The 47,939-nt window shown below is 72.3% G+C and carries 25 protein-coding genes and 1 pseudogene; 15 read left to right on the top strand and 11 right to left on the bottom strand.

Annotation, left to right across the window (positions count from 1 at the left end; translation table 11 throughout):
• The 10 genes from ACIO5E_RS34635 to ACIO5E_RS34590 all read left to right on the top strand — a co-directional run.
• Positions 1 to 454: Ig-like domain-containing protein (locus ACIO5E_RS34635; protein WP_400675706.1), on the top strand; the 454-nt coding region annotated here is incomplete at its 5' end.
• A gap of 234 nt (positions 455 to 688) precedes the next feature.
• A complete protein-coding gene (locus ACIO5E_RS34630; RefSeq protein WP_400675704.1) occupies positions 689 to 976 on the top strand; it encodes a hypothetical protein in 288 nt (95 codons plus the stop codon).
• Between the two features lie 58 nt (positions 977 to 1,034).
• Positions 1,035 to 1,190, top strand: a complete 156-nt coding sequence (locus ACIO5E_RS34625) for a hypothetical protein (protein WP_400675702.1) — start codon at positions 1,035 to 1,037, stop codon at positions 1,188 to 1,190.
• 164 nt (positions 1,191 to 1,354) lie between these two features.
• Positions 1,355 to 1,807 (top strand): SRPBCC family protein, encoded by a 453-nt coding sequence (locus tag ACIO5E_RS34620; RefSeq protein ID WP_400675700.1) that lies wholly within the window; start codon positions 1,355 to 1,357, stop codon positions 1,805 to 1,807.
• Positions 1,808 to 3,471: 1,664 nt separating this feature from the next.
• Complete coding sequence (locus ACIO5E_RS34615; RefSeq protein WP_400675698.1) at positions 3,472 to 4,551, top strand: helix-turn-helix transcriptional regulator; 1,080 nt, start codon at positions 3,472 to 3,474, stop codon at positions 4,549 to 4,551.
• A 177-nt stretch (positions 4,552 to 4,728) separates the two neighbouring features.
• Entirely contained in the window at positions 4,729 to 4,893 is a 165-nt protein-coding gene (locus tag ACIO5E_RS34610) for a hypothetical protein (protein ID WP_400675696.1), read from the top strand.
• 180 nt (positions 4,894 to 5,073) lie between these two features.
• Positions 5,074 to 6,621, top strand: a complete 1,548-nt coding sequence (locus ACIO5E_RS34605; RefSeq protein WP_400675694.1) for a Na+/H+ antiporter — start codon at positions 5,074 to 5,076, stop codon at positions 6,619 to 6,621.
• 140 nt (positions 6,622 to 6,761) lie between these two features.
• On the top strand, positions 6,762 to 7,466 hold the full coding sequence (locus ACIO5E_RS34600) for a hypothetical protein (protein WP_400675692.1): 705 nt from the start codon (positions 6,762 to 6,764) through the stop codon (positions 7,464 to 7,466).
• Positions 7,467 to 7,664: 198 nt separating this feature from the next.
• Positions 7,665 to 8,903 (top strand): cytochrome P450, encoded by a 1,239-nt coding sequence (locus ACIO5E_RS34595; protein WP_400675690.1) that lies wholly within the window; start codon positions 7,665 to 7,667, stop codon positions 8,901 to 8,903.
• A gap of 206 nt (positions 8,904 to 9,109) precedes the next feature.
• On the top strand, positions 9,110 to 10,357 hold the full coding sequence (locus ACIO5E_RS34590; RefSeq protein WP_400675689.1) for a hypothetical protein: 1,248 nt from the start codon (positions 9,110 to 9,112) through the stop codon (positions 10,355 to 10,357).
• Between the two features lie 68 nt (positions 10,358 to 10,425).
• Here ACIO5E_RS34590 and ACIO5E_RS34585 read toward each other — a convergent pair whose 3' ends face one another.
• The 4 genes from ACIO5E_RS34585 to ACIO5E_RS34570 all read right to left on the bottom strand — a co-directional run bounded on the left by ACIO5E_RS34585 (position 10,426) and on the right by ACIO5E_RS34570 (position 16,514).
• Complete coding sequence (locus ACIO5E_RS34585) at positions 10,426 to 10,851, bottom strand: nuclear transport factor 2 family protein (RefSeq protein ID WP_400675687.1); 426 nt, start codon at positions 10,849 to 10,851, stop codon at positions 10,426 to 10,428.
• A 99-nt stretch (positions 10,852 to 10,950) separates the two neighbouring features.
• Positions 10,951 to 14,358, bottom strand: coding sequence for a carboxylic acid reductase (gene car / locus ACIO5E_RS34580; protein WP_400675685.1), 3,408 nt, complete (start codon positions 14,356 to 14,358; stop codon positions 10,951 to 10,953).
• A gap of 103 nt (positions 14,359 to 14,461) precedes the next feature.
• A complete protein-coding gene (locus tag ACIO5E_RS34575; RefSeq protein ID WP_400675683.1) occupies positions 14,462 to 15,658 on the bottom strand; it encodes a cytochrome P450 in 1,197 nt (398 codons plus the stop codon).
• Between the two features lie 67 nt (positions 15,659 to 15,725).
• Positions 15,726 to 16,514, bottom strand: coding sequence for an oxidoreductase (locus ACIO5E_RS34570; RefSeq protein WP_400675681.1), 789 nt, complete (start codon positions 16,512 to 16,514; stop codon positions 15,726 to 15,728).
• A gap of 339 nt (positions 16,515 to 16,853) precedes the next feature.
• Between ACIO5E_RS34570 and ACIO5E_RS34565 the strand changes: the two genes are divergently transcribed.
• Positions 16,854 to 17,942, top strand: coding sequence for an NADH:flavin oxidoreductase (locus tag ACIO5E_RS34565; RefSeq protein ID WP_400675679.1), 1,089 nt, complete (start codon positions 16,854 to 16,856; stop codon positions 17,940 to 17,942).
• A gap of 121 nt (positions 17,943 to 18,063) precedes the next feature.
• On the opposite strand, the gene ACIO5E_RS34560 is transcribed toward ACIO5E_RS34565, so the two are convergent.
• From ACIO5E_RS34560 to ACIO5E_RS34540, 5 genes are read right to left on the bottom strand one after another with little or no spacing between them, the layout of a single operon-like run.
• Entirely contained in the window at positions 18,064 to 37,368 is a 19,305-nt protein-coding gene (locus tag ACIO5E_RS34560; protein WP_400675677.1) for an SDR family NAD(P)-dependent oxidoreductase, read from the bottom strand.
• Positions 37,365 to 39,359 carry an asparagine synthase (glutamine-hydrolyzing) gene (gene asnB, locus ACIO5E_RS34555; protein WP_400675675.1) on the bottom strand — a complete coding sequence of 665 codons (1,995 nt, stop codon included), beginning with the start codon at positions 39,357 to 39,359 and terminating at the stop codon, positions 37,365 to 37,367. The genes ACIO5E_RS34560 and asnB overlap by 4 nt, the downstream gene beginning before the upstream one ends.
• A gap of 11 nt (positions 39,360 to 39,370) precedes the next feature.
• Positions 39,371 to 39,622 carry an acyl carrier protein gene (locus ACIO5E_RS34550; protein ID WP_280681970.1) on the bottom strand — a complete coding sequence of 84 codons (252 nt, stop codon included), beginning with the start codon at positions 39,620 to 39,622 and terminating at the stop codon, positions 39,371 to 39,373.
• Positions 39,623 to 39,625: 3 nt separating this feature from the next.
• A complete protein-coding gene (gene fabD, locus ACIO5E_RS34545) occupies positions 39,626 to 40,471 on the bottom strand; it encodes an ACP S-malonyltransferase (protein WP_400675672.1) in 846 nt (281 codons plus the stop codon).
• Between the two features lie 31 nt (positions 40,472 to 40,502).
• Positions 40,503 to 41,456 carry a LysR family transcriptional regulator gene (locus ACIO5E_RS34540; RefSeq protein ID WP_400675670.1) on the bottom strand — a complete coding sequence of 318 codons (954 nt, stop codon included), beginning with the start codon at positions 41,454 to 41,456 and terminating at the stop codon, positions 40,503 to 40,505.
• Between the two features lie 163 nt (positions 41,457 to 41,619).
• Here ACIO5E_RS34540 and ACIO5E_RS34535 point away from each other — a divergent pair, with 163 nt between their 5' ends.
• Together ACIO5E_RS34535 and ACIO5E_RS34530 are read left to right on the top strand one after the other, a co-directional pair.
• Entirely contained in the window at positions 41,620 to 41,949 is a 330-nt protein-coding gene (locus ACIO5E_RS34535) for a hypothetical protein (protein ID WP_400675668.1), read from the top strand.
• A gap of 377 nt (positions 41,950 to 42,326) precedes the next feature.
• Positions 42,327 to 42,902, top strand: a complete 576-nt coding sequence (locus ACIO5E_RS34530) for a MarR family winged helix-turn-helix transcriptional regulator (RefSeq protein WP_400675666.1) — start codon at positions 42,327 to 42,329, stop codon at positions 42,900 to 42,902.
• A gap of 122 nt (positions 42,903 to 43,024) precedes the next feature.
• On the opposite strand, the gene ACIO5E_RS34525 is transcribed toward ACIO5E_RS34530, so the two are convergent.
• Positions 43,025 to 45,316, bottom strand: coding sequence for a hypothetical protein (locus ACIO5E_RS34525; protein ID WP_400675664.1), 2,292 nt, complete (start codon positions 45,314 to 45,316; stop codon positions 43,025 to 43,027).
• A gap of 211 nt (positions 45,317 to 45,527) precedes the next feature.
• Between ACIO5E_RS34525 and ACIO5E_RS34520 the strand changes: the two genes are divergently transcribed.
• Positions 45,528 to 46,172 (top strand): HD domain-containing protein, encoded by a 645-nt coding sequence (locus ACIO5E_RS34520; protein WP_400675948.1) that lies wholly within the window; start codon positions 45,528 to 45,530, stop codon positions 46,170 to 46,172.
• Positions 46,173 to 46,325: 153 nt separating this feature from the next.
• The gene (locus ACIO5E_RS34515; protein ID WP_400675662.1) at positions 46,326 to 46,718 is read left to right on the top strand and encodes a helix-turn-helix domain-containing protein; all 393 of its coding nucleotides are present in this window, start codon (positions 46,326 to 46,328) and stop codon (positions 46,716 to 46,718) included.
• Here ACIO5E_RS34515 and ACIO5E_RS34510 read toward each other — a convergent pair.
• Positions 46,682 to 47,019, bottom strand: a pseudogene (locus tag ACIO5E_RS34510) (hypothetical protein); the annotation flags it as partial. The gene ACIO5E_RS34515 and the pseudogene ACIO5E_RS34510 sit on opposite strands and share 37 nt — an antisense overlap.
• Positions 47,020 to 47,939 lie beyond the last annotated feature (920 nt).

Here is a 47,939-nt window from a genome sequence, read left to right as displayed (position 1 = left end):
CACCGGGTCGATGACCTTCCCCACCGCCGGACCGGTGTCGCTGACCGCCACCGTCACCGCGGCCGGCACCACCTGCACCTGCACCAACGTCGTCTCGCTCCCCGTCCCGATCACCGTCGGCGTAGGCGGCCCCGCCGTGAGCCTGCAGGCGCTGCCGTCCTGCTGGCGGGGCCACTGGGAGCACGCGCTGGCGACCCCCTCGCACGGGCAGCCGTACCCCTTCACCGCCACACTGAAGGCCCAGCTCACTCCCGCGGCCGCCGGCGTGACGGTGAACTTCCTCATCGCCGGACAGCCGGTGGGCTCGGCGGTGACGGACGCGTCCGGGATCGCGACCCTCACCACCAACCTGAACCTGCTTCAGGTCCAATCCGGCGCCTTCACCGCGACCGCCACCGTCGGCGGCACGACGCTGCAGTCGACCGGCACCCTGCTGCCCTGCTGGCCGCAGTAGTGACCGGACCGGTCCTATCGGGCCCGGGCCGTGGATCGCGGACCGGTACTGGTGGCCGAGCCAGGTGAGGCCTGACCTCATCGTCCGCAGATGAGCGGCCGACCTCGAAGGTCCGTCCCCCCGCCCTCGCACGGCGGGGGGACGGACGCGCTGGGGGCGTAGCGGCGAAGCCACCGTACCCGCCGCCACGCCCGCAACCGTACTGCCGCGTCCCTGGTCAGTGGAGTTGTCCCGATGAGCTTGACCATGTTCCTTCTCGCGCTCGGCGCCACCTGCCGCGTCACCCGTTTCCTGACCAAGGACACCCTCGCGGGCGGTCTCAGGATCTGGGTCGCCGATCGCTTCGGCGAGGAGTCCAAGGCCGCCTATCTGATCACCTGCGGCTGGTGTTCGAGCGTCTGGGTGTCCGCCGTCGCGGTCGGTTGCGCCGCGTGCCTGGAGGGCAGCCCGTGGTTCCGGATACCGGCGACCGCGCTCAGCGTCTCGTACCTGGCGGGTGTGGCCTCACGATGGCTGGACTGACCAACGCCCCCTCTCCAGAAGACCCGAACCCCCAGCACCCGGAAAGGACACTGAACTCATGGCCTGCAACTGCGGCGGAGAATCACCGCAAACCGTCGTTTACCAGCTGAGCCTGCCTGACGGCACCGTTCGCCAGTACGTCACCTACCAGGAAGCCGTGGCCGCACAGCGCCGAGAAGGCGGCGCCGGAACGATCACCGTCGTCACCCGGTGAGGCGCCCGGCATCGGGGCGCACCGAAGGCGGTCGGCGCTTCGACCGGCCGCCTTCCCCTTTCCGCACGAAGGGACGAGCAGCACCGTTGCCGTCCCGGCGCATCCGCGGGTCGGCCCGGATGACCACCCGGCTGCCGCCGCGCGGGGTGAGGCAGGACCATCCCTTGGATCTGCGACTCGCGAGGACCCTGCTGGACGTCTCGATCGTCAGCGTCGCGCTGCCCGCCCGCTGGCCGTCCTGGCAACGGGCCGTGGCCGGCGTCGAACGCCTGGATCACGGCCCGCTGCGCGGACGGCTCGGCGTTCCACTGGACCACCCCGCTGCCGCCCGTCCCGGCCACCTCCGCCCTTCCCTGGACATCACCTCCACCGTCCGGCAGCTGAAGCACGGTGCCTGCATCCGCTGGACCGGCCCCGCCGTCGCCGAGGGACTGCACATCGACGGCGTGCACGTGTGGACCTTCACCCCGGCCCCCGGCGGCGTCCTGGTGCGCACCGAGGAGACCCACTCCGGGCCGCAGGTCGACGCGCACGTCCCGGCCGCGGCCGCGATCCTGCGTCAGGGCCTGGAGGCCTGGCTGGGCGACCTCAAGGCGGCCGCCGAGGACTGCGACTGACGCCCAGTCGCCCGGTCCCCCGGCCCCGCCCCCGGCGCGAGTGCGCAGGTCAGGAGCGGGGCCGGTGGCGCGTGGGAGGCCGGATGACCACGAGAATGGTGCGGAAAGTCCCCCCGAAAGTTCAGAGAAGGAACCCCCACATGGATCTCGGCGTGCGCTGGAAGCTGCACGGTGACGGGCGCACGCCCGCGCCGGGAGCGGTCGTCCGCCCCGACGAACGGCTCTCCTGGCCCCGCACGGCAGGGCTAGTGCTGGATTCCTCTTTCAGTGGGTATATGTGCTGGTGGAGGGATGGTTCGGTCGGTCAGGGGTGGGTGGTTCGGGGTGGTGCTGCGGGCGCGGCAGAGCCGTGATTCGGGCGAGGAAGCGGTGGTTCGCCGGTTGGCGAAGGCGCGGAAGGCGCCGGCGGATCTGGTGCTGCGGGCGCGGATGGTCGAGCCTGGCTCGAGGACCACCCCCGGATACGACATGTCTTCATCCCCGTCGGCGCCTGCTGGCTCAACCTCCAGGAAGGCTGGTGGCGCATCTTCCGCAAGGCCGCCCTCGCCGGCCAGTCCTTCGCCGGCCCCGACGAGATCGACCAGGCCACCCGCCTCGCAACCGCCCAGCTCAACGCACGTGCCAAACCCTGGATCTGGGGCAGACCGCCCCCGCCAACCCGCCAACTCCGCCGCCGATTTGTGTACCGCCTTTGAGGAATCCAGCACTAGACGGCAGGATGAGCAAGGGCCAGCTCGCCAACTCGGCCGAGAACGCCCCGCCCCAGACCCTCGGTGGCCGGCTGGCCGCGGCCACTCCCTGCCCTTCCACCGCGGCCGACCAGGAGGTGCGGCCGTGGCTCCCGTGCCGCATGGTCCGCTATGGCGACGATCACCGTGCTCTTCGAGATGGAGCCAGGACAGCCCCCGAGCCCTGAGGACGAGGGCTCGGGGGTGTGTTGCGGGTGCACGCCGCCGGAGCCGATCCCGAGGCGATCGAAGATCCCCTGGACCAAACCCTCTGTGGGCTCAGCACAGCCGCCATGAAGCGCTCCCACTACCGCAACTGGCGCCAGCTCTGACCTGCGGTGATTCCCCGGCCTGCGGAAACGGGCCCGAATCTCCCCGCTTCACCCCGGATCTTCCCGCTTCGCCGCCCGTGGGTGTTCTCATGGGAACACCAGGCGGGGACACATCGTCTGGAACTCGACGCCGGCCCCCGTCTACCTGCAACGACACCCCGTCACGCCATCGCTCCCTCAACCGTCGGTCGGGCGGGCGCCGACGGCGACGGCGAGTTCGTCCGCCAGCGGCCGGTAGACGATCGGAGCCGCCGGGGTGCGGGTCAGGCGCAGTCTGACGGCGAGGATGGTCCACCAAAGCCAGGATGGGCACAGTGCAAACGTTCACTCCGCCCGGCGCCACTCGTCAGCCTTCAACCGGTTCGCATGCCCATGATCTGCGCCCGCCCCGGCGTGCGACAGGAGCGCACGGCCAGGGCGCCCCGCTCGAGTACACATCCTTCATGGACCCCCTCCCGACCTGAGGCGCTTCCGCGGCTCCCCGGCCTCACCTTGACGGGACGTCAGGATGAGGCGGGGGCGCCGCCGGACCGTCCCGAGGAGGAGGCGCACCCCGCCGATCGGCCCATGGGTGGGAGTACGAACCGCGTGTTAGCTTCCCGCCATGGGACTTCGTGGGGCTCGTGGGGTGGCGGCGCGGTCGGCGATCGAGGGGATGCGGGAGCTCGCGGGGGCGGGGTTGACGACGCCGGAGGTGTTCCGGCGGGCTGACGAACTGCTGCGTCCGGTACTGGAGTTCGACGCGGTGTGCTGGCACACGGCGGACCCGGCGACCGGACTGGTGAACTCGGTGCAGAGCGAGGATCTCAGTCTGGCCGCGTTCGAGCAGGCCGTACGGCTGGAGGTGTGGGCGGACGATCTGGCGACCTTTCCGAAGATCCGGCACAGCGGGGTGCAGGCCGAGACGCTGAGCCGGGCGACCAAGGGGCAGCTGCAGGAGAGCGTGCGGTACCGGGAGCAGGTCGCGCCGGCCGGATTCGGGGACGAGCTGCGCGCGGTGTTCGACGCGGCGGGCGGGATGTGGGGGTGCGCGGCGTTCCTGCGGGTCCCGGACCGCGGCCCGTACCTGGGGCGCCAGCGTGAACTCGCCGACGCCGCCGCCCGGCACCTGGGCAACGCGCTGCGGGCGTGCCACGTACCGGCCGGGGCGCCGGACGCGGTGGATCCGGGGCCGGCGGTGCTGGTGCTCGACCGGCACAACCGGCTGCAGGCGCTGTCCGGACCGGCCGAGGAACTGCTCGTCCGGCTGGCCGACCCGACCCCCACCTCGCTCACCGTCCCGACCAGCGTGGCGATGGCCGCCGAGCACGCCCGTCGGGCGGCGCACGGGCTGACCGTGCCGCAGACGCCGGTGCGGGTCCGGACCCGGGACGACCGCTGGTACCTGCTGCACGGTTCCACGCTGCGCGGCGGCGAGGCGGCGGACACGGTGACGGTGGTGGCCTCGCCCGCCTCGCCGGCCGAGGTGATGCCGCTCTACCTGGCCGCGTACGGGCTGACCGCCCGCGAGCAGGAGGTGGCGCTGCTGCTGGTGCGCGGCAGCGACACCCGGGACGTGTCCCGGGTGCTCGCGATGACGCCGTACACGGTGCAGGACCACCTGAAGTCGGTGTTCAGCAAGACCGGGGCGGGCAGCCGGCAGGAGCTGGTCGCACGGATCATGCTCGGCGGGGGACGCTGCTGATCCGGGACTACGGTCGGTCCGGGGCCCCGGGCCGGCCGGGGCTGTCCAGCCGGGCACGACGGGTCCGGGCACGACGGGGTCCGGGTCCCGGGCCGCCCCCGCGCCACAAAAATACCCACGGGGGTATATTGGGAGGACCGGCACCCCATCCGGGGGTGCGACGTGAGGAGTAGCGCGATGTGTCGACGAACCACCTGCCGGACCTGCGGCAAGGCGAGCTACGCGGGGTGCGGCATGCACGTCGACCAGGTGCTCGCCGGGGTGCCCAAGTCCGGGCGCTGCGCCTGCGACCGGACGAAGGGCCGGGGCGGTTTCCTGGCGCGGCTGTTCGGTCGCCGCTGACGGGCACCGCTGACGGACGCCCGTCCGGTGGCCGACCGGGGAGGGCAGACGCCCTGCCCGGCCACGCAAACGACCCGATAAGATGATCGGCGGTGTGCCGGGAAGTCTGGTCGGCTCGGGGGACGACTGCAGCACTCGGGCGGCGGCGACCCCGATCGTCGCGATGGGTCGTTTCCGCAGATGCACGCCGTGGGGATCGTTCTGATTCTGGTGGTTCTGGCCACAAGCGTGGCCACCTTCGCCCGGCGGTTGCGGGTGCCCGCGCCCTCCCTGCTGGTCCTGGTCGGCCTCGCGGTCGCGCTGGTCCCCGGAGTGCCCGCCCTGCACGTGCCGCCGGAGGTCATCGCCCTGGTGGTGCTCCCGCCGCTGCTCCACTCCTCCGCCGAGGAACTGTCGCTGCGTGATCTGCGCACGGTGTGGCGCCCGGTGACGATCCTCTCCTTCGGCCTGGTCTTCGCCTCCGCCGCCGCCGTGGGCTTCGTCGCCGTCGCCGTCGCCGGGCTCCCGCCCGCGATGGCGTTCGTGCTGGGGGCCGTGCTGTCCAGCACCGACCCGGTGGCCGTCACCGCGCTCGGCCGGCGACTGGCACTGCCGGGGCGCGTCCAGGTGCTGGTGCAGGCCGAGAGCCTCTTCAACGACGCGACCTCGCTCGTCCTGTTCAAGGTGGCCGTGGGCGTCGCCGTGGCCGTGGGCGGCACGGTGGACCTGCCCACGGCGGGCGGCGAACTCCTGCTGCTCGGCGGGGGCGGCAGCCTGGTCGGCGCCGCCGTGGCCGGCCTGGTGTGGTTGATCCGGCGCCGCACCACCGACCCGGTCCTGGAGACGGTGACAGCGCTGGTCACACCGTACGCGGCGTACGTGCTGGCGGAGTCCGCGCAGGCCTCGGGCGTGACCTCGGTAGTGGTCGCCGGCGTTCTGCTCGGCCGCTCCGGCCACCGCCTCACCGACGCCCGGATCCGGCTGCAGCTGCACGCCGTCTCGGCGGTGGTGGTGTTCCTGCTGGAGAGCGTCGTGTTCGGCATCATCGGCCTGCAACTGCCCGCCCTGGTCCGGGACCTGCCGGCCGGCACCGGCTGGTGGCCCCTGCAGGCGTTCGCACTGGCGGCCGTGCTGATCGCCGTCCGGGTGCTGTGGACGCTGCCGCTGACCCGCGCGGTCAAGCCCGCCCGCGGTCGGCTGTCCTGGCGGGTCGCCGGGGTCGTCACCTGGGCCGGAACCCGGGGCGTCATGCCGCTGGCGGCGGCCCTGTCCATCCCGCTGCTCGCGGGCGACGGTACCCGGATCGCCGGGCGCCCGCTCGTCCTGGTGCTGACCACGTCCGTCGTCGTCCTCACCCTGGTCGTGCAGGGCCTGACCCTCGCCGCCGTGGTCCACCGCTCCGGGCTCGCCCTGGAACCCGAGCACACCGCCCGGGAGGAGGACGACGCCCGCGACACCCTCAACCGCGCCGCCCTCGACCACGTCGAGGGCCTAGCCGCCCTGGAGGTCATGCCCGACACCGCGGTCGACCGGGTCCGGCGCGGCCTCGCCGCCCGTCTCGACCGCACCCCCGAGACCCCCGACGGCACCACCGCCGACGCCGCCTACCGCCAACTCCGCCACGAGGTCATCGCCGTGCAGAACGCCCGGCTGCACCTGCTCTACGAGGAGCACCGCATCAGCGACACCACCCTGCGCCGCCTCCAACGCGACCTCGACCTCGAACAGGAAGGTCTCGGCCGTCCTTGACGAGCCATGACGAACCGTGACGGGACCGTTCTTCCGGCCGGCCCCGGGCCGGTCGGAACAGCGGCCCCGGTCTTCCACGCCGCCAGGCCTCCGGTCACACTGTCGCGAGCAGTACGACGAACCACCGAACGGGGGCCACCATGGCAAAGGGCCGGAAGAAGCAGAAGAGACCGCTGAGCGAAGCGGCCGCCGCCCAACGGCCGAAGACCGCCCAGCGGAAGCGGCCCCGGAAGGACGAACCGCTGTCGCCCCGGACCGTCCGCCGGACGGCGGCCCTGGTCGCGGTGCTCGCCCCGGTGACGATCGTCGGGCTGATGGTGCTCGCCGTCGACCCGGACCACACCGCCCTCTTCACGATCCTCGCCGTACTGGCGCTCATCGTCTCGCTGGGCGCACTGATGGCGGTGCGCGCCCGCGGCTGGGTGCTCTGGCCCGGCGTCCTGCTGGGCGTCCTGCTCCTCGCCGTCCCCACGGCCACCACCCGGGCGGAGGTCCTCGCCCACCGCGGGGAGCGGACCGAGGCGGTCATCACCTGGGCTCACGGCAGCAGGGACAAGGGCGGCAAGACGCACTGGACCTGCGGCATCCGCCGCACGGACGGAAAGCCGCTCCCGCACGCCGAGTACCAGGGCTCGGGCTGTGACGGATCGTCCGACATCGGCACCACCACGACCGTCCTCGTCGACCCCGAGGGCTGGGCCCCGCCCGCCTCCGGGGACCTCGACTTCGGCTTCCTCTCCGGCGGCGTCTACGCCGTGGCCGGCCTCAGCCTGCTCTGGGCCCTGCTCGCCGCAGCCGCCGCCCGCCGCACCCTCCGGGAGTCACCGGCCGCTTCGCGGGCGTGACCGTGACCCGCCCCACGTCCACCACGCCGGTGGGAGCACCCATGACCGTCCCCCGGTCACCCGTCGCCCCGGTTTCCGGCCGGCTTCCTCCGGGGCGACGGGACACCCTCTCGACGCGGGCCGGGTTCCGGCCGCATGCTCGATCCGGAGCGCTGCTCCGGCGCCTCCCGCCCGACTCGACCGAGCGAAGGAGCCCCCATGGACCGCCCGCGCCTCGTCCTCGATCCCACCGGCCGCGACCGCGACGCCGAGACCGCCGAGTTGTGCGCGCGCGGCCCGGCGACGCCCGTCGACATCCTCGGCGTCGAGGCCTGGGCCGTGGCCGACCCCGGCCTGCTGGAGCTGCTGCTGAAGGACCCTCGGGTCTCCAAGGACGGCCACCAGCACTGGCCGGACTTCCCGAGGGTGGTCCCCGCCTGGCCGCTGGCCGTGTGGGTCGCCCCCAGGAACATGTTCACCGCCCACGGCGCGGACCACCGCCGACTGCGCCGACTCGTCGGGACGGCCTTCACCGCCCGCCGGATCGGCCCCCTCGCCGCGCGGATCGAGCAGCTGACCGACGCCCTGCTCGACGGCCTGGCCGCGACCCCGCCCGGCGTGCCGGTCGACCTCCGCGAGCGGCTGGCCCACCCCCTGCCGATCCAGGTGATCGGCCGGCTCATGGGCCTGCCCGACGATCTGGAGGCGGGGTTCCGGCGCACGGTCGACCGGGTCTTCTCCACCACCCTCACACCCGCGGAGTCCGAGGCCAACACGGCGGCGTTCTACGCGATGCTCGACCGGCTGATCGCCTCGAAGCGCCGGCACCCCGGCGACGACATGACGTCCCAGCTGATCGCCGCCCGGGACACCGAGGGCGAGGGCGAGGCCGCCGCCCTGACCGAACAGGAGCTCCGCGACACCCTGTTGCTGGTGGTCTCGGCCGGCTACGAGACGACGGTGAACCTGATCGACAACGGGATCGCGCTGCTGCTCACCCACCCCGACCAGCTCGCCGAGGTCCGGGCCGGGCGGGCGCGGTGGAGCGACGTCGTCGAGGAGGCGCTGCGCCACGACGCCCCGGTGGCGCACCTGCCCCTGCGCTACGCCGTCGAGGACATCCGGCTGTCGGACGAGGTGACGATCCGCCGGGGAGAGGCCGTCCTCGCCTCCTACGCGGCCGCCGGGCGACACCCCTGCCGGTACGGCGACACCGGCGACGCCTTCGACGTCACCCGGCCGGTGAAGGACCACCTCGCCTTCGGGCACGGCCCCCACTTCTGCCTGGGCGCGCCGCTGGCCCGGATGGAGGCCGAGACGGCGCTGCGCAGGCTCTTCGAACGCTTCCCGGACCTCGCGCTCGCTCCGGGTGCCGAGTTGGCCCCGGTCGCGTCGCTGATCTCCAACGGCCACCGGTCGCTTCCGGTCCTGCTCGCCGGGCCGCGGGTCGGCAACTGACGAAATCGAAGGCCACCGAACCCGGCTACTGACGAAATCGAAGGCCGAAAAAATCACGCACCCACTTGTTGATAATGTGATCACATGTGTGAGCGCTGTGGCGCCACACGCCACAGGGGAGGGATCGGCCGGTCCGCGGACCAGGCCCAGTCACACACGGGAGACGTACCATCAACACCGTTATTCGCAAGGCCGCACGCGGCGCCATGCCCGTCGCCGTCTGCGCGTCCGTCCTCGCCGCGGGTCTGACCGCCTGCGGCGCCGTCCAGCAGCTCTCGGCCGCTCAGAAGGTCTCCAAGGCCTTCGGCGCGATCGGCGACGGCACCGCCGCCGCTGTCACGATCTCCGTGGACGCCACTCCCGAGCAGATCGTCGCCTTCGGCAACGCCACCGGGGACAAGGTCGAGCAGAAGAGCGCCGAGGCCCTGTCCGGGCTGAGCATCTCCGTCGCGATGGCCGCCGACAAGCCCCTCAAGGAGCTCGACACCTTCAAGAACGCGCAAAGCCAGGGTGGCTCCCAGGAGGTGACGCCGGACAAGTCGCTGCGCGTCTCCTACGTGCTCTCCGACAAGAAGGGCACCGCGCTCCTGGAGTACCGCCAGGTCGACGCCAAGGCGTTCGTGCGCGCCGACGCCAAGGGCCTGGTGAAGCTGGTCGGCGAGGACCCGGCGCAGGTGGACGAGATCGCCAAGGGCCTGCCCTCCGAGCTGAACCCGGTCAAGGACGTGCTGGCCGGCAAGTGGGTCTCGCTCGACCTGCAGGAGCTCGCGGACGCGGCGAAGAAGTCCGACGGGGCCAAGTCGGCCACCCCGACCGGCAAGCCCTCGCTGGACCCGGACACCGCCAAGCAGCTGACCAACTCGCTGAAGGACGTGTTCACCCGCACCGTCACCTTCGAGGACAAGGGGACGGCGGACGGCGCCGACCACGTCCTGATGAGCGCCCCGGCCCGCGACGTGTTCGACGGGGTGCTGAACGCCGTCAAGCCGCTGTCCGCGAAGTTCCCGGAGCAGTTCGGGAAGCTCCCCGCCAAGGCCCCGGCCGACGTGCCCGACCGCAAGATCGGCGTCGACGTGTACCTGAAGGGCGGCAAGTTCTCCTCGGCCACCTTCGACCTCGCGCAGCTCTCGTCGAAGGCCGGCCCGGGCACCGCGTTCCCGGTGAAGCTCGCGTTCAGCCAGTCCGCCCCGACCGTCCAGGCACCGACCGACGCCACCAAGCTCACCGGGGAGGACATCCAGAACGCGGTGCTCTCCCTCGCGAGCGCCGGGGCCGGCACCGGGAAGGGCGGGTTCGGGACCTCCGCCAAGCCGCAGGCCGGCCCCGGCACGCCGCTGACCGACGCGCAGATCACGGAGCTCACCGGTCTCGGCATGCCCAAGGAGCAGATCCTGATGTTCAACCAGCTCGGCATGGGCTACGAGGACATCAAGGGCCTCGCCCAGGAGGGCTGAGCTCGCCACGACACCGGGGCGTGGGAAGTCGGCGGAACCGACTTCCCACGCCCCGGCGGTCGTTCGGGCTACCGGGCGGCGGAGGCGCCGTCGCCTGACGCCGTGCTCGCCGGGCTCGCACCCTCCGGGCTCGTGCTCTCCGGCACGGTGTAGACGTACTCCTCGATCCGGTCGATCAGCTCGCCCTCGAACCGGAAGTACACGACGGTCTGGACCTCACGGCGGGAACCGTCGGTCAGCACCAGGTGGATGACCTGCTGCTGGAGCACCTCGTCCGACTTCCGGAACTGGCGGATGACGTCGTACCGCAAGGAATCGAGCGTCGCGGCGAAGGACTTGAAGTGCTCCAGCCGCTCGCCGATCGGCTGCTCCCCCTGCCCGTCGTTCTGCCACACCGTGGCCTTGGCGGTGCACAGCGCCCGGAAGCCCGCGAAGTCGTTCACCTCCAGGCACCGCAGACCCGCCAGGACCGTCTCGTCGATGCTCTGCGCCATGTCGAACTCCCGTTTCTTCCGCATCGGATGGGTCAGGGCCTAAGGCTTGTCTGACAATTCGCGTCGCGTCAGCGCGCGGCGGGAATTGTCGGACCAGCCCTAACGAAGGAGCAGCCCGAGGTGGCGCAGGTCGGTGACGTACTTGCCGATCAGGGCCGCCGACAGGTGCGGGACGTCCTGGTCCGGGCCGACCTTGGCGGCCCGCACGGCGGCGTGGAACCGCGCGGCGGGGACCGCCGAACCGGGGACGCCCTCCTCGGGTTGCGCGAAGGCGGGCAGCAGGGGCAGCAACGAGTCCCGGCGCTGCTTCTCCGGCAGGGCGCGGAGCGCGGTCGTGATGCGGGCGAGCCAGTCGTCGTAGTCGTCGATCCGCCGGATCGGGTGGCCGGCCTCGACGAGCCAGTCGACGAAGGTGTCCAGCGAGACGCCGTCGTCGTGCGGGTTCAGCGCGTTGAAGGTCCGGTAGCCCCCCGTGGCCTGCGCGCCCAGCGTGGCGACGGCCTCGGCGGTGAAGTCGACCGGCAGGCCGCCGTAGTGCGCGCGCCTGCCGTTGCGGTAGAACGAGCCCGGCGCGATGCCGGTGGCGAGCAGGCTGAGCAGGAGCCGGGTGAAGACGTCGGGCACGTTCAGCTGTCCCCGGTACCGGCTGTGCGCGAGGATCATGTCCGACCGGAGGGTGACGACCGGCAGCCCGCACAGCTCGTGCGCCTCCCGGAGCAGGACCTCGCCCGCCCACTTGCTGGTCGCGTACCCGTCGGCGTAGCCCTGGTCGAGCCGCCGCACCGGACTGCTGCGGCGAACGTCGGCGTCCTCGTCTCGGGCTGCGGGCGCGGATCCGGCGAGCACCGCGACCGTGGACACGTAGGTGACGGGCTTGATCCGCGAGGTGAGCGCCAAGCGGATCAGTTCGGCCGTGCCGACGACGTTGGGTCCGAACAGCTCGCGGTAGGGCAGCACGTGGTTGACCAGGGCGGCCGGGTGGACGATCAGGTCCACGGTGTCGGCCAGCCGCTGCCAGGTGTCCTCGTCCAGGCCCAGCCGCGGCTCGCCGATGTCGCCCGCGAGTACGTCCAGGCTCCCCTCGGCCAAGTCCCGGTAGCGCCCGAGCAGTTCGGCGTCGCCGCTGTCGAAGGCCGCCTCCAGCCGCTTCGCCGCCGCGGCGGCGTCGCCGCCCCGGACGACGCAGACCAGCCGGCCGCCCGAGGACGCCAGCCGCTCCAGCCATTCCAGGCACAGGAACCGGCCGAGGTAGCCGGTGGCCCCGGTCAGCAGGACGGTGCGGACGGCGCCGTCGGGGCTGGGCAGGGTCGGGGCGGCGGCGATCGTCGAGGCGTCGAGGAAGCGATCCAGGGTCAGATCACCCGCGCGGACCTCGGAGCCGTGCTCGCCGTGGACGGAGGCGAAGGTGGGCCGTTCCGCCCCGGATGCGCGTTCCTCCTCGATGTACCGCGCCAGCCGCGCCAGGTCGTTGGCCGGGCTGATCACCACTCCGACCGGCAGCTCGATCCGGAAGATCTCCTTCATGAGCGTGGCGAAGGACAGCGCGGACAACGAGTCCCCACCCAGCTCGGTGAAGTGGGCGTCGGCCCTCAGCTCGGTGCCGGAGCAACCGAGCAGCGCCTGGGCGGCCCGGCCGACCACCTCCGCCACCGGCTGGTCCGGCCCGGCCTGCCGCAGGGCGCGCAGCTGCCGGGCCTGCCCGTCGGCGAGTTCGGTGTACAGCCGCTCCAGGGCCGTGCCGTAGCGCTCCCGGAGCCTGGGGCGCAGCAGCTTGTGGCTGTCGGCGAGCAGGCCGTTGCCGGTGCTGAAGGGTTCGGTCTCGATCAGGAAATCGCGGGGGATCTCGTAGGAGTTGAGCTCGGCCTCCTTGGCGGCCCGCTGGAGCGACTCGGCGAGCAGCGGCTTGAGCGCGGCGGTGTCCCCGCCGGCCCTGGTCAGCGCGTCCGGGGCGGGGACGATCACGGCGAGCGGGTAGGCGCGCTCGCTGTTGCCGTACACGAAGACCTGCCGGATGAGGGGGCCGGCGACGAAGACGCCCTCCAGGCGGGAGACGGCCACGAACTCGCCCTGGGAGAGCTTCAGGACGTCCTTGGTGCGGTCGACGTGGACCAGCCGGTCGGGCCCGATCTCGGCCATGATGTCGCCGGTCCGGTAGTAGCCGTCCGCGTCGAAGATCTCGGCGGTGAGCTCGGGCCGCTTGTAGTACCCGGGGATGGCGGTGGTCGTCTTGAGCAGCAGTTCGCCGCGCGGGTGCGGCACGTCCGTCCGGAAGTAGCCCAGCTCCGGGACGTCGACCAGCTTGTAGTCGAGCACCGGCGGGCGCTGCACCACCGTGTCGAGCAGCACCCCGCCGGCTTCGGTGGAGCCGTAGCCGGTGTAGAGGTGGAAGCCGAGGCAGGACTCGACGAAGGCCGCCACCTCGGCGGACAGCGGGGCGGTGCCGCAGAAGGCCTTGGCGACGCGCCCGCCGAGGAAGTTCTCCCGCAGGTCGGTCTTGACCGCCGTCTCGACGTCGCCCGGCTCGCCGGCCCGCCGGTCCAGTTCGCTCCGGTACTGCTGGAAGATCATGTCGCACACGCGCGGGACCATGGTCAGCTCCGTGGGGCGGACCAGCCCGATGTCCTCGAACAGGGTGGACAGGTCGCTCCTGGCGGTGAAGTAGCCGACACCGCCCCGGGCGAGCGAGCCCATCAGCGCCATGTGGCCGGCGAGGTGGCTCTGCGGCATGTAGTGGATGCTGATCGGGGGCACGTCCTCCGAGCCGTAGGTGAATCCGTTCCACGAGGTGCCGACCAGCCGTTGGGTGTAGATGGCCCCCTTGGGGGTGCCGGTGCTGCCGGAGGTGTAGATGATCATGGCCAGCGGGTCGTCGCCCGGGTCGGCGGTGAACAGGGGCGCGGGCGGCAGGACGGCTCCGGCGTCGATCACGGCGGCCAGCGGTTCGACGGCCACCGGGCGGCCGGCTTCGGCCAGGCGCCTTCGGGCGGACTCGAAGGCGTCGCGCTGCTCCGCGACCTCGGGGCGGTAGTCGAACACGATCACCCGCCGGATCGTGGTTCCCCCGAGGGCGGCCTCGACGGCGGTGTCCAGGCGCTCGATGCTCGCGGCGAGGGCGAGCGGTTCGGTCTCGGCGATGATCGGCCCCAGTTGGGCCAGCGGTGCGCTGGACTGCAGCGGTACGGCCACGACGCCCGCGTGGATGCACGCGAGGTCGAGCGTGGCGTAGTCGGTGCTGGTGAACCCCAGGATGCAGAGCCGGTCGCCCGCGCTCAGCGGGTACCGCGGGTGGTGGTGCCACTCGCCGGCCACCGCGCGCACCCGGGCCCACAACTCGCGGTAGCTGATGGTGTCGAAGCCGGGGAGCAGGCGCGCGGTCGAGGGCTCCCGGGCGCGTTCGCCGAGCGCGGGCCGGTCCCCGTAGCCCTCCATGATGGTCGCCATCACCTCGGCAAGTCCCTTGCCCGGATCACGCACGACCGCGGTGACCGCCTCCAGTGGTTCGGCCATGCTGAGCCCTCCCGTAGCGTCCGGGTGATGTCGAATGCGGACTGGACCCTGCGCCGTCGGGCGGTGGTCCCGGCCGGCGGGATCCCCACCACCGGCGCGAATCTCACCAGCCGACCGGCAGGGCGTCCGCGCCGCGGATGAGGCGCTCGGTCCGCCAGGGCACCTGGTCGGCCGGCACGGCGAGGTGCAGGCCGGGCAGCCGGCGCACCAGGGTGTCCAGCACGACCCGCAGTTCCATCCTGGCCAGCTGCGCGCCGAGGCAGTGGTGCACGCCGTGCCCGAAGGTGAGGTGCGGGACGCTCCCCCGGCGGAAGTCGATCTCGTCGGGGCGGTCGAACACCTCCGGGTCCCGGTTGGCCAGGGCGAATTCGGCGACCACCGCGTCACCGGCGCGCACGGTCTGCCCGCTCAGTTCCACGTCCTCGGTGGCGATCCGGGTGAAGCCCGCGGTGGCGCTGATCGGGACGATCCGGGAGAGTTCCTCGACCGCGTCGGGTATCAGGCCGGGATCGTCGACGAGTTCCCGCCAGAGCTCGGGCTTGGTCAGCAGCGTGTAGACGAAGTTGCCGATCTGGTTGGCGGTGGCCTCCTGGCCGGCGGACAGCAGGCTGACCCCGAGGCTGACCAGTTCCTCCTCGGTGAGCCGGCTCTCCTCGTCCTGGACGGCGGCCAGTTCGCCGAGCAGGTCATCGGTGGGGGTGATCCGGCGGGCCGCGATCAGACCGGCGAGGTAGTCGTTGAGGTGCCCGCGGTCCCGCGCCGACCGCTCCGGATCGGAGAGCATCAGCAGGCCGTCCACCCAGGTGTTGAACTGTTCGCGGTCGGCGAAGGGCACGCCGAGCAGCTCGCAGATCATCGTGACCGGCAGCGGCCAGGTCAGCATCCGGGTCAGGTCGGCCGGCGCCCCTTCGGCGATCATGGTGTCGAGCAGGCCGTCCACGATCTCCTGGGCGCGCGGGCGCAGCGCTTCGACCCGGCGCACCGTGAAGGGATTGGCCACCCGGCGCCGCAACCGGCTGTGCTCCGGCGGGTCCATGCTCAGCATGGAGGTGCGGGGCAGGCCGGCCGAGACCGTGCGGGGCACGTCCTCGCCCACGGCGGCGGCCCGGCTGAACCGGGGATCGGCCAGCACCGTCTTGGCGTCCGCGTGCCGGGTGACCAGCCAGGCGTCGCCGCCGTAGGGCAGGCTGACGCGCAGCACCGGCTGTTCGGCGCAGGCCTTGGCCAGCTCGGGGTCGACGTTGAGCTGGTCGGTCGGGCCGAACGGATAGGCCCGCGGCCCGTCCCCTGTCGCGGTCATCGTGTCAGTCCTTCCAGTCGTGGTGGGCGAGTCCCGTCATGGCGGGCGGTCCCGCCGTGGCGAGCGGTCACAGCGAGGCGCTCTTCCCGCCGTCGATGACGAGGTTGCTGCCGGTGATCCACGAGGCGCGCCGGGACACCAGGAAGCCGACCGCGTCGGCGATGTCCTGGGTCTGGCCGATCCGCCCGAGCGGAACTTCGTCGGCCCAGTCCTCCGATTCACTGCCGAGATAGTCGACGATCTTGTCGCGCGCTTCGTCCGCTCCCGGTGTCATCACGTTTCCCGGAGAGAGGGCGACGACGCGGATACCGTGCGGCGCCAGTTCGACCGCGAGCCCTTTGCTGTACACCTCAAGGGCGGACTTGGCGGCGGCGTAGTGCAGGATCATCGGGTACGACGAAATGGTGGCGATCGACGACATGTGGACGATCACCCCGCCGCCGCCCGCACGCATGGACGGCACGAGTGCGGAATTGAGCCGGACGGCGGAGAGGAAATTGATGTCGACCGTGTATTGCCAGTCGTTCTCGATCTCCAGCGCGGTCTGAAAGGCCCGGCAGCCGCCCGCGTTGTTGACGATGATGTCCACCCCGCCGAGCGCGTCCAGCGCGGCGTCCGCGAACCCGCGCACACCGTCCGGCGTGCCGAGGTCCGCCGGCACGAACTTGGCGGCGGACGGGGTGTGTTCGGTGGGCCGGCGGGCGCCGGTGACGACGGTGGCGCCGGCGTCGAGGAGGTTCTGCACGATGGCGGCGCCGATGCCGCGGCTGCCGCCGGTGACCACCGCCCGCTTGCCGTCCAGCTCATGGGAAATCTGCGCGGTAAGGGGACTCTGACTCACCCTGGGTTCCGCCACCTTTCTTTCCTCGGCAATCCTGTCCGCGACACTCGTCGCCAGGGGAATAAATTCACCGGTGCGACTCGAAAGGCGACGCGGAACCACCTGGACCACTATCAGTGGTCACGCGGACACGGTCAAGATGATTATGTCGATGCACTGGATCGCCTTGTGCAATCCAATACCGCCGGCCGGGCCGCGGCTGGACGCCGCGATCAGCAGGGCCGATAATCATGCGCTACCGGGGTGCGACCGGCCACACCATTTTCCGCACGACCCGGAAGCGATGTGCCGGGTAGTCGGAAAAGGCGCACCCGGGATGTTTGTGCCAGTAGTGCCGACAATTCGGGAGGAACCATGGCCAGCCTGGACGAGCCGTTCGTCGTGGGTGATCTGACGGTGCCCAACCGCATCGTGATGGCCCCGATGACCAGGATGAAGTCCCCCGGCGGCGTGCCGGGCCAGGAGGTTGCGGAGTATTACGCCCGCCGGGCGGCGCACCAGGTCGGGCTGATCATCACCGAGGGCACCTACGTCGGCCGGGCCGCCGCCCGCGCGTACGACGACGTGCCGCGCTTTCACGGCGAGCAGGCGCTCGCCGGGTGGGCCCGCGTGGTGGAGCGGGTGCACCAGGCCGGCGGCAGGATCATTCCCCAGCTGTGGCACACCGGGGTGGTGCGCGCCGGCACCGAGCCGCCCACCGAGGGCCCGTCCGGTCTCGGCCTGGACGGCGCCCCGGCCGGGCGGGCCATGACCCAGCGGGACATCGACGACACGGTGGCGGCCTTCACCGAGGCCGCCGTCACCGCCGAGCGGCTCGGGTTCGACGGTGTCGAACTGCACGGCGCGCACGGCTACCTGATCGACGACTTCCTGTGGAGCACCACCAACCGGCGCACCGACCGCTACGGCGGCGACCCGGCCTCCCGGGCCCGCTTCGGCGCCGAGATCGTGCAGGCCATCCGCGCGGCCGTCAGCCCGGGCTTCCCGGTGTTCTTCCGGTTCTCCCAGTGGAAGGTCAACCACTACGGGGCCCGCATCGCCGAGAGCCCGGAGGAGCTGGAGCAGCTGCTCACCCCGCTGGCCGACGCGGGTGTCGACGTCTTCCACGCCTCCACCCGGCGCTACTGGCTGCCCGAGTTCGAGGGCAGCGAGCTCAACCTGGCCGGCTGGACGCGCAAGCTCAGCGGCAAGGCCGTCGTGACGGTCGGCTCGGTCGGCCTGGACCGGCAGTTCGGTGAGGGCCAGTTCGCCCAGGGCTACACCGGGCAGGCCGGCGTGACCGGGATCGGCGAACTGGTGGCCCGGCTGGAGCGCGACGAGTTCGACCTCGTCGCCGTGGGCAGGACGCTGCTGGCCAACCCGGACTGGGCGGCGAAGGCGCTGCGCGGCGAGCTGGCCGGGACCGTCCCGTACGACCCGGCCGTGCTGGCCACCCTGGTCTGACGCCACCGCGGCGGGTGGACCACCGCAGCCGGGCCGCGACGGTCGTCGCGGCCCGGCTGTCGCGCGAAGGCCACCCGGACACCGGTGAGCGGTCGGCGCACGGCCGGCCGCTCACCGCGGGTCAGTCCAGGCCCAGCTCGCCCCGGATGACCGCGTGCCAGTCGTCCGTCATGCGCCGCGCCGTGGCCTCGTCGAACACGTTCGCGTCGTACTTGAGGAACACCTTGTACCCGTCGCCCTCCCGGTAGAACTCCGTGGCGAGGACGTACTCCCCGGCGTACGGCAGGTCGTCGAACAGCCGCAGGTCCAACTCGCCGGCCCCGGCCGGCGATTCGTTGGTGAGCAGGTCGGCGCCCTCGAAGTTCTGGAACAGGAAGTTCGTCAGGACCAGCGGTTCGTCGTCCGATCCCACCGCGCGGGTGATCTCCGGCAGCGGGTAGCCGCCGTGCTCGATGCCGCCGACCACCTTGCGCTGCAGGGACTTGAGCAGCTCGGGGAAGCCCCCGGCGGCCGCGCAGCGGATGGGCAGGCAGTTCGCGAACTGGCCGACCACGTCCTGGAACCGCTCCTCGTAGCGGGCGGCCGCGGTCATGCCCAGGACCAGGTCGTCCTGTCCGGTCAGCCGGTGCAGGAACCGCACGTACGTGGTGAACAGCACGATGGCGACGCTGACCCGGTGCTCCCGCGCGGTGTCGGCCAGCGCGCCGGCCAGCGTCGGCGACAGCCTCATCGTCGCCACCTCCACCCGGGGCATCCGCTTCGGGTCGTACGGACGGTCGTAGGGCAGCGCGAGCGCCGGCCGCGGCCCGTCCAACTCCCGCACCCAGTAGTCCCGGTGCTTCCGTCCCTGCGGGCCGGTGAGCATCGCCTCCTCCCAGGCGACGAAGTCGCCGAAGCCGGCCCGGTTCAGGCTCCCCCGGCCCTGGTAGGCCTCCTTGAGCGTGCGGACCAGGACCGCCGTCGACGTGCCGTCCAGCAGGATGTGGTGCGCGGTGATCAGCAGCAGCCGCCGTCCGCCGGCGAGGGAGACCAGGTGCGCCCGCACCAGCGGGCCCGCCGTCAGGTCGAACGGGGCGTCCACCAGGTCGCGCAGCCCGGCCAGTTGCGCGGCGCGCGAGGTGGTGGCGAGGTGGACCCGGTCGAACGACGGGGTCCTGGTCGGGTCGATGTCCAGGTACGGCACGCCGTCCCGCTCGCCGAGGACCGCGCTCAGCACCGGGTGGATCCCGGTCTGCGCGCGGATCGCCCGTTCCAGGACCGCCTCGTCCAGCTCGCCGTGGATCTCGAAGAGCAGCGGGAGGTGGTAGTTGGTCGACTCCGGCGAGCGCAGCTGGTCCCGGTACATGGTCAGCTGGCCGCGCGAGAGGTTCCACCGCCCGCCCGCCGTGCCGGCGAAGTGGGCGCACAGGCCCTCGATGGTCTCGACGTCGAAGAGCAGGGTGGCGGAGACGTCGTCACCGAAGTCCTCGCGCAGGGCGTTGGTGAGCTGGAGCACGAGGATCGAGTCCAGGCCGTAGTTGGTGAGCGGCGCCGTGGTGTCGATCCGCTCGGCCGGGATGCCGAGGACGGCGGCGGCCTTGCCGAGGATGAGCGCGGCCAGGTCGGACGGCGTCGCCGGCGCGGCCGGGGGCTCCGGTACCGGGACGGGCACGGGCTCGGGGGTCGGCGCGGGCTCCGGTCGCGGTGCCGACGCCGGTACCGGCCGCTCCGACCCGCCGGTCCCCTGCCGTGCGGCGCTCCCCGGCCCGGCGCCGACCGCCTGCCGGGCCACCCCGTCGCTCTCCGCCGCGATGACCTGCTGGCCCAGCGGCAGCGCCTGCGCCAGCGGGAACACGACCGTGCCGAAGCCCTCCCCCGCCAGCACGTCCCGCCAGTTCTCCGGCGACAGCGCCGGCGAGCCGGGGATCCGCAGCGACCGGTCGTCGAACAACCACCAGCCCGCGAGCAGCCCGAACGTCACATGGCTGAACAGGTCGAACGCCGACAGCTCGTTCAGCAGCAGCCACCCGCCGGCCCGCATCGCGGCCTTGGCGTTGCGCAGGGTGTTACGGGTGTCCCTGGTCGCGTGCAGCACGTTGGCGGCGATCACCAGGTCGAACCCGCCCTCGGCGATGTCCTGCCCGGCCAGCGGCTGCTCGATGTTGAGCAGCCGGCAGTCCAGGTACGGCACGTCCGGCCCGTACGCGGTGCGCGCGTGGTTGAGGAAGGCCTTGGACAGGTCCGTGTAGACGTAGGTCTCGATGCTGTCCTGGTAGGGCTTGAGCGCGGCGAACATCCCGGCGCTGGTACCGCCGGTACCGGCGCCGATCTCCAGGATCCGCAGCCGCGCGCCGGGCTCCCGGCGCAGCCGCTCCGCCACCACGCCGACGGCGGCGCCGGCCATGGCACGGTTGAACAGGTCCGCGACGTGGTTGTCCCGGTAGCAGCCCTCCACCAACTCCACCGAACCGCGCGGGAACATCACGTCGGTGGGCCTGGTCCGGCCGGTCAGGATGCCCGGCAGCGCCCGCAGCATGGCGGAGGCCAGCCGCAGTTCGGCCCTGCGGTCGGCGTCGGTCGACCACCGCTCGCACTGCCGGTCCCACTGCCCGAGCACGACGTCCACCGGCTCGGCCGGGACGAGGACGCGCCGGGCGTGCTCCAGCCAGTCGGCGTACAGCGGCAGGATCGCCGCGTGGTCGACGGTCGCCAGCTGCGCCGCCAGCACCTTCGCCAGCCACGGGTCCCGTTCGGCTCGACGCCACCGCACGACCTCGTCCATGAGGTCGTCCGCACCCTCGGGCGCGATCAGCAGCTCACCGGGGACCCGGGACGGCGTCCGGCCGTGCACGGTGACCCTGGTGGCGCGGTCGAAGTTCGCCAGGGTGTTGTGCCGGTTGGTCTTGACGAAGGCGAGCTGCCGCTGGCCTCCGCCGAGCAGCGCGTCCAGGGCGGCCAGCCCCTCGCGCGGCTCGATCGACACCAGGCCGACCCGGCTCAGCCGCTCCCGGTAGAACGCGGACGTGACGCTCCCGAGGTTGCCCCACCACCCCCAGTTCACCACCCTGACCGGGGTGTCCCAGTGCTGTCCGAGCGCGTGCGCGTAGGCGTCGCTGAAGGTGCACCCGGCCGCGTAGTTGCCCTGGCCGGCCGCCGTCGTGAAGGACTGCATCGACGACAGCAGCACCGCGAAGTCCAACTGCTCGCCGTCGAAGACCTCGGCCATCGCGGTCGTGACGTCGACCTTGGCCGCCAGCCCCGCACGGAGGGTGGCCTCGTCCATCCTGGCGAACGTGCTGTCCCGCAGCACGAGTGCGGCCTGCACCACCCCGTCGATCCGCGGGTGGCGCTCCTTGACCGCCGCGACGGCACGGCGCAGCGCGGCCGGGTCCGCGGCGTCGGCGCTGAGGTAGCGGACGGTGCCGCGACCCCGGACGGAGCGGATCCGGGCCTCGATGGACGCGTCGGGTGCGCTGCGGCCGATCCAGGTGACGTGCGCGCCGAACTCGCGCACCACGTGCTGGGTCCACGCCGTGCCCAGGCCGCCGGCCCCGCCGATCACCACGTAGACGCCGCCCTCGCGGTACACCGGCTTGGCCGGCGCCTCGCACGGCGCCCAGTGCCGGGCGAGCCACTGGCCGGCCCGCCGGACCCAGGCGTCCTCGGGCGACCGGGCCGGCAGGGCCGGCAGGTCGGCGGGCCACTCGGGGCCGTCGAGGTCGACGCGGCGGACGGTCCACTGCGCGTACTCCCGGCCCAGCGAGCCGAACAGGCCGTGCAGTCCGGCGTGTGCCGGCTGGACGGGGTCGTCGGCGTGGGTGGCCAGCGCGCGGGTCGTGACCAGCGTGATCCCCAGCGGCCGGGCGTCGTACCCGGCGCCGATCAGCGCCTTGATCATGCGGAAGGCCGCGACGACGCCGTCGTCCTGGGCGGCCACGTACCCGGCGGCGTCGACGGGGTCGAGCTTGGGCTCGGGCGCGGTCCAGACCAGGTGGTCGATCGGCCCGAGCTCGCGCAGTGCGGCGGTCACCTCCTCGACGGACGCCGACGGCGGCAGCGGCCAGGCCAGCGCGCCGGCGAGGGCCGAGGGTCCGCCGACGGCCAGGATCCGGTCGGTCCGGGCGGGCACGGGCGCGTCGGTCGCGCTGATCGAATCCCAGACGGGGGCGAACAGTGCGGGCCCGCTCCGGCCCGTGCGGCGCGAGGTGTACCCGGTCAGCCGCACGCAGACCTCGCCGTCGGCGTCGACCAGGTCGATGTCCAGCTTGCCGAGCGGCCCGGACGCACCGCCTCGGACGACGGCCCACATCGTGGCCGTGCACGGGGCGAACAGGTCGAGCCGGTCCAGGGCGAACGGCACGGTGGTGTCACTCATCCCGTCGAGGTGGGCCGCGACCGCCGCCTGGATCGCCGAGTCCAGCATCGCGGGCGTCAGCGCGCCGGGCTCCGCCGAGTCGGGCCGGACCAGTTCGGCCAGGACCGTCCCGGCGCCGACGTACGCCCGCCGGATCGCCCGGAGGGTCGGACCGTGGTCGATGCCCATCGACACCAGGGCCTGGTGGATCCGGTCGCCGGACACGGTCTCCGGGCAGTCCGCGCGCAGTGCGGCGAGGTCGACCGGTGCCGGGCGCGGGGCGTCGGACGGTGCGATGCGGCCTTCACAGCACACGGTGGCGCCGGCGGCGATCTCGAACCGGCGCCCGCCCTTGGTGTCGGCGCGCACGTCGACCCGGACGTCGACCGGGTCGTCCGCGACCTCCAGCGGCTGCACCCAGGTCACGTTGCGCATCCGCACCCGGGTGGCGCCCAGCGCCTTGCGGGCCAGTTCCAGGTAGGCGACCGCGGGCAGGAGGTGACGGCCCTGCACCACGTGGTCGCGCAGCAGGCCGTGGGCGCGGGTCAGCGTCACCGCGTCGGCGCGGGTCTGCGGCGCAGTGTCCGCGTGGGTCGGCGGCACGGCGTCCGCGCGGGCGGCCGGCACGGCTTCGCCGCCGGTCGCGGGCCAGTGCCGGTCGCGGGCGAAGGGGTAGGTCGGCAGCGGGATGCGCCGGCCCTCGACCGGGGCCCGGGTGTCCTCGGGCACCCGGGCCGGGCTCGTGCCGTCGAGGACCCCGATCAGCTCCTCGCGGTCGCGCACCGCGCAGGCGAACCGGTACGCGAAGCGCTCCCGGCCGACGGCCAGGGTGTAGGCGAGGTCACCGAGGTCGATCGAGGCGTGGGCGCGGACGTGTGCCGCCAGCCGGCGCCGCTGTTCGAGGAGCTGCTGCTCCGTCCGCGCCGAGAGCACCACCACGTGCTCGGCCTGCGGTGCGGCGGCCGGTGCGGCGGTCCGCGCGACGTCCCGCGCGACGGACGGGGCCTCCTCGATCACGAGGTGCGCGTTGGTCCCGCTGGCGCCGAAGGAGCTCACCACGCCGCAGCGCGGCACCCCGGTGGGGCTCTCCCAGTCGTGGGTGCGGGTGCTCAGGTAGAACGGGCTGCCGGCCAGCGGGATCGCCTCGTTGGCGCTCTCGAAGTGCAGCGAGGCGGGGATCCGCCGGTGCTTGATCGCCAGCAGCACCTTCAGCACGCCCGCGACGCCGGCCGCGAACTGGGCGTGGCCGATGTTGGTCTTCAGCGAACCGACCGCGCAGTACTCCGCCTTGTCGGTGCGGGCGCGGAACGCGCGGCTCAGCGCCTGGAACTCGATCGGGTCGCCCAGCTTGGTGCCGGTGCCGTGCGCCTCGACGAGTCCGATGCGTTCCACGTCGACGTCGAACCGCTCGTACACCTCGCCGAGCAGGGCCTCCTGGGACACCGAACTCGGCGCGGTGATCCCGTTGGTGGCGCCGTCCTGATTGACGCCGCTGGCCTTGATCACGCCGTGGATGTGGTCGCCGTCGGCCAGCGCGTCCGCGAGCCGCTTCAGCACGACGACCCCGACGCCCTCGCCGGGTACGAAGCCGTCGGCGCGGTGGTCGAAGGTGTGGCAGCGGCCGGTCGGCGAGAGCATGCCGGCGCGGCCCGCGAGCCCGTACAGCCGTGGCGTGGACTGCACGAACACCCCGCCCGCCAGCGCCATCGAGGTCTCGCCGGACCACAGGTCCTTGCACGCCAGGTCGATCGCCACGAGCGAGCTGGAGCACGACGTGTCGACGGCGATCGCCGGGCCCTTGAGGTCGAGGAAGTAGCCCACCCGGCTCGGGATGACCGAGGCCATGTTGCCCCACAGGGTCTGCGCCGGTGCGTCCCGGTCGAGCAGCGCCTGGTAGTCCCCCGCCCACGCCCCGACGTAGACGCCGCAGCGCCGCCGGCCCATCCGGCCCGCGTAGCCGGCGTCCTCCAACGCCTTCCAGGACTCCTCCAGCAGCAGCCGCTGCTGCGGGTCCATCACCACGGCCTCGGTGCCGGAGATGTTGAAGAACATCGCGTCGAACTCGTCGATGCGGTCGAGGAAGCCGCCCCGGGTGCAGGTGCTCACGCCGTCGAGGTCGAACCGGGTCGTCTCGGTGACCAGGTCGTCGCCGTCGACCAGGTGGGTCCACAGGTCGTCGAGCGAGTCGGCGCCCGCGAAGCGGCCGCTCATGCCGATCACCGCGATCGGTCCGCGCTCCCCGGGCACGGCCCCGGCCCGGGGCACGGGCACGGAGGCGGGCACGGGCGCGGGCTCCGCGACCGATTGCGGGGCGTCGTCGCGCGCCGCCGCCGGCGCCGGGGCGCCCTCCGTGTAGACGATGGTGTCCCCGTACGCGGCGAGCAGGTGCGCGGCCAGCCGGTCGGCACTGCTGAAGTCGAAGACCACGCTCGTCGGCAGGTCCAGCGACAACGCGTCGTTGAGCTGGTCCACCACGCGGATCGCCAGGATCGAGTCCAGGCCGTAGTCGGCGAACGCCAGCCCGCCCTCGACCTCGGCGACCTCCATCGCCAGTGCCCGGGCGATCTTCTCCCGCACCACCGCGGGCACGAGCTCGTCCAGGCTCCGTGGTGCGACGGCGGGTTCGGGGCTCACCGCCGCGACCGGTGCCGTGACCACCGCCGCGACCGGTGCGGCCGGCGGAAGTGGCGCCGGCCGCGGGGCCGCTGCCGGCCGGGTCAGGTCGCCGATCCAGAACCGCTCCTTGGCGAACGGGTACGTCGGCAGCGACAGCACCCGGCGCGGCGCCCCCCGGTGCAGGCGCTCCCAGTCCACCTCGACGCCCGACGCCCACAGCGCCGCGAGCTTGGACAGCTTGCCGGCGGCGACCCACTGCCGTACCAGCAGTTCCTGCAGATCGCTGTCACCGGTGATCTCCGCGAGCAGACCGCCCGCATCCCCGGCGGTGCCCCGGTGCCCCCGGCCCGCCCGCAGCGCGGCCCGCAGCTCCGCGGTCGACGACGCCGCGACCGCGTACCGCTCGGCCATCGCCTCCCGCCCGACCTGGAGCGTGAAGGCCAGGTCGGCGAGTTCGGTGTCCGGATTGCGGTCGAGGAAGCCGGCCAGCCGGTCCACCGACGCGGTGAGCTGTTCGGGAGTCCTCGCCGAGAGGACGACGACCTGTTCGGCGCCGTTGGGCGCGCCGTCTGTGGGCTGCACGGAATACTCCTCGACGATCACGTGCGCGTTCGAGCCGCCGGCACCGAAGGAGGACACCGCCGCGATCCGCGGGCCGTCGGAGTGCCACGGGCTCAGCTCGCGCTGGACCCGGAACGGGGTCCGCTCGAAGGCGATGTTCGGGTTGAGCTGTTCGGCGTGCAGGCTCGGCGCGAGCTGCCGGTGCTTGAGCTGGAGCAGGACCTTCGTCAGACCGGCCACCCCGGCCGCGGCCTCCAGGTGGCCGATGCCCGACTTCGCCGAGCCGATCGCGCAGTACTGCCGGTCCATGGTGTCCTGCTCGAACGCCTTGGTCAGGCCGGTGATCTCGATCGGATCGCCCAGTTCGGTGCCGGTACCGTGTGCCTCGACGTAACTGACCTGCCGCGCGGAGACCCCGGCCCGGTCCAGCGCCCGCCGGATCACGTCGGCCTGGGCGACCGGGCTCGGCACCGTGTAGCCGGTGGAGCGGCCGCCGTGGTTGACGCTGGAGCCCCGGATCACCGCGAGCACGCGGTCCCCGTCGGCCACCGCGCGGGACAGCGGCTTCAGCAGCACGCAGCCGACGCCCTCGCCGGGGACGAACCCGTGGCCGCCGGTGCCGAAACTGCGGCAGTGCTGGTCGGGCGAGAGCATGCCGGAGCGGCACAGTTCGACGTAGTCCAGCGGGTGCGCGTAGAGGTTCACGCCACCGGCGATCGCCACCTCGCAGGCGCCGCGCCGGAGTTGCTCGCACGCCTCGTGGATCGCGGTCAGCGACGCCGAGCACATCGTGTCGATCGTCAGGCTCGGGCCCCGCAGGTCGAGCAGGTAGGAGGCGCGGGCGCTCAGCGAGGCGAACGACAGCCCGGGCACCACGAGTTCGCCCGAGGGCAGGCGGCCCACCTCGTGCCGGGCGTGGCCGACCTTGGTGACGCCGGCGAACACCCCGACCCCGTGGCCGTGGCGGTCGGCGAGGCGTGCCCTGGTGTAGCCCGCGTCCTCCAGCACCTCCCACGCGGCCTGGACGAACAGCCGTTCCTGCGGGTCCATGGCGTAGGCGTCGCGCGGGGCGATGCCGAAGAACCGGGGATCGAACGCCGCGAAGTCGTCGAGGAAGCCGCCCCACTTGCTGTAGCTGCGGCCGGTGGCCACCGCCGTGTTGCGGTCCGGTTCGAAGAAGCCCTCCAGCGGCCAGCGGTCCACCTCGCGGACGCAGTCGCGGCCCGCCCTGAGGTTCTCCCAGAACGCCTCGGGGTCGGCGGCGCCCGGGTAGCGGCCGCTCAGCCCGATGACCGCGATCGGCTCGTCGGTGACGGCGTCGGGTTTGTCGGTCGCGACGACCGGATTCCCGGACGGCTGCTCCGGCGGCCTCTCGGACGGCTGCTCGATGGCGGCGGGCCGGTCGGCGGCCGGCTGTCGGCGCGCCTGTTCCGGCTGCCGGCCGGCGGGTCGGTCGGCGATGTGACCGGCGACCTGACCGGCGAGTTGACCGGCCACCGCCCGCAGGGTCGGCTGCTCGTAGAAGATCGTCGAGGACACCTCGGGGTAGGTCCTGACCAGTTCCCGGTTGAGCTGGATGACCATCACCGAGTCCAGGCCGATGTCGACGAGCGGGCGGTCGGGGTCGACCGAGCCCGGCGCCAGCCCGCTGACCTCGGAGAACAGGGTGAGCAGGTGGTGGAGGACCTGCGGGTCGGCGCTGCGCGTGGCGGTCGTCGCCACCGGCGCAGGCACCGAGGCCTGCGTCCCCGTCCCGGTCTGCGCCCGCTCCCGGTCGCCGTAGTGCACCCACACCTGGTCCGCCCCCGCGTTCCAGGCGTCGATCAGCGCCGCGAGCCCGTCCTGCGTGGGCATCGGCGCCAGCCCCCGGTCCTCCCACAGGTACGCCCGGGTCCGCTCGCTGACCCGCATGCCGCCGTCCTCCCACAGCGGCCACGCGATGGACAACGTGCGCCCGCGGCGGCTCCCCGCCACGACCCGCGCGTTGCGCACGGCGGCGAACTCGTCGAGGAAGGCGTTGGCGGTCGCGTAGTCGGACTGGCCGGGGTTGCCGGTGATCGCGGCGCCCGAGGAGAACGTCAGCACGAACTCCAGCGGGCAGTGCTCGGTGGCCCGGTCGAGGTGCACGAGGCCGTCCACCTTGGTCGCGAGCACGTCGTCCCACTGCTCGGCGGTCTTGTCCGCGAGCAGCGAGTCGCGCACCACACCGGCGGCGTGCACGACGCCGGTGATCCCGCCCGCCTCGGCGACCAGGTGCCGCACCTCCTCCCAGCGGGAGACGTCGGCGCGCACGTACCGCGCGACCGCACCCGCCTGCCGCAGCTCGGCGAGCAGGCCCTCGATCCGGTCGTCGCCCGGCGACCGGCCGGCCAGCACGATGGTCGGTCGCCGCACGTCGGCGGCGATGCGCCGGGCGGTGGCGGCGCCGATCCCACCGGTGCCGCCCGTGATCAGGTACACGCCGCCGTCCCGCCAGGGCCGGTCGGACGCTGCTCCCCGGATCACGGCCGGGGCCCAGCTGCGGGTGTGCCGGACGCCGTCGCGGTAGCTCACGAGGTCGTCGGCGGCGCGGGCGTTCTCCGCCACGACGGCGGCCAGGTCGTCGCCGGCGACACCCTCGACACCGATGACCTGACCGACGATCCGCGGGTTCTCCTTGGTCGCGGTGCGCAGCAGGCCGGCCAGGGCGAGGTCGTGGGTGACGACCTGCACCAGCGTGGTGCCGTGCCGGGCGTCGAGGCCGCGGACGGTCTCCAGCACCTGCCACGACAGGTCGCGGAACCGGCTCTCCGGCCGTTGCCTGGCCGTGTCGAGGAGGATCGCCCCGGGCACCGGCCCGTCGACCCCGCACAGCAGGACGACGCGCCGGTCGTACCGGCCGGTCGCGGCGGCGGGCGTCGGCGTCCACCGTGCGGTCAGCAGGGCCGTACCGGTCTCCACCCCGGTGCCGGCCGACTCCCTCGTGCCGGTACCTCCCGTGTCGGCCGCTTCCCTGGTACCGGGAAGCCAGAACCGGTCCCGGGCGAAGGGGTATCCGGGCAGGTGGGCGCGCCTGGGGGTCCTGCCCCCGGACAGCGAACGCCAGTCGACGGCGCCACCGCCGATCCACCGTCCGATCGGCTCCCCGCTGCCGCCACGGTCCCCGGTGGCGACGAACGCCCTCAGCCTGTCGAGGAGTTCGGCACGCGAGGAGACGACCCAGCCGACCCGTTCGGCCATCTCCTCGCGGCCGACCTGCAGGCTCCACGCGACGGACCGCAGCGAAACGTCCTCCGACTGCTCCAGGTAGGACAGCAGGTCCCGGGCCCGGTCGGTCAACTGCCCCGCGGTGCGGGCCGACAACGGCACCAGGACGCTCCCGCCGTCCTGCTCTCCCTGCTCGCGCCGGTCGGCGCCGACGTACTCCTCGACGACGACATGGGCGTTGACGCCACCGAACCCGAAGCTGCTCACCCCGGCCCGCCTCGGCGCGAGGCCGCCGTCAGCGCTGCGCGGGCGCGCCCAGGGCTCGTTGTCCCGCACGATGTGGAACGGGCCGCCGTCCAGTTCGATGTACGGGTTGACCTGCCGGACGTGCCGGGTCGCGGGCAGCACACCGTGCTTGAGCGCGAGCAGCACCTTCAGCAGCCCCGCGATGCCCGCGGCCGACTCCAGGTGGCCGATGTTGGTCTTGACCGAACCGAGGCCGCACGCACCGTCGTCACTGCGGCCCAGCCGGCGGAACGCCGTGCGCAGCGCGCGGACCTCCACCGGGTCGCCGAGCGCCGTGCCGGTGCCGTGGGTCTCGATGTAGCCGATGGTGTCCGGGTCGAGGTCGCCGACGGCGGCCGTCACCAGGTCGGCCTGGGCGTCGGCGTTCGGCGCGGTCAGCGAGTTGGCCCGGCCGCCGTGGTTGTACGCGCTTCCCCGGAGCACACCGAGGATCGCGTCGCCGTCGCGCTCCGCCGCCGCCAGGGACTTGAGCACGACCACCCCGACGCCCTCGCCGCGCACATAGCCGTTCGCGCCGGCGTCGAAGGTCTTGCACAGGCCGTCCGGGCTGAGCATGCCCGCGCGGTGCGCGCTGACGAAGGTGTCCGTGCTGAGCAGCACGTTCACCCCGCCGGCGACCGCCAGCTCGCAGGTGCCGGAGCGGATCGCCTCGATCGCGCGGTGCACCGCCACCAGCGAGCTGGAGCAGGCCGTGTCGATCGGTTCGCTCGGGCCGCGCACGTCGAGCAGGTACGAGATGCGGTTGGCCAGGATCGAGTGCGTCGTCCCGGTCGACGTGAACGCGTCCGGTTGCACGCCGCGGGTGGTGAGCAGCGTCGCGTAGTCGTTGCCCGTGACGCCGATGAACACTCCCGTGCTGGTCGGCAGGTCGGCGGGGCGGTACGCGCTGTCCTCCAGCGCCTGCCACACCGTCTCCAGGACGAGGCGGTGCTGCGGGTCCATCAGCTCGGCCTCGCGCGGCAGGATGCGGAAGAAGGCGGCGTCGAAGGCGTCGACGTCGTCCAGCGCCCCGATCCGCTGGGGGAAGTCCTGGGCCTCGATGGTCCTGCGGTGGTCCTCGTCGTACCGGTGCCACGGGAAGGCGGTGACGGAGTCCTCGCCCGCCAACAGGTTCGCCCAGTACTCGTCCAGGGTGCGGGCGCCCGGGAAGCGCCCGGCCGCGCCGATGACGGCGATCGGCAGGCGCGGATCGGCCTCGGCGTGAACCGGCCGCGGCTCAACCGCGGCCACGACCTCTGCCTCTGCCTCGACCGGCTGCGGCACCGGCTCGGCCCCGGGCTCGACCGTGGCGCCGTGCTCCTCGACCAGGTGGGCGCCCAGCGCCTCCAGCGTGCTGACGTCGAAGAACACCGCCGGACTCACCACGACCCCGAACCGCTCACGGATCTCCTCCGCGAAGGCCACCAGCGAGATGGAGTCGAAGCCGAACGCGTCCAGGCCGGTCCGCGGATCGAGCTCCGCCGGCTCGAACTTGAGGAGGTCCGCGGCGATGGAGCGCAGGACGTCCACCACGGCCGAGTCCGCGGGTGCGGCCTGCTTCGTGCCGCCCGGCACGGCGTCGGCCGGCGTCGTGCCGCCCTGCACCGCTTCGGCCGGCACCGTGTCGACCTGCACCCGCTCGACCCGGACCGGACGGGCCTGCGGCACCGGCCGCTCGGCCGGCGTCGCCCCTCCGACGCCGCGCCGCACCCCGTCCAGCTCCCCGACGACCTCGCCCGTGCCCTCGACCAGCAGGATCCGGTCGTCTCCGAAGACCACGTGCGTGACCGGCACCCCGGCCCGTACCCGGATCTCCCCGACCCGGTTGAGCGCCACCCGGGTCCAGTCCGGTTCCCCGGCCCGCTTGGCCTCCCACTGCACGCCCTGGGCGATCACCGCGAGCACGAACGGCTCGACGGTGACGTTGCGCCGGACGTGGTCCTGCCGGAAGTCGGGCCGGCCGACGCCCAGCACCGTCCGGCCGTCCGGCGTGCGGAACACGCCGTCGACCGCGCACGACGCCGGTTTGTACTCCAGCCCGCCCTCGGCCAGCTCGGCCAGGAACCGTTCCCGCGTGAGGACCGGCCGCAGGTCGGCCAGGTCGACCCGACCGGTCGGCGCGGTGGCCGCCCGCACGGTGAACTCGACCGCCGCCGCCCCGTCCTCGGTCCGGACGATGCCGTGGCCGTCGGCGAACTCCGTGACGAGCCGCCTGGTCGCCGACCAGTCGATCGGCCGCAGCACCCGGAGGTCGTGGACCGCGGCCTCCCCGGCGAACCCGCTGACCTTCGCGGTGGCCAGCGCGAGGTCCACCGCGAAGGTGGGCACGATCGTCGGCGCCTTGGCCCGGCGGTAGCCGTAGTCCAGCAGGTCGGGGAGGTGGACGTCGAGGCCGTAGCGCAGGCCGCGCACGTCGGACTCGTTGCGCCCCAGGAACGGGTGCAGCCGCTCGCGCAGTGCCAGCGGGGCCAGCACGGACGGCGCGCCGTCGGTCTGCTCGACCCAGCACCGCACCTTCTCGAACGGGTACGCGGGCAGTGACACCCGACGCGCCGTCGGCAGCCGGTCCCAGTCGACGCTCTTGCCGGCGACCCAGGTCGTGCCGAGCTCGTGCGCGGGCAGCTCCCGCCGCCCGGCCAGGTAGCCGTCGACGGCCGCCAGCGCGGACCGCAGGTCCCCCGCCACGAACGCCCACCGGTGGGGCAGTTCGTTCTTGCCCACCCGCAGGGTGAACGCGATGTCGGGCAGATCGGCCTCCCGCGCCCCGGCGAGGTGGTCGCGGAAGGTGGCCAGGTAGCGCCCGAGCGCGGCCTCGTTCATCGCGGAGAACACGAACAGCTGCTCGCCGAACGGCTCCCGGCGCACCGGACGTTCGGGATACTCCTCCAGGACGATGTGCGAGTTCATGCCGCCGGCGCCGATCGACGTGATGCCGGCCCGCCGGGGATGGGTGACCTGCCGGCCGTCGACGACGGTGACCGCAGGCCGCCAGTCGGCGAGCGTCTGCTGCACCTGGAACGGCGTGTCGGAGAAGTCGATGTCCGGGTTGAGTTCCGTGCTGTGCAGGGAGGGCACCAGCTTGCCGTGCCGGAACTGGAGCAGCACCTTCGCCAGGCCGATCATGCCGGCCGCCGCGAGCAGGTGCCCCATGTTCGCCTTGACGGACCCGAGCGCGCAGAACTGGCTGTCCGCCGTGTACTTCCGGTACGCCGAGGTGAGCGCGCGGACCTCGATCGGGTCGCCCAGCGCGGTGCCCGAGCCGTGCCCCTCGACGTAGCTGATCGTCCTCGGGTCGACCCCGGCGTCCTCGATCGCCTTCTCGATCGCGTGCGCCTGCATGCCCGGGTTCGGCACGGTGAAGCCGTTGCGGGTGCCGGCGTTGGACAGGGCGGTGCCCCTGATCACGGCGTACACCTGGTCGCCGTCGCGCTCGGCGTCGACCAGCGGCTTGAGCACGACCGCGCCGACGCCCTCGCCGAGGATGGTGCCGTCCACGCCGTGGCCGAAGCTGCGGATCACGTCGGAGGTGCCGGTGGTGAAGTGCTCCTCCGACGAGGTGATCAGGTTGTACGGGTGCAGCATCAGGTTGACGCCGCCCGCGACCACCATCCGGCACTCGCCGGCCCGCAGCATCTGCACGGCCTGGTGCACGCACGTCGACGAGGCGGAGCACATCGTGTCCACGAAGATCGACGGCCCGGTCAGGCCGTAGAAGTAGGACAGCATGTTGGGGAGCGTCCCGGTGTAGCTGCCGCTCTGCGGGGCGCCGCGGGTGAGGCTGTTCTGGAAGCCGTACAGGTTGTAGTGGTTGCTCATGGTGCCCACGAGCACACCGACGTCGCCCTGGTAGCGGCGCTGGATGGTCTGCCGCGAGTAGCCGGCGTCCTCCAGCGCCTGCACACCGGCCTGGAGGAACAGCCGCACCTCCGGGGACATCTGCTCGGCCTCGCGCTTGGAGATGCGGAAGTAGCGGGGATCGAACGCGTCGATGTCGCGGAGGAAGGTGCCGGTCCTGATCACGCTCTTGCCCCGGACGGCCCGGTCGCTGTCGTAGATGGCCTCGTGGCCCCAGCGTTCGGCGGGGACCTCCTCGAACGTGTGCCGGCCGTTCTCCAGCAGCTCCCACAGCTCGTCCATCGTGTCGGCGCCGGGGTAGCGTCCGGACACCCCGATGATCGCGATGTCGTGCCGGTCCGCGCGCGCGGGTTCGCGGACCTCGGCGGTGGCGGTGGCGGACACGGCCGGGTCCTCCTGCGGTACGACGGGCGTCTCCGACGGCAGTGCTGCCGGCACTTCCGGCTGTGCGCCGGACGCCCCGGCCGCCGCCGTCGCCCCCGGCACGGCCCCCAGGACGGCCTCCAGTTGCCCCCGCCGCGACTCCACGAAGTGCGCCGCCACGTCCGCGATGTTCAGGTACTCGAAGAAGATCGTCTTGGACAGCGGTCCGAACAGCTTCTCCAGCTCGGCGGTCACCCCCAGGATGCTCAGCGAGTCGATCCCGTACTCGATCAGGTTGGTGGTCGACTCGATGTGCTCCGGGGCGTGCCGGAGGACCCCGGCGACGACCTCCCTGAGCAGGCCCTCGGTGCGCTCCAGCAGATCGCCCTCGACGACGCCGCCGGACGGCGCGACCGAGGCCGCCGCCACGCGCGCCGAAGCCACCGGCGGCGGAGCCGCCCGGCGTGGCACCGCGAGGCTCGCCCTGGCCCCGTACGCGACGACGACGTGCGCGGGGGCGTCGGCGAGCAGGGAGCGGCCGAAGGCGCGCAGCCCGTCCTCGGTGGGCAGGGCCTCCCAGCCGCGCTCACGGCGCAGCGACTCGAGGGTGACCTCGTCCAGCGTCATGCCGCCCTCGGCCCACAGCGGCCAGCTGACGGCGACGGTCCTGCCGCTGCGCTCCCCCGCGTCGACCAGCGCCTGCCGGTGCCGGGCGAACGCGTCCAGGAACGCGTTGGCCGCCGCGTAGTCGGACTGCCCCGGGTTGCCGTAGACGCCGGCGACCGAGGAGAACAGCGCGAAGAAGTCCAGGTCGAGGTGCCGGGTGGCGGCGTCGAGGTTGAACGTGCCGCGCACCTTCGGCGCGGTCACCGGGCGGACGTCGGCCAGGTCCTTGCGCAGCAGGTACTGGTCCCGCAGCAGACCGGCCGCGTGCACCACGCCGTGCAGCGACCCGTGCTCCCGCACGATCGTGTCGACCGCGGCGCGGACGGCCCGGGCGTCGGTGACGTCGACCGGCAGGTAGTGCGCGTCGACCCCCTCGGCACGCAGGGACTCGACCGAGCCGGCGGTGGACCGTCCGCTCAGGACGACCGTCGCCTCGGCGCGGCCGAGGTAGCGGGCGATGTGCCGGCCGACGCCCCCTAGGCCGCCGGTCACCCAGTACACGCCGCAGGGGCGCAGGTCCGGCACCTCCGGACCGGCGTCGAGCCGCGTCTCGACGGGCTCCAGCACCTGCCGGGTGCCGTCGGCGACGTAGCGGACCTCGGTGTCGGCGGAGTCGTCGGCGCACTCCTCCCGCACGATCCGCTCGACCTGCGCCGGGGAGGCCGACTCCAGGCCGGCGACCCGGACCACCCGGCCCGAGACCAGCGGGTTCTCCAGGGCGACCGTGCGGAACAGGCCCGCCAGCGGCGCGTGGAAGTGCGCCGGGACCCGGCCGCCGACCAGCACCACGAAGCGGTGCTCGGCCTTGGGAGCGGACGCGAGCAGCCGCTGGACCTCGGCGAACACCTGGTCCGTCACGGCGTCGACGCCGTCGGCCGGGCTCGCCGGGGTGATCTCCGGCAGGGTCACGGTGTGCGCGGTGCGGGCGGAGCCGCCCGCGTTCAGCGGCCGGTCGGTCCACCGCGTGGTCGCCGTGACGACCCGCGCGCCCGCGTCGGCGGTGCGCTGGGCGAGCCCCCGCAGGCTGGCGCTGATCACGCCGTCGCGGTCGCACAGGTCGATGTCGAACCTGGCGAGCGCCCCGGAGTCCGCGCTCCGCCGCACCCACGCCCAGGTCTCGGACGGGCAGGGCCGGTACACCCGCAGCTCGTCGAGGGCGAAGGCCAGGGTCGGACCGGCGGCCTCGCCCATCAGGACCACGGAGGTCTGGAAGGCGGCGTCCAGGACGCTCGGCGGCAGCACGTAGCCCTCGGCCCCGGTTGCCGGGATGCGGGCGAGAGCCTCGTCCCGCCCGACCCGGAGCCCACGCAGCGCGCGCATGTCCGGCCCGTACTCCAGGCCCTGGGCACCGAACTCGGCGTAGACCTCGGCGGGGTCGCGCGTGGTGGGGCAGGACGCGCGCAGGGCGTCCAGGTCCAGTGGTGCCGGCTCCGGCGCCGTGACGATCTCGGCGGAGCCCGCGCTGTGGGTCGTCTCGCCCCGGCGGAACTCGAAGGCGATCGCTTCTCCACGCGGCGTCAGGGCGAGCTCGACGTCCACCGGTTCGTCGACGACGACCGGCCGCATCCACGCGACGTCGCTCAGCCGGATCACTCCCTCCCCGGCCGCCGCGAACTCCACCGCGGCCCGCGCCATCTCCAGGTACGCGACCGCGGGCAGCACCCGGTGGCCGCGGACCTGGTGCGAGGCCAGGAAGGGCTCGGATCCGGTGAAGGTGGAGGTGTAGCGCTGCTGCGCCAGGTCGGAGGTGTTGCGGTGGACGAGCGGGTGCAGCGTCGCGGCGCCCGGGGTCTCGGCCGGCGGCGTGACGTACCAGTGCCGGTCCTTGGCGAACGGGTAGGTCGGCAGCCGTACGCGCTGCGCCCCGGGCAGCGGGGGCCAGTCGACGCTCCCCCCGCGTGCCCACGCCTGTGCCGCCGCGACCAGCTCGGCCCCGGCCCCGGCGGGGTTGCGCACCTCGCCGTCGGCGACGGACTCCAGCGCGGCGACGAGCTGCTCCCGGTCGGCGACGACGAACGCGGCCCTGGCCCGCATCGGCTCGCGGCCGACCTGGAGCGTGTGGGCGATGTCGGCCAGCGACTGGCGCGGGCTCAGCCCGGTCTCGGGGGCCAGCAGGTGCTCCCGCAGCCGGGCGGCCAGCACCCGCAGCCGCTCCGGGTTCTTCGCCGACAGCGGCACGACGTGCGGCCCCGGCGCCTCGGCGGCCGCCGCACCGTCCTCGGGCGTCCCGCTCCCGTGCGCCGCCGTCGGGCGGACGTGTTCCTCCAGCAGCACGTGGGCGTTGGTCCCGCCGAACCCGAACGAGCTGACGCCCGCCCGGCGCGGCGCACCGTCGCCGCCCGGCCACGGCCGGGTGTCGCCGACGATGTAGAAGGGGCTGCCGTCCAGGTCGATCAGCTGGTTGCGGGTCTGGAAGTTGACCGTCGCCGGCAGGATCCCGGCGGCCATCGCGCCGATCACCTTCACCACGCCCGCCACGCCCGCGGCCGACTCCAGGTGGCCGATGTTGGTCTTGACCGAGCCGATGCCGGTGCTGCCGGGGCTCGGTGTGGTCCCGTTGGCGTCGTGCAGGCTCTGGAAGGCGCGCTTGAGTCCGACGATCTCGATCGGGTCACCGACCGGTGTGCCCGGCCCGTGGGCCTCGATGTAGCTCACGGTCTCGGGGGCGACGCCGGCGCGGGTGTAGACGTCCTCGATCAGCGCGGCTTGCGCGGCCGGGTTGGTGACGGTCAGCGAGTTGGTCCGGCCGCCGTGGTTGGTGCCGACGCCCTTGATCACCGCGTACACCGGGTCGTGGTCCGCCAGCGCCCTGGCCAGCGGCTTGAGCAGCAGGACCGCACCGCCCTCGCCCCGGACGAACCCGTCCGCGGCCTGGTCGAAGGCGTGCGACCGGCCGGTGGGCGAGAGCATGCTCGCCTTGCTGAACGCCACGAACAGCTTCGGCGACCAGCACAGGTTCACGCCGCCGGCCAGCGCCAGGTCGCAGTCGCCGTTGTGCAGTGCGGCGACGGCCTCGTAGAGCGAGACCAGGGAGCTGGAGCAGGCGGTGTCGTTGGCGATGCTGGGGCCGTGGAAGTCGAAGAAGTAGGACAGGCGGTTGGCGACGATCGAGTACGCCGTGCCGGTCGGGAAGTAGGCGTCGGTCGGCACGTCGTCGCGTTCGATCAGCTCGGCGTAGTCGCCGTGGCACAGGCCCATGAACACGCCCGTGCGGCTGCCCGCGAGTTCGCCCGCCCGGTAGCCCGCGTCCTCGATGGCCTGCCAGGCCAGTTCCAGCGCGAACCGCTGCTGCGGGTCCATGGTCTCGGCCTCGCGCGGGGAGATGTTGAAGAAAGCCGCGTCGAAGCGGTCGGCGCCCTCGACGAAGCCGGCCCAGACGCTGTACGTCTTCTCCTCGCCGCTGCGCGGATCGCCGAAGTAGCGTTCCTTGGACCACCGTTCCGCGGGCACCTCGGTGATCAGCGAGCGCCCCGCCGCGAGGTGGTCGAACAGCTCGACCAACGTGTCGGAGCCCGGGAACCGCAGGGCCAGACCGATGATCGCGATGTCGTCGGCACTCATCGGCTCTCCCCCACTCGCTGCATGGCACGGCGGTTGTCCACGGTCACCCGCAGGTTCAGCGCGGCGGGCACCGACCCGCCCGGCCGGCTCCCGCCGTCCAGCACGAACTGCTGGTGGAGCACGGCGGTCGTCAGCAGGTAGAGGAAGGCCTGGTCCTCCTTGGTGCTGATCTCCTCCACCGGCGAGGACATGATCTTGTCGACCAGGCGGCGGGCGAACCTCCGGTCCACGCAGCCGATCCTCGCCAACTCATGGTCGGACAGCAGCAGTTCCAGGTAGCCCGGGCGGCTCTCCTTGAACGCGGCGCTGCCCGGCGCGCGGTAGGGCTGTTTCGGGCGGCTGGTGGTCCACTCCGGGAGCTCGGCGCGGAACGCCTTCTTCAGCAGGGCCTTCTCGACCTGGCCGTCGTCGTAGCGCAGGTTCACCGACGCAGCCGCGCGCACCACCGCCGGGTCGAGGAACGGGCAGCGGTTCTCCACGCTGTGCGCGAGCGCGGCGCGCTCTCCCTGGGTGGACAACAGGAATCCGGGCAGCAGCGTCTTGTACTCCAGCCACTGGGCCTTGTGCACCGCGGACATCTCCGCGTAGCCCGGGGTCCCGGCGACGAGGTCGATCAGGTCGGCGAACGGGTCGAACCGGTCGGCGAGCAGGCGCGCCGCGAACCGGCCGTTCTGGTAGCGCATCTCGTGGGAGAACAGGCCCGGCAGCCGTTCCACCGAGAACTGCTGGTACAGGCCGAGCAGATGGGCCTGGTGGGCGGAGCCGAAGTGCGCCAGCTCCGGGTGCAGCCCGGCCAGCCCGGTGCGGCGCTCGGCCTCGGGCAGCTCGTTCCAGCGCTCGCGCAACAGGGTCTCGCGGAACAGCGAGTAGCCGAGGAACGCCTCGTCGGCGCCCTCGCCACTGAGGATCGTCTTGATCCCGGCGTCGCGGACGTGCCGGGACAGCAGGAACATCGGCACGAACGAGGTGCGGAAGGTCGGGACCTCGGCGTGGTACACGGCGGCCGGGAACGCGTCGGTGATGTCCGTGCTGGTGATCGGGACGGTGGAGTGCACCGTCCCCAGGTGCTCGGCGACCAGGCTCTGACTGTCCGACTCGTCGAACTCCTTGTCCTGGAAGGCCACGGAGAAGGTGCGGACCTGGTGCGGCGAGAGCTGGGTGGCCAGTCGCGTCACCACCGAGGAGTCCAGGCCGCCGCTGAGGTAGACGCCGACCTCGACGTCGGACCGCAGGCGCAGCTCCACGCTGGTGCGCAGGGTCTGCCGGACGAGCTCGATCGCCTCGGCCTCCGTGCCGTCGAAGCCCGGCACATCGAAGTCGAGCTCCTCGTACGGGCGCAGCGAGCGGCGGCCCGCGCTGATGGTCAGCACGGAGCCCATCGGCAGCTGGCGCACACCCCGGTAGGGGGTGCGGTCGGGCAGCGGCGTCCACGCGGCGTAGGTGGTGGCCAGCTCCCTCGGGTCGAGCTCGAAGCGGAAGCCGGGGAAGGCGCGGAACGCCTTCATCTCGGAGGCGAACAGCAGGTCACCGTCGTTGTCGGTGTAGAACAACGGGCGCTTGCCGTAACGGTCGCGGGCCAGGACCAAATCACCGGTCGCCGCGTCCCTGATGGCGACGGCGAAGGCGCCGTTCAGCCGGGTGAAACAGGCCGAGCCCCACTGGATCCACGCCTGGAGCACCACCTCGGTGTCGGAGTGGTCGGTGCGGAACGGCCGGCCGAGGCGCTCCAGTTCCGCACGGAGCTCGATGTGGTTGTAGATCTCACCGTTGAAGCAGATCCAGTACCGCCGTGACGGGTCCGACATGGGTTGCGAGCCACCGGCGAGGTCCACGATGGCCAGCCGCACCGCCCCCATGGCCAGACCGTCGTCCAGGTAGTAGCCGGCCTCGTCCGGCCCGCGGTGGCGGATGTTCGACAGCATCGAGGTGATGACCTCGGCGGTGGCACCGGGGTGCAGCGAGGTCGAGAGGAAACCAGCCAGCCCGCACATGATCCGTCCTTCTAGCTCGCGGAGATCTTCTTGGTGACGAATTCGTCGATCGCGGTGAGCGAGACGAAGACGTTCAGGAGGATGTCCTCCGGGCTGATCTCGACGGAGAACTCGGTCTCCAGGAACTTCATCATCCTGACGTAGCCGAACGAGTCGATGACACCGGCCTTGAAGAGATCGGTGTCCGGGGTGATCACGTCGTCGAACTCGAAGAGGAACCGGTCCTCCAGGTACTTCCTGATCGTTTCCGTCGTCGTTGCCATCGGTCACACTCCAGCCCTGATTTTGAACACCATGTTGGTGAGGGACAGGCCCCCGATTTCGGCGAATTCCAACCCGTCGTCGCCGTCGAGCAGCATCCGGACGCTGTCGGTCCAGCGCACCGGGGACACCAGTTGTTCGGTGAGCATGCGTACCGCCTGCCCCGGTTCGTAGGGCCGGCCCGTGACGTTGGAGACCACGGGGATGGCGGGTTCGGCGAAACTGAATCCCGTCAGGAATTCGGCGAACCGCACCCGGGCCGGCTCCATGTACCGGGAGTGGAACGGCGCGCTCACCTTGAGTTGTACGAAGCGGATCTCCCGGCGTTTCAGGCACTCGTGCGCCGCGGCCAGGACGGGCGGGGTGCCCGCGATGACGATCTGTGAGCCGGTGTTGAGGCCGGCGATGTCGACGCCGTCGACGCCGTCCTCCGCCAGGAGCTTCAGCAGCTGGTCCGCCGGCGTGTTCATCACCGCGGTCATGCCGCCCTCGGAGGCCGCCGCCATCAGTTCACCGCGCTTGGCGACCAGCCGCAGGCCCGTCTCGAAGTCGAACACGCCCGCCGCGAGCAGGGCGTTGTACTCGCCCAGGCTGTGCCCCAGCAGGAAGTCCGCCGTCCGGTCCTCGCCGTGCACCCGCTCGAAATACCGCAGTGCATTGACGACGTAGAGCGCCGGCTGGGTGTACTCGGTACGGGCCAGCAATCCGTCCGGGTCTTCCGTGCACAGGGAGACCAGGTCGTATCCCAGCACGTCCGAGGCGAATTGCACAAGGCCCGGATAACGGCCGAAAACCTCCTCTCCCATCCCCTTTTCCTGACTTCCCTGACCAGCAAAGATGACCGCCAGCACGACACTCCTCCCACGTGCGCCTACCTGCTGTTCACCGTGCGCCTACCTGCTGACCTGCACTGACCTGCGCCCGACGCGCCCCGGCCGAGACCGCCGACGCGAGCACGTCCACGAAGGCCCTGCCGCGGCTGGTCATGACCAGGTCGGGCATCATGGCCACCCCCAGGGACGAGGGCGGGAGGTCGTCGGCGATGTCGACCGCACGGACGCTTCCGCCGTCCAACGTCCTCGCGTGCGAAGCGCGTTGATACATCAGCGCGAACCCGGAACCGGCGGCCACCAGGCCGCGCATCGTCTCAAGGCTCGTCGTCGCCACCACCCGCGGCATGCGGACGCCCGCACGGGCGAACATCCGCTCGACGTGGCGGAGCACGCTCGGGGTGTTCAGGGTGACGAGCGGCCGGGTGGCCAACTCGTCCAGACCGAGCGAGCCGGCCATCCCCATCGGGTCGTCGTCCGCCACCAGCGCGTGAACCGTCAGGTCGGCCAGCGGATGGAACCTGGAGTCGCCCGACAGGAAGTCATAGGTGACGGCCAGTTCGCACCGGCCGTCCCGCAGAAACTCCAGCAACCGATCGGCGGACGCCTCGTGGACGTTCAACTGCAGTGCCCCGTACCGTTCTTCGGCCATCCGACAGACCTGCGGCAGCAGGAACGGGGCGATCGGGAAGAAGAACCCGACGTCGAGCTGGCCGGCGGTCTCGCCCGCCAGGGCGTCGCCCTGGGCCTTGAGACTCCTGGCCTGCCCCAACAACGCCCGCGCCTCCCGCAGGAGGTGGCGACCGCTCGGCGTCAGGGAGACCCCGCGGGCATGGTGACGGAGAAGCAGCTGAACACCGAGCTGACGTTCCAACCGCATGATCGCCGACGAGACCGTCGACTGCGACGCGCATAACTGCTCCGCCGCCTCCGATATGTTGCCGATCTCGGCGGACACGACGAAGTACCGTAATTGTGTGAGACTGAATCCCAAGCGATCGGTCATGGTGCACGGAAACCTTTTCCCGGAGTCTGACCATTCGGTTTTCGCGGTCGGCCGTGGCGCGCCGCGGCAATGCGCCCGGAATTCGGTGACGAACCGCTGGTGAATCGGCGCGCCACGGTCCGGCGCACCGGGGCACGGGTGCCCGAAGTCGATACGGAGTCAGGTGACGGCCGGCGACGGTCGTCTCGACCGGCCCGGCAGCACGGGGCGCAGCGCCCCAGCGCGAGCGGACCACGATTCGCGGCGCGTCGGCCGGTTCTCCCCCGCAGCCGCCACGCGCCGACGATCCATCACCAACGGTGCCGTGCACCGGGCTTACCGCCGACCCTGCCCCCGCAACGACTTCGGGTCCGGCGCGACGAACGGCGAATCCGACGAGGCCGGTTTCCCGGCGTTCGAGGCGTTCGACGCGTTCGAGGTGTTCGAGTACTTCGACGAAGTCAAAGCCGAGCGCTTCTTCGTCTCTTCGGGAAAGCCACCTGCGCGCAGGTAGACACAGAGCGTTTCCGGTCCACTATTATCTGCCGGAGATGCCCCAAACCCGGAACAGTTCCAGGCGACGGGGCGACGGGGGCGTGTGCGATGACCATGATGACACTTTTCCTCAGCTCCGGTCACAGACGAGAAGCCATCGGGCGGGATGTCGCGGTCCACGTTCACTTGACGTGAACAGATCAAGTACATCAAAAGCCAGAAGCGGACAAGCCTCCTGCGGAGCCTGCCCTGATCGCCCAGCTCGGAGCCGGGCACGTGTCATACGGTAACTGATAGGTTACCGGTTAACAAGTTGGAGCAAGTGCACGAATGGATGAAGCGCCGGCGGTATGGCAACTGTGGGTACAGAGCCGTCCTGACCTCGACTTGTCGTCGATGGAGATCCTCGGCGGCCTCAAGCACGCACACGCGATGCTGGAGTTCCTCCTTGAACCGGTGTTCGAAGCGGCGGCGGTCAGCTCGTCCGAGTTCGACGTGCTGTACCACCTCCGCCACTCGACCGAGCCGACGATCGCACGCCGCCTCGCCACCTCGATGGGCCGCTCGCCGGCCGCACTGAGCAAGGCGCTCGCGAAGCTGGAACGGCGCGACCTCGTGGTCCGGACGGTCAACCCCGCGGACCGGCGCGCCGTCCTGGTCTCCATCACCGACGCGGGCGCGGCCGCCGTCGACGACGTCATGCCCAAGCGCCTGGCGATCGAGCAACAGGTCCTCGGGGCACTCGGCGACGAACAGAGCGCACAGGTACGCATCGCCCTGCGGCGGCTCGCCGAAGCGGTCGAAACCCAGGCCCTGCGCGGCCAGGCCACCGAATCGGAGCCCTCCACCACCCTGGCCTACTCCCCGCCGCGCTCCCCCGCGCGCGACTCGCCGTCGAGACCCCCGAAAGCCCCCCGCCGCCAGCTCGCCAACGCCAAACCCCCGCGCAGCGGCCACCCCACGGAGCTGTGACCGTCGGTAGGCGACACACACGCCGTGCGCCCCGGTGCCGGTGGGTACCGGTACCGGGGCGCACGGCGGAGCGGGTGGTCGGATCGGCAGGACCCGCCGGACCGCCCCGGCCGGGGTACGGGCTACTTCCCGGCGGGCCCCGTCGGGAGGACGGTGTACGGGTTGTGGTGGTGGGCGCCGATGGACAGCTGCTCCTCCGGCTTCCCGGCGAGCTTCGGGAGGACGTGGGTGCCGGTCGGGTCGGTGATCACGATGGCGTCCCCGTTCCGGCGCACCTCGTGCGGCGATCCCTTCGCGTAGGAGGCGGGTTCCGCGGCCGGACCGGTCGGAGTCGAGTGGGCGACCGTGCCGAACACGCCCGTGGGCAGCGTCAGTCCGGTGGCCGTCGCACCGAGCCTGGTGGCCCCGGACTGCTCGCCGCCGTACCCCGCGCCGAACCCGCCGCCGCCGGTGACGGTGGTGCCGGCGGGCACGGTGACCGGCACGGTGGTGCCGGACGGCCCCTGGAGCGTGACCACGCCGCCCTGGACGTAGCCGGTGACCGAGCCCGCGTTCCGGGTCTGCTGCCAGGCGGCCTGCTGCTGGAGGACCGTCCCGGAGTCGGTGAGGGTCTGGTCGACCACCGGGGTGTCCGCGGTGAACCAGGTGCGGTAGGTGGACAGGATGCCGCTGAGGGTCTGCAGCGCCAACTGGTCGTCGGTCAGGTTGGACTGGTGCATGAAGAACGGCCGCGGGTCGTTCGACAGCACGTACCCGAGGGTGATCCTGACCTGCAACGGCAGGACGTAGTTCGACCAGGCGCTGTTCAGGTCGAGCGGCGCGATGCAGGTCGTGGTGGCGGGGTCGGCCTCGCAGTTGCCGCTGCCGCCGTTCGCCTTGGAGGTGTAGAGCCAGTTGTACTCGCTCACCTCGTCGGCCTGGGTGGAGACGTTGTAGAACACGTTGATCGGGTGGCGCGGAGTGCCCAGCGCGGAGGCGATCTGACGCTGCCCGGTCTCGCGGGAGGCGTCGACGCCGAGCCACCGGATGTTGTTCGCGCTCAGCGCCGCCAGGAAGTTGGGGTTGTCGTTCGGCTGCTGCGGCAGCATCACGGTGCCCGAGTGCTCCCCCGCGACCAGTTCGTCGGGCCGGAACGGCAGGCCGTCGGCCTGGGCGAACTGGATGTTCCGGGTGATCTGGGAGCTGATGGTGGGCTGGTCGACGTAGACGGTGTTGCCGGCGGAGTCGGTCCGGCACCGCCACGGGATCACCGAGAAGTCCTGCACGCAGCCCAGGAACGGGTGGTCGTAGGTGTGGTTGACCCACAGGAAGTTGTTCTTGTTCGCCAGCAGCGCGGTGCTCAGCGGGTCGTTGCCGCCCTGCTCCTCCTGGTAGGCGGCACCGGGGCCCGCGTTGAAGAGGAAGTCCAGGGTGTAGCCGTTGCGTTGCTGCCAGTTCACCGTGTCGGTGACGTCGGAGGCGGTCATCCGGATCGGCGTGGTGTCCGGCACCCCGGCGGCGCAGTCGCCCTCACCGGGGGTGCACTTGCCGCTCTGGCTCCACCGGGCGTTGGCGTTGAACAGGTCGTCGATGTGCGCCGAGAAGTAGTTGCGCCAGTAGCCCAGGTGCACGCCCCGGGTCAGCCAGTCGACGATCCCGTGCGCGAGCAGCCGGAACTGCTGCTGGTAGGAGTTGTACGCGAACGTGAGGACCAACTGCTGGCGGCCGTTGCCGGTGTAGACCCCCGCGAGCACGCCCTGCGTCGACGTACCGGGCACCGTCTCGGTGAGGAACGGTTCGAAGTGCGCGCCGGTGGCCGGGTCGTCGGCCATGGGCGTGGGCAGGGCGCCGTACGAGCCGTCGCCGCCGGCGGTGCCCTCGAACGGCACCGGGCCGTTCAGGTAGCGGAAGGCGTCGGCGCGGGCGGAGGAGGACGTGGTGGCGGTGGTCGCGTCGAGCGAGCCGGTCCACAGCGGAGCGCTGAGGCCGGTGTTGGCGCCGGGCCACACGTAGGAGTCGACCTGCCGGACGTGGTAGGCCTGCTCGTAGCCGGTGAGGGCGGAGAGTTCGGCGGCGGAGAGTTGGCTCGGCGCATCGTTGGGCAGGACGACGCCCTCGAAGTGGCCGTGCGGCGTGCCGTCGGCCAGGGTGTCGGTGAGGAAGGCGGCCGTGAGGGTGGCACGGTCGCTGCTGGTGAGGTCGACCACGGTGGTCGGCACGCCCTCGGACACCAGTTGCTCGTGGATGCCCTCGACCCAGGGATTGCCGTCGGCGACGACGAGGACGTTCAGGTCCACCCTGGCGGTCGCGGCGGCGGCCGGGACGACCGTGCCGAGCGAGATCACCGCACCCGCCACCACCAGCGCGATCAGCGGCAGGGCGCGGAACGGCCTTCGGCCCGCGCGCGCCGCGGGAGGAGATTGCTTGCGTCTCATGGCACACACCCTGCCCGGACCAGTGGGCCGTACGGTCGCGTTCCGCCAGGGCTTGACCGATCGATGGCCGGTTTTTTGGAAACGGTTCTCGTTTCTGGATGTCCGTATCCGTGGGCTACCCGGCCGCATGGCCATGGCGCCGGCATCCGGCGGGTCGGAGACTGGGGTCGTCGCCGGACGGGCCGGCGGACGGAGGGACCAGGTGATGACCATGACGAGCGACTCCTCCGCAGCCGGGGTGCGGGTGCCGGACTCGAAGCTGTCGCGGGAGGCGACCGAGCTCGTCCGCGACACCGTGAGCGACCTGATCTACGACCACTCGCGGCGGGTGTACTTCTTCGGCGCCCTCCAGGGGCGCAACCGGGATCTGGGCTTCGACCCCGAGCTGCTCTACATCGCGGCCATGTTCCACGACCTGGGACTGGGCGAGCCCTTCCGGCGCAGCGGACGGCGCTTCGAGGTGGACAGCGCCGATGAGGCCCGCCGCTTCCTGCAGGCACGCCAGGTGCCGGAGGACAGCATCCGCCGGGTGTGGACGGCCATCGCCCTGCACACCACCCCGGGCATCCCCGAGTTCATGGAGCCCGAGGTGGCGCTGGTGACGGCGGGTGTGGAGTACGACGTCCTGGGCATCGGCTACCACGACGTCACCAAGGGCGACCGCGCCGCGATCGTCGCCCTGCACCCGCGCCCCGACTTCAAACAGCGCATCCTCCAGGCGTTCACCGAGGGGGTCCGGCCCAAGCCGGAGACCACGTTCGGCAACGTCAAGGCCGATGTGCTCGCCCACTACGTGCCCGGCTTCGAGCGCGGGGACTTCGTCCGCACCATCCTGGACTCCCCGTGGGCCGAGTGACCCCACGGCGGCGAGCGGACCACGTGGTCGCGGCGGCGGCCTTCGACGGCGTGCAGCTGCTGGACGTCACCGGCCCGGCCGAGGTCTTCAGCACGGCCAACCTCTTCGGCGCCCGCTACCACGCGGGAGGTCGCCCGCGAACTGGTCGTCTTCATGGCCCGTCCCGGCGGACAGTCCCAGTTCAGCGCCCGTCCGACCCCCCGGACGGCCAAGCACGCGGTCCTGCGGCAGGTGATGGACGCCGTCGCGGCCGACCCGGGCGCCCCGCACAGCATGGAGTCCCTGGCCCGTGACGTCGGTATCAGCGCCCGCCACCTGGGCCGGCTCTTCCGCGGCGAGACGGGGCTGACACCCGGCCAGTACCTCGAATCCGTCCGGCTGGAGAGCGCCCAGGTGCTCCTCGAAACGGGCGACGACCCCGTCGAGACGGTGGCCGGGCAGTGCGGCTTCGGCTCGGCGGAAACCATGCGCCGCATCTTCCAGCACACCCTGGGCATCGCCCCCACCACCTACCGGGCACGCTTCCGCACCACCGCGGCGGCCTGAGGACGCTCAGCCCCGTCCACGCGGGCGACACGCCGGTGGTCGCCTCTCGACATCGGGAGGGCACGATCAGGAGGGTGCGGTTCCCGCCCGGCCGGGGCGGCAGGCCCGCTCGGGGGCTCGAAGCGCACGGTCGGCTCGAAGTTGGCGCGTCGGGCCGCGTGGCGGAACACGGTGAGGACCGCCGGGCCGACGACGAGGACGGCGACGAAGGTGGTGACGGCGCGGCGGTGTCCCAGCCGAGCGAGGTGGCCAGGTCGAAGAGCAGGTAGCGGTGCCACTGCTTGGTGAAGGGCAGCCCGGGGCATCGCGGACCGGGGCACTCGGTGCCGTGAGGGGTCACCGGCCGCCGCATCGGCACCGGGTGAACAGGAGTGGGCGCGAGCGCGGATCCGCCTGCCCCGCCGGGGCGTCGGCACGGCCGTTAAGGGCCTCGGACCAAGTCATCGCCAGAGCAGCGACGATCTGGGCGAAGCCGCCGGCATCGAAGACCGGACGCACGGCCGGCAGGTGCCTCAGCTACTGCGGGGACACGGCCGCCTGGTAGGCCAACCAATCGTCGCTCAGGCAGAGTTGGTCGCGCCGTTCGATGATCCGACGGGCCATACGCGAGGGTCGCAACGCCGGATGGCGTCGAGGTCGAGGGTGTTGCTCACAGTGCGCCTCCTCGGTTCGCCCGTGCGCGCGGGTCACGTCCGGAAGAGCGCGACTTGAGGGCGCCGGTGTCGCCGGCGTCGGCGAAGACGTCGTAGGCGTCCTACATCTCGTCGAGGCCGAAGCGGTGGGTGACCAGCCCGGCGACGTCCGCGACCTCCGGTCGCCGGCTGATCGGCATCCCGTTGCAGGCCCGGTTCCACCCGCTCATGGCGCGGCGGAAACGTCGGCCGACGTCCGTCACGAGGTCGTACTCCGCACACCGGACGGCCTTCCGGGCGAGGCCGCCGCGAACGCGTTGATCAAACGTATACCGGCATGCCTGAGCATCGACCTGTGAGCGGCCCGGACCGAGCCGACTAGCGCAACGGGAACCTCGTACCCACCGGCGCACGGATCAGTCCTCCCGGCCGCCCCCGGAACCACCACAGACCGCCCGGCGGCGTCCGGAGCGGTAGAAGCAAGAGGAGAAAGTCGTTGAGCAACGAGAGCCTGGCCAACCTACTCAAGGAGGAGCGGCGCTTCGCCCCGCCGGCAGAGCTCGCCGCAGCCGCGAACGTCACCGCGGCG

The sequence above is a fragment of the Kitasatospora sp. NPDC087314 genome, from assembly GCF_044744365.1.
GTDB lineage: Bacteria > Actinomycetota > Actinomycetes > Streptomycetales > Streptomycetaceae > Kitasatospora.
The sequence above is the reverse complement of the archived record's forward strand: the minus strand, read 5'-3'. Positions and strand labels throughout refer to the sequence as shown.

Excerpts from the sequence above, each read along its gene's own strand:
- ACIO5E_RS34625 (WP_400675702.1), top strand. The coding sequence starts at position 1,035 with ATGGCCTGCAACTGCGGCGGAGAATCACCGCAAACCGTCGTTTACCAG.
- ACIO5E_RS34600 (WP_400675692.1), top strand. The coding sequence starts at position 6,762 with ATGGCAAAGGGCCGGAAGAAGCAGAAGAGACCGCTGAGCGAAGCGGCC.
- car (WP_400675685.1), bottom strand. The coding sequence starts at position 14,358 with ATGGCCGAACCACTGGAGGCGGTCACCGCGGTCGTGCGTGATCCGGGC.
- ACIO5E_RS34550 (WP_280681970.1), bottom strand. The coding sequence starts at position 39,622 with ATGGCAACGACGACGGAAACGATCAGGAAGTACCTGGAGGACCGGTTC.
- ACIO5E_RS34615 (WP_400675698.1), top strand. The coding sequence starts at position 3,472 with ATGGGACTTCGTGGGGCTCGTGGGGTGGCGGCGCGGTCGGCGATCGAG.
- ACIO5E_RS34595 (WP_400675690.1), top strand. The coding sequence starts at position 7,665 with ATGGACCGCCCGCGCCTCGTCCTCGATCCCACCGGCCGCGACCGCGAC.
- ACIO5E_RS34630 (WP_400675704.1), top strand. The coding sequence starts at position 689 with ATGAGCTTGACCATGTTCCTTCTCGCGCTCGGCGCCACCTGCCGCGTC.
- ACIO5E_RS34590 (WP_400675689.1), top strand. The coding sequence starts at position 9,110 with ATGCCCGTCGCCGTCTGCGCGTCCGTCCTCGCCGCGGGTCTGACCGCC.
- ACIO5E_RS34565 (WP_400675679.1), top strand. The coding sequence starts at position 16,854 with ATGGCCAGCCTGGACGAGCCGTTCGTCGTGGGTGATCTGACGGTGCCC.
- ACIO5E_RS34520 (WP_400675948.1), top strand. The coding sequence starts at position 45,528 with ATGACGAGCGACTCCTCCGCAGCCGGGGTGCGGGTGCCGGACTCGAAG.
- ACIO5E_RS34605 (WP_400675694.1), top strand. The coding sequence starts at position 5,074 with ATGCACGCCGTGGGGATCGTTCTGATTCTGGTGGTTCTGGCCACAAGC.
- ACIO5E_RS34530 (WP_400675666.1), top strand. The coding sequence starts at position 42,327 with ATGGAGATCCTCGGCGGCCTCAAGCACGCACACGCGATGCTGGAGTTC.
- ACIO5E_RS34515 (WP_400675662.1), top strand. The coding sequence starts at position 46,326 with ATGGCCCGTCCCGGCGGACAGTCCCAGTTCAGCGCCCGTCCGACCCCC.
- ACIO5E_RS34540 (WP_400675670.1), bottom strand. The coding sequence starts at position 41,456 with ATGACCGATCGCTTGGGATTCAGTCTCACACAATTACGGTACTTCGTC.
- ACIO5E_RS34610 (WP_400675696.1), top strand. The coding sequence starts at position 4,729 with ATGTGTCGACGAACCACCTGCCGGACCTGCGGCAAGGCGAGCTACGCG.
- ACIO5E_RS34525 (WP_400675664.1), bottom strand. The coding sequence starts at position 45,316 with ATGAGACGCAAGCAATCTCCTCCCGCGGCGCGCGCGGGCCGAAGGCCG.
- ACIO5E_RS34575 (WP_400675683.1), bottom strand. The coding sequence starts at position 15,658 with ATGACCGCGACAGGGGACGGGCCGCGGGCCTATCCGTTCGGCCCGACC.
- asnB (WP_400675675.1), bottom strand. The coding sequence starts at position 39,359 with ATGTGCGGGCTGGCTGGTTTCCTCTCGACCTCGCTGCACCCCGGTGCC.
- ACIO5E_RS34560 (WP_400675677.1), bottom strand. The coding sequence starts at position 37,368 with ATGAGTGCCGACGACATCGCGATCATCGGTCTGGCCCTGCGGTTCCCG.
- ACIO5E_RS34585 (WP_400675687.1), bottom strand. The coding sequence starts at position 10,851 with ATGGCGCAGAGCATCGACGAGACGGTCCTGGCGGGTCTGCGGTGCCTG.